Raw genomic sequence first — 55,484 nt, 5'->3', positions numbered from 1 at the left:
CCACGAACCACTTCGTGTCGTCGAAGCGCACGCCCACGCTCACCGAGTGGAGTCCCTCGCTCGACGCCTCGACGCGGGCGGTGCACCAGTACGTCCCATTCCCTGTGTCGGTGTACTGGTAGTACGGGTTGAACCGGTCGTCCTCCTCGAACACCACGCGGCTCGTCCAGCGCCGACAGCACATCTGCCCCTCGATCGCGCCGAGACGGTCGGTCGGGAAGTTCACGTCGTCGTTCTCGTAGGCCTTGGTGATCGTGCCCGACTCGTGCACTTTGAGGAAGTGCACGGGGATGCCGAGGTGCCGCGTCGCGAGATTGGTGAAGCGGTGCGCGGCGGTCTCGTACGACACGGAGTAGGCGTCGCGCAGGTCCTCGATCGAGATGGACCGCCGCGCCTTCGCCTCCTGGAGCGCCGGAACGACGTGGGCCTCGGGGATCAGCAGCGCCCCCGTGAGGTAGTTCGTCTCTACCCGCTGACGCAGGAACTCGGCGTAGCTGCGCGGCTCGGCGTGCCCGAGGATGCGGCTCGACAGCGCCTGCAGCACGGCGGTGCGGGCGTCGCCCTTCGCGGGCACCGCGCTCGAGAGGTAGAGGCGCCCGTTGGCGAGGTCGGCCACACTGCGCGTGGTCTGCGGCAGGTCGGGCGCGTAATGCAGCGTGAAGCCGAGGTACGCGGCGATCTCCGAGGCGGTCCGCTGCGTGAGCGGGCCTCCGGGATGCCGCACGGCGGCGAGGATCTCCGACGCCTTGGTCTCCAGATCGGCGAAGTGGTTGTCCTGACGCCGCATGAGGTGACGCAGCTCGACGTTCGCGCGCCGCGCCTCCTCCGGCGTGGCCGCGCGCTCGTCGCGCAACCGGTCGATCTCGCCGTGCAGCGCGAGCAGCGCGCGGAGAGCCTCGGTCGGCACGCTCTTCGCGATGCGGAACGGCTCGATGCCGAGTGCCTGGAACGTCTGGCCCTTCATCGCCCGTTCGAGCGCGATCTCGACGGCGCTCCGCTCGTCGAGCGGCTCCCCCTCGAGCAGTGCGTCGATCGTCACACCGAGCGCCCGGGCGATGGCCTGCAGCAGGGTGAGCTTGGGCTCTCGCTTGCCCGTCTCGATCATCGACAGCTGACTCGGCGCACGGTCGACCGCCGAGGCGAGGTCGTCGAGCGTCATCCCGCGCGCGGTGCGCAGCTGCCTGATGCGCCGACCGATCGTGAGGGCGTCGGTCTCGTTCTCGTCGCTGAGAGGGTCCATGGCCGCGATTCTGTCACAGAAACAGAATTTTGCGCGATCTTCACGCCGCGAATGACCAGTCGAGCTGCCGATCTTCACGGATGGTTGTCATACGCCACCCGGCACCGCCGCCGGAATCCGATGAAGGAGACACCATGTCGAACACCGCTGAGAACCGCACCCCTCGCCCCGCCGGCCTGCGGGCGGGCGACCAGGTCCAGACGGCCGCCGAGCTGCAGGAGATCTGGGACACCGACCCCCGCTGGGACGGCGTCGAGCGCACGTACACGGCAGACGACGTCATCCGCATCCGCGGCTCCGTCCGGGAGGACGCCACCCTCGCCCACCGGGGTGCGGAGAACCTCTGGAACCTGCTGCACACCGAGGAGTACGTACGTGCACTCGGCGCCTACACGGGCGGCCAGGCCGTGCAGCAGGTGCGCGCCGGGCTCAAGGCCATCTACCTCTCGGGCTGGCAGGTCGCGGCCGACGGCAACCTGGCCGGCCAGACCTACCCCGACCAGTCGCTGTACCCCGCGAACTCGGTGCCGGCCGTCGTGCGCCGCATCAACAACGCACTGCTGCGCCAGGACCAGCTCGAGCACGCCGAAGGGAACATCACCCAGGACTGGCTGGCGCCGATCGTCGCCGATGCCGAGGCCGGGTTCGGCGGTCCGCTCAACGCCTACGAGCTCGCGCAGTCGCTGATCCAGGCGGGGGCGGCGGCCATCCACTGGGAGGACCAGCTCGCGAGCGAGAAGAAGTGCGGGCATCTGGGCGGCAAGGTCCTCGTGCCGACCCAGCAGCACATCCGCACGCTGAACGCGGCCCGTCTGGCCGCCGACGTCGCAGGCGTCCCCACCGTCATCATCGCGCGGACGGATGCTCTCGCGGCCGACCTGCTGACCAGCGACGTCGACGAGCGCGACCAGCAGTTCCTCACCGGCGAGCGCACGGCCGAGGGATTCCACCGCATCCGCCCCGGCATCGAATCGGTCATCAGCCGCGGCCTCGCGTTCGCGCCGTACGCCGACCTGCTCTGGGTCGAGACGGGTGAGCCCGACATCGAGCTGGCGCGGGAGTTCGCCGCGGCGATCCACGCGGAGTTCCCCGGCAAGATGCTCGCGTACAACTGCTCGCCGAGCTTCAACTGGAAGCGCCACCTCTCGGATGCCGAGATCGCGACGTTCCAGCGGGAGCTCGCCGACCTGGGCTACAAGTTCCAGTTCATCACCCTGGCCGGCTTCCACGCCCTGAACCACTCCATGTTCGACCTCGCCCGCGGCTACGCCGAGCGCGCCATGAGCGCGTACGTCGAGCTGCAGGAGGCCGAGTTCGCCGCCGAGGCCGACGGCTACACCGCCACCAAGCACCAGCGCGAGGCGGGCACCGGCTACTTCGACGTCATCTCGACCGCGCTCAACCCCGACAGCGCGACGCTCGCCCTCGCCGGCTCCACCGAGACCGCACAGTTCCACTGACTCTCAAAGGACACCGATCATGACCACTCCCACCGCTCCCCCGACCACCGCTCCCATCCAGACGACCCAGCAGGGTCCGGCGATCACGATCACCGGACCGATGCGCCCGAGGTACGACGAGATCCTCACGCACGAGGCGATCGCGTTCCTCACCGAGCTGCACCACCGCTTCGCCTCGCGTCGGCACGACCGCCTCGCCGACCGGATGCGGCGGCGCTTCGAGATCGGCAACGGACACGACCCGCGGTTCCGCGACGACACACGGCACATCCGCGAGGACGACTCGTGGCGGGTCGCCGGCGCCGGCCCCGGCCTCGAGGACCGTCGGGTCGAGATCACCGGACCCACCGACCCGAAGATGACGATCAACGCGCTGAACTCGGGCGCCCGCGTGTGGCTCGCCGATCAGGAGGATGCGACCAGCCCCACCTGGAAGAACGTGATCGAGGGGCAGCTGTCGCTCCGCGACGCGATCCGCGATGACCTCTCCTTCACGTCCCCCGAGGGCAAGGAGTACCGCGTCACGGCGGAGCGCACCCCCACGATCGTGATGCGTCCGCGCGGCTGGCACCTGCCCGAGAAGCACATCGCCTTCGTCGACCGTGCAGGGCGCCGCACGTCGGCATCCGGTTCCCTCGTCGACTTCGGGCTGTACTTCCTGCACAACGCGCAGGAGCTCATCGCGAACGGTCGCGGACCGTACTTCTACCTCGCGAAGATCGAGTCGAGCGAGGAGGCGAAGCTGTGGGACGACGTCTTCTCGTTCAGCGAGGAGTACATCGGCATCCCCCACGGCACGATCCGAGCGACCGTCCTGATCGAGACCCTGCCCGCCGCGTTCGAGATGGACGAGATTCTGTACGAGCTGCGCGACCACTGCGCCGGGCTCAACGCAGGACGCTGGGATTACATCTTCTCGATCATCAAGAACTACCGCGGCCGCGGCGCCCGCTTCGTGCTCCCCGATCGCAGCGAGGTGACGATGACGGTGCCGTTCATGCGGGCCTACACCGAGCTGCTCGTGCAGACCTGCCACAAGCGGGGAGCGTATGCGATCGGCGGCATGAGCGCGTTCATCCCGAACCGGCGCGATCCCGAGGTCACCGCTCGGGCGATCGAGAAGGTGTCCGCCGACAAGAAGCGTGAGGCCGGTGACGGCTTCGACGGCACGTGGGTCGCCCACCCCGACCTGATCCCGACCGCGCAGGCCGAGTTCGACGCCGTGCTCGGCGACCGCCCGAACCAGGTCGACCGTCAGCGGCCCGAGGTCTCGGTGTCGGCATCGGATCTGCTCGACCTGCACATCGGCCGCCCGATCACCGCGCAGGGCGTGCGCGACAACGTCTCGGTGGCGATCCGCTACCTGGAGGCCTGGCTGCGCGGACTCGGCGCCGTGGCCATCGACAACCTCATGGAGGATGCCGCGACCGCCGAGATCAGCCGCTCGCAGGTGTGGCAGTGGATCCACCAGGACCGCACGACCGACGACGGCACGCCGATCACGGCGGAGTACGTCGAGGGGTTGATCGGCGACGTCCTCGCGCGGGCGACCAGGTCGGCCGGCGACCGCTTCGACGACGCGGCTGACGTGTTCCGCGAGGTCGCGCTGCAGCCGGAGTTCCCGGCGTTCCTCACGGTCGGCGCCTACTCGCGCTTCCTCGTCGACGACGCCTGACCCCGCTTCCGGACGGGCCGGGTGCCGCACGGCATCCGGCCCGTCCCGCGTTCCGGCCCGCGCCCGTCCGAGCGGGCGTAGCCTGAGTGCATGACCGACGTCTGGAACGGAATCGCCTCGGAGTTCCTGCACCTCTACCCGCGCGGGAAGCGTCTGCTCGCCGTCGCCGGAGCGGATGCCGAGCGCTCGCGCCGCGCGGCCGACGACCTCGCCGCGGCGCTGACCGACGCGGGGCAGACCGTCGAACGCGCGCACAGCGCCGACGGTGACGACGAGGCGCTGCGCGCCGACGTGATCGCCCCGTTCCGCGCGGGCGCCGCCGACGGCACCGCGCTCATCGTCTCGGGACCCGCCGCCCTGCTGAGCGAGAACTCGCGCGGCCTGTGGAACTTCACGCTCTGGCAGCTCGCGGACGACGAGCCCCCGCACTCGGTGGCCTCGGCTCTCGTCGACCTGACGGATCCGGCGAATCCCTCGCGTCGCTTCGCGGACTACTGCGCTCTCCCCGCGTCCTACGGGGCCTGAGCAGGACGCAGCCCGCTCTGCTGCGACGGGTCAGCGGAACGACGCCGCCACGGAGTTGCGGTGGTAGTCGAAGACGATGCTCGTGCGGGTCGACGCGACGCTCGACTGGGCCGACAGGTGCTCGAGCACGAACTCCCGCATCTCCGACGAGTCGGCCACGGCGATGTGCAGCAGGAAGTCGTCGTCTCCGCCGAGGAAGAACACCTGGATCACCTGCGGCAGCACGCGCACGCGGTCGGCGAACTCGACGATGCTCTCCCGTCGACCGCTCGGACGAAGCGTGACGCCGATCACCGCTTGAAGGCCGGCGCCCAGCATCCGTTCATCGACGCTGGCGTGGAAGCCGGAGATCACGCCCCTGTCGACGAGCGCACGGAGCCTGGTGTGCGCCGTCGACGGAGCGACTCCGAGATGACCGGCGAGCTCGGCGTTGGTCATGCGACCGTCCGTGCTGAGCAGCTGGACGATCCGACGGTCGGTCTCGTCGAGCGCCGGCGCCCGAAGAGTGTTCGGCTCGGGGCGGGGCGAAGGCATCTCCATGCGAACGATTATGCAGGATGCGGCCCATTCCCGAAGATTCTTCAGGGATTCTGTCGCTCTCGCGACGTTTCTGCGATTCTTGACGCACGCACCGTCACCAGGAGGATCGATGAGGATCGGCGTTCCCACCGAGGTCAAGAACAACGAGAACCGCACCGCGCTCACCCCCGCGGGTGCCGACCGTCTCGTGCACGAGGGCCATCGCGTTCTCGTGCAGTCGGGCGCGGGCGTCGGCTCCGGTATCTCCGACGACGCCTACCGCGCCGCGGGCGCCGACATCGTCGACACCGCCGAGGAGACCTGGGGCGAGGCGGAGCTCCTCATCAAGGTCAAGGAGCCGATCGCCCAGGAGTACGGCTTCCTCCGCGACGACCTCACGCTCTTCACCTACCTGCACCTCGCGGCCGACCGGGCGTTGACCTCGGCGCTCGTGGATGCCGGCACGACGGCCGTCGCGTACGAGACCGTGCAGCTGCCCGACCGCAGCCTGCCTCTCCTCATCCCGATGAGCGAGATCGCCGGGCGCCTCTCGGTCACGATGGGCTCCTACTCGCTCATGCGCTCGGCCGGCGGCCGCGGCGTGCTGATGGGCGGCATCGCGGGAGCCCCGCGCGCGAAGACCGTCGTGATCGGCGGCGGCGTCGCGGGCGAGCACGCTGCGGCGAACGCCCTCGGGCTGGGGTCGCAGGTGACCGTGATCGACATCTCCCTGCCGCGTCTGCGCGAGCTCGAGCACCGCTACGGCGGCGCCCTCGAGACCCGCGCGTCGAGCCGCTACGACATCGCCGAGGCGCTGACGACCGCCGACCTCGTGATCGGATCCGTCCTGATCCCCGGGGCTGCAGCGCCGAAACTCGTCACCGATGAGATGGTCGCGGCCATGAAGCCGGGGTCGGTTCTCGTCGACATCGCGATCGACCAGGGCGGATGCTTCGAGGGCTCGCGGCCCACGACGCACGACGACCCGACGTTCGCCGTGCACGACTCGATCTACTACTGCGTCGCGAATATGCCCGGTGCCGTCCCGGAGACCGCGACGCGATCGCTCACCAACGCCACCCTCCCCTACGTCTCGGCGATCGCCGGCAAGGGCTGGGAGCGGGCGGCCGCCGACGACCCCGCACTCGCGAAGGGGCTGAATGTGCAGGGCGGACGCATCACTCTGGATGCCGTCGCCCAGGCCCACGGCTTCGTCACCGCCTGAGCCGGACCGACGCGAAAGAACCCGGATTCTTGTCGACCTCCTCCCCTCCGCCGCGCCGATGCGGCCGGGTACGCTCGTAACGTGACCGAACGCGCACCCCTCTCCCGCAAGCTGTCCGCCATCGCAGAGTCGGCGACCCTCAAGGTCGACGCCAAGGCCAAGGCCCTCAAGGCCGAGGGCAAGGACGTCATCTCGTACGCCGCCGGCGAGCCGGACTTCGCGACGCCGCAGTTCATCGTGGATGCCGCGGCCGAAGCCCTGGCAGACCCGGCCAGCTACCGGTACACGCCGGCTCCCGGCCTGCCCGCGCTGCGCGAGGCGATCGCCGCGAAGACGCTGCGCGACTCGGGCCTCGAGGTCTCGCCCAACCAGGTCATCGTCACCAACGGCGGCAAGCAGTCGGTGTACCAGGCCTTCCAGGCCGTCGTGAACCCCGGCGACGAGGTGCTGCTGCCCGCTCCGTACTGGACCACCTACCCCGAGGCGATCCGTCTCGCCGACGGCATCCCCGTCGAGGTCTTCGCGGGCGCCGACCAGGACTACAAGGTGACCGTCGAGCAGCTCGAGGCCGCGCGCACCGAGCGCACGACCGTGCTCGTGTTCGTCTCGCCCTCGAACCCGACCGGCTCGGTCTACACGTCTGACGAGACCAAGGCCATCGGCGAGTGGGCTGTCGAGCACGGCATCTGGGTGGTCTCGGACGAGATCTACCAGAACCTCACGTACGAGGGCGCGACGGCCACCTCGATCGTCGCAGCCGTCCCCGAGGTCGCGAACCAGACGATCCTCGTCAACGGCGTCGCGAAGACCTACGCCATGACCGGATGGCGCGTGGGCTGGATGGTCGGACCCGCCGACGCCATCAAGATCGCCGGCAACCTGCAGTCGCACCTGTCGAGCAACGTGAACAACGTCGCCCAGAAGGCTGCCATCGCGGCGCTGAACGGACCGCAGACCGAGGCCGAGCAGATGCGCGAGGCCTTCGACCGCCGCCGCCGGCTGATCGTGTCGGAGCTGTCGAAGATCGACGGCCTCGTGGTGCCGAACCCCCTCGGTGCGTTCTACGTCTACCCCGACGTGCAGGGTCTCCTGGGTCGCACGTGGGGCGGTGTCACGCCGACGACGTCGCTGGAGCTCGCGGACCTCATCCTCGAGCAGGCCGAGGTCGCCGTGGTTCCCGGCGAGGCGTTCGGCCCCTCCGGCTACATCCGCATGTCGTACGCGCTGGGCGACGATCAGCTTCTCGAGGGCGTTCAGCGCCTGCAGCGGCTTTTCGCCTCCTGAGCGCGATCCGTCTCGCTCCTCGGGTCGATGAGCGAGGAGCGCAGCGACGAGACGACACGCGCCGCCGCGCTCACTCCTCGTGGAAGCCGATCAGCCAGCGGATGCCGTAACGGTCGACGAGTGTGCCGTCGTAGTCGCCCCACGGTCTCTTCTGCAGCGCGTCGATCACGCGGCCGCCCGCCGAGAGCTGATCGAACCAGCTGGTGAGCGTCGTGGCGTCGGCGGTGCCGAGCAACGACAGGAACATGCCGCTCATCTGCACGGCGTCGTCGTCGGCGCCGGCATCGGCTCCTGCGAGCGCCACGGGACCCGAGAGCTGGCCGTGGGCGATCGCATCGCCGGGACCGTCGTGCCGTCCGGCATCCGCGTAGCTCATGGTCTGCAGTTCGCCGCCGAAGACGGATCGATACAGGTCGAGCGCCTCCGCGGCGTTACCGGGAAACAGCAGGTACGGGATCAGTCCGCTCATGCCGCGAGTGTAGACCTCCGCAGCGACATGACACTGCTCAGAACGCCGGCGCGGTCGTGACGCGGACGCTCTTCGACGGCACGGAGGAGTTCCCCGCGGCATCCACCGCGATGATCTCGAGCTCGTACGTCGTGCCGGGGCTGAGGGCGACCGTGAGGCTCTTGAGCTTCGTGATCGCGACCTGTCCGGGCGTCGACGCGATGATCGCGCCGCTCAGACGGTCGCGCACGCGGTACTCGACCACCCCGATGTTGTCGACGGCGCGCACCCACACGAGGGGCGCGGACGTGGCGGTCACCCGGGAACGGGTGACGGCGACCGCCCCGGGGGCACTCGGCGCCTCGAGGTCGGGAAGCAGCGCTTCGGCGTCGGTCCGCGGTGTCCGCAGATCGACGAGATCCGAGACGCCGATCCGTCCGGCCGCGTCGTAGGCCCAGACCTGGATCGAATACCACCCGCCGGGCACGAGGCCGGAGATGGTCGTGCCGGTCGCCGTCCCGTCGACGGTGGCGACGAGAGCCGGACTGCGCACCTCGTAGCGGACGACTGCGGCTTCGGCGGTCGCGGCCTGCCAGGTCACGTCGACAGATGTCGAGCTCGTCGCGCGTGCGGCAACGCCGTTCACCGCAGCGGGGTCGTGTGACGCCGCTGAGACCTGTAAGGCCTCAGCCGGGCCGCGCTCCTGGGCGGCCGCTGTCGCGGACGAGCCCAGCGCGGCGACGATGAGCAGTGCGCCGAGGGCGCCGGACAGAGCGGCTTTCGCCGGGAATTCCCTGAGCATCCCTCGATCGTGACAGTTACGCGGCGGCCCCTCGAGCGTTCCGCGTGCTTCGTTCCGGGATGCCGTTGCAGCGGCGACGGACCGCGCAGCAGCACTCCCCGAGCAGGCCGCCTCGACCAGAGCTCTCCGATCGGAGATCCCTTGACCAGGGCTCTTCGACCGGCGATCGCCTGACCAGAGCTCGACGGACGAGAGCTCCCTGACTAGAGCTCGACGCCCACGAGCACCGGCTCGGGCTGCAGGACGAGCCCGAACTCGGAGTGCACGCGGCTCTGGACGAAGCGCGCGAGCTCCGACACCTCGGCAGCAGTCGCCCCACCGCGGTTGGTGAGTGCGAGCGCGTGCTTCGTCGACACGGAGGCGCGGGAGCGCGGGAGGCGGAACCCCTTGCGGATCCCGGCCTGCTCGATGAGCCACGCGGCGCTCACCTTGACGTCCGGCGCCTCGGTCTTCGCGGCGGGGACGAGGCCCTCGTACGCGTGCAGCGGGATCACCGTCACCGCGTCGAGATCGGGCGTCACCGGCCAGCGAGGGCACTCGGGAGGAAGCGAGCGGGCGACGGCCTCGGGCACGATCGCGTTCTGGAAGAACGAACCGACGCCGTGAGTGTCGGGGTCGTCCGCATCCCACAGCATCCCCTTCGACGCCCGCGTGGCGAGGATGCGCTCGCGCACCCACGCGAGCGGCACCGGCTCATCCGAGCTCAGCCCGAGCGCGCGACGCAGCTGTTCGCCGCGCACGATCCGCTCCCCGGCGACGAGCAGGTCGACGGTGACGGAGAGGATCACGGCGCGGCGCTGGGGCTCGCTGCCGTAGTGATGCTTGAACACCGAGGTGCGGAAGCCGAGGCCGAGCTCCGCCGCCGGAACGGTCGAGATGTGGCCGGTGATCTGGTCGATCAGGTCGACCTCGACGAGCGTCTCCTGGATCTCCTGGCCGTAGGCTCCGATGTTCTGCACCGGAGCGGCGCCGACGGTGCCGGGGATGCCGCTCATCGCCTCGAGGCCGGCGTACCCATGCTCGACCGCGAAGGCCACGAGATCGTCCCAGCCGTGTCCTGCCTCGACGCGCAGACGGATCCGTCCGGGGTGCGGCGAGGGCAGCTCCTCGATGCCGCGCGTCAGGACGCGGATGACGGTGCCCTCGAACGCCTCGTCCCCGATGAAGAGGTTCGAGCCGCCGCCGAGCACGAGCAGGTCATCGCCGCGCGACCACACCTCGGTGAGCGCGGCGACGAGCTCCTCGCGGGTGGCTGCTTCCAGCATCCTCTCCGGCGCACCGCCGGTGCGCAGGGTCGTCAGCGTCGAGAGCCGCATCGGCTCGACCTCGCGAACGGCGGACTCGCCCATCACGCCGCGATGCGCAGCTGCGCCTTGACCAGCACGGTCGTCCCGCCGAACGTCACGGTGAGATCGATCCGGGTGGCCTTCTCGTCCACGGCCCCGACGGTCGCGAGCACGTGCAGGTCGGCTCCGGACTCGGGGTCGACGACGACCGGCTTCGTGAAGCGGACGCCGTAGTCGAGCACGCGGGCGGTCGGCTCGAGCGCGGCGACGACGACCGACGAGGCGATGCCCATCGTGAGCATGCCGTGCGCCAGCACACCGGGCAGCCCGACCGACGCCGCGATGTCGTCACGGTAGTGGATGGGATTGAAGTCGCCGGAGGCACCGGCGTAGCGCACGAGGGATTCGCGCGTGAGGTGGACGGTGCGCTCCGCGATCACATCTCCGACGGCGTACGGCATCACTGCGCTCCCTCTTCCGCACCGACGAGCAGGACGCTCGTGGCGGTCACGACGTGCTCGCCCTCGGCATCCGCGATCGCGGCCTCGCTGGTGATCATGGCGTTGCCGCCCATCATGCGGATGCCGGTGACCCGCAGCTGCGCGGTGAGCTCGTCGCCCGCGACGATCGGCCGCGTGTACGCGAAGCGCTGCTCGGCATGGATCGTGCGCGCCAGCTCGATGCCGGAGTCCGGCTCGCTCAGGAGCTGCTGCAGAGTGAGGTCCTGGATGACCATGGCGAACGTCGGCGGCGCGACCACGTCGGAGAAGCCCGCGGCGCGCGCGGCCTCGACATCGGTGTGCTGCGGAGCATCGGCGAACACCGCGCGCGCGAACTCGCGCACCTTCTCGCGGCCGACGAGGTAGGGGGAGGTCGGCGGGAACTCCCGACCGATCAGTTCTTGGTTCACTGCCACCCCTCGATCCTACTTTCTCGCCATCGGGACGACGACCGCGAGGACCGGAGGAAAGCGGGGGCTCAGTCCTTCTTGCGGCGGCCCTTGATCGCCTTCATCGCCATCTGCACGGCGATCACCACGAGGTATGCCGCGAACAGCATGTTCGCGACACCCGGATCGATGATCGTCGCCAGCCAGGCGCCGAGCGCCGTCGTGGTGCACGCCGAGACGCCGACGACGGCTGCCGCGACGATGTCGACGTTGTGGTTCCGAAGGTTTCCGATGGTGCCGGAGATCGCGGTCGGGATCATCATGAGCATCGAGGTGCCCTTGGCCACGAGGTCACTCGTGCCGAACGCGAGCATGAGGACGGGGACGACGACGATCCCGCCGCCGACGCCGATGAGCCCGGAGAGGATGCCGGTCGCGACGCCCACCACGACGAGCGCTAACCCGCTGAGGACCGTCAGCTCGAAGACGGCGTCGCGGGAGGGGATCACGAGGAAGAGGCTCACGATCACGACGACCAGGAAGCCCACGAAGAACCAGCGCAGGGTCGTCTGCGAGATGCGGGGCAGCAGCCTGGTGCCGATCTGCGCCCCGACGACGGAGCCCGCGGCGAGGATGAGCGCGGGGATCCACGCCACAGAGCCGTGCACGGCATAGGACACGACGCCGACCGTGGCGGTCGGCACGATCGCCGCGAGCGATGTCCCGGCGCCGAGGCGCTGGTTGAAGTGCAGGAACAGCACGAGCAGCGGGACGATGACGGTGCCGCCGCCGACGCCGAAGAGCCCGGAGAGGAGGCCGGCGGTCAGGCCGATGCCGATGAAGGAGACGACGGCGCGGGGCCCTCGGTTCAGGGTCTGCGCATCACTCACCGCAACAGCCTACTCTCGCGGCATCCACGTCGAGATCACCCTGGGACCGAGTGCCCTTTCATGCGACACTGGATCGCACCGGACGACGCCGTCCGACCCGGATCGAAGGAGATCTCATGGTGCGCAGTTCCTATCCCGACGTCGAGATCCCCGCGACGTCCATTCACGAGTTCCTGTTCGGCGACCTCGACGAGGACCGTCTCGACGCCGTCGCGCTCGTCGACGGGATGAGCGGGGCGACCACGACCTACCGACAGCTCCTCGCACAGATCGACCTGTTCGCGGGAGCGCTCGCCCATCGCGGAGTCGAGGTCGGGACCGTCGTCGGCGTGCTGTGCCCGAACGTGCCCGCGTTCGCCACGGTGTTCCACGGCATCCTGCGTGCCGGCGCGACCGCGACGACGATCAACTCCCTCTACACGGCCGAGGAGATCGCCAACCAGCTGACGGATGCCGGAGCCACCTGGCTCGTCACCGTCTCCCCTCTGCTCGCCGGGGCGCGGGAGGCCGCCGAGCGCGTCGGCCTCGGCGCCGATCACGTCATCGTGCTCGACGGCGCCGACGGGCATCCGTCACTCCCCTCGCTTCTCGGAGAGGGGCGAGGAGCGCCCGAGGTGTCGTTCGATCCGGCCACGCATCTCGCCGTGCTGCCCTACTCGTCCGGCACGACAGGGCGTCCGAAGGGCGTCGTGCTCACGCACCGCAACCTCGTCGCGAACGTCAGTCAGTGCCGCTCGACGATCTCGCTCGCCGACGACGACCGCGTGCTCGCGGTGCTGCCGTTCTTCCACATCTACGGCATGACCGTGCTCCTCAATTTCGCGCTCCGGCAACGGGCAGCGCTCGTCACGATGCCGAAGTTCGATCTCACCGAGTTCCTCCGGGTCGTCCAGGAGCATCGGACGAGCTGGGTGTTCATCGCCCCGCCGATCGCGGTCGCCCTCGCGAAGCACCCGCTCGTCGACGACTACGACCTGTCGTCGGTGAAGGTGATCTTCTCGGGCGCTGCCCCCCTCGACGGCGCACTGGCCACGGCCGTCGCCACCCGTCTCGACTGCGTGGTGTGCCAGGGATACGGCATGACCGAGACGAGTCCGGTGACCCACGCGATCCCCTACGACCGCCCGGAGATCGATCGCTCGTCGGTCGGACTGCTGCTCGCGAACACCGAAGCACGTCTGCTCGCGGAGGACGGCAGCGACGTGCAGGTTCCCCCGTCGGGCGCGAGCGAGCCGGGCGAGATCCTCATCCGCGGCCCCCAGGTCATGGCGGGCTACCTCAACCGCCCCGACGCGACGGATGAGATGCTGGATGCCGACGGCTGGCTGCACACCGGCGACGTCGCCACGGTCACGGCCGACGGCGTGTTCCGCATCGTCGACCGGCTCAAGGAGCTCATCAAGTACAAGGGCTACCAGGTGGCTCCGGCCGTGCTCGAGGCGGTGCTGCTGGAGCATCCGTCCATCGCCGACGCCGCCGTGATCGGCGCTCCGGACGACGAGGGCCAGGAGGTGCCGAAGGCTTTCGTCGTCCGCCAGCAGGGCGCCGACCTCGACGCGGATGCGGTGATCGCTCACGTCGCAGCCCATGTGGCGCCGCACGAGAAGGTGCGTCAGGTGGAGTTCATCGACGCGATCCCGAAGTCGGCGTCGGGCAAGATCCTGCGCAAGGACCTTCGCGCCCGCCCCTGACCCGCTTCTGCGGCCTCGGTCATGTTCTGCGGCCACGACGCCACGTCGTGGCCGCAGAAGTCACCGATGGCCGCAGAACCTGCTGCGCACACGACGAAGCCCGCCGTCCCTGAGCGGGGCGGCGGGCTTCGTGGTGTGCGAGATGCTTACTCGGACTTGTTCTCGACAGCGTCCTCGGCGGCGGCCTCAGCGGCCTCGCCCTCGGCCTGCGACTCGGCGCCGGCGTCGGCAGCGGTCTCGTCGGCAGGGGCCTCCTCGGTGGTCTCCTCCGCGGGAGCCTCCTCGGCGGGCTTCTCCTCGGCGGCAGGCGCAGCGGCGGCCGGAGCAGCCTTCTTGGTCGACTTCGCCTTCGGCGTGACGGGCTCGAGGACGAGCTCGATCACGGCCATGGGAGCGTTGTCGCCCTTACGGTTGCCGACCTTGGTGATGCGCGTGTAGCCGCCCTCGCGGTCCGCGACGAGCGGAGCGATCTCGGCGAACAGCGTGTGCACGACGTCCTTGTCACCGATGACCGAGAGAACGCGACGACGGGCGTGCAGGTCTCCGCGCTTGGCGAAGGTGATCAGACGCTCGGCGAGCGGACGCAGGCGCTTGGCCTTGGTCTCGGTCGTCTTGATGGACTTGTGGGTGTAGAGAGCCGCCGCGAGGTTGGCAAGCAGCAGGCGCTCGTGGGCGGGGCCGCCTCCGAGGCGGGGACCCTTGGTGGGCTTGGGCATAATCGTCTAACTCCTGGTCAGGAAGGGTCGGGTATCAGAAGGACTCGTCTTCGCTGCCGCCGTAGAAGTGGGCGCCGTCGAAACCGGGCACCGAATCCTTGAGCGACAGACCGAGCGAGATGAGCTTGTCGCGCACCTCGTCGACCGACTTCTGGCCGAAATTGCGGATGTTCATGAGCTGCGTCTCCGAGAGGGCGACGAGCTCCGAAACGGTGTTGATGCCTTCGCGCTTCAGGCAGTTGTACGAGCGCACGGAGAGGTCGAGGTCCTCGATCGGCATCGACAGCTCGCTGGAGTTCACTGCCTCCACCGGCGCCGGGCCGATCTCGATGCCCTCTGCCTCGACGTTCAGCTCGCGGGCGAGACCGAACAGCTCGGTGAGCGTCTTGGCAGCCGAGGCGACGGCGTCGCGCGGGCTGATCGAGTTCTTCGTCTCGACGTCCAGGACGAGCTTGTCGAAGTCGGTGCGCTCCCCGGCACGGGTCGCGTCGACGCGGTAGCTGACCTTCAGGACCGGCGAGTAGATCGAGTCGATCGGGATCTGACCGGCCTCGGCGTACTCGTTGCGGTTCTGGGTCGCCGAGACGTAGCCGCGGCCGCGCTCGATGGTGAGCTCCAGCTCGAACTTGGCCGTGTCGTTGAGCGTGGCGATGACGAGCTCGGGGTTGTGCACCTCGACACCGGCCGGAGCCGAGATGTCGGCGGCGGTCACTTCACCGGCACCGGTCTTGCGCAGGTACGCCGTGATGGGCTCGTCGCGCTCGCTCGAGACGACGAGCTGCTTGATGTTGAGGATGATCTCGGTGACATCCTCCTTCACGCCGGGGATGGTGCTGAACTCGTGCAGCACGCCGTCGATGCGAACGCTCGTGACGGCAGCGCCGGGGATCGACGACAGCAGGCTGCGACGGAGCGCGTTGCCGATCGTGTATCCGAAGCCGGGCTCCAGAGGCTCGATGATGAACCGGCTCCGGTTCTCGACGATCTTTTCCTCGGTGAGTGTGGGACGCTGTGCAATAAGCACTCTGTGTTCCTTTCGATCACATGCCCGCTATATGACATGTGGTGGGTGAGGTCTTGAGTTGTGGAAGTCGATGCCCGCTGACGGGCGTCGAGCCGCTCACCCTTGACGGGCGAGCGGCTCAACGAGCCGGGTCAGACGCGGCGACGCTTCGGCGGGCGGCAGCCGTTGTGCGCCTGCGGGGTGACGTCCGAGATCGAGCCGACCTCGAGGCCTGCGGCCTGGAGCGAGCGGATCGCGGTCTCGCGGCCGGAGCCCGGACCCTTCACGAGGACGTCGACCTTCTTGACGCCGTGCTCCGCAGCCTGACGGGCGGCGGACTCGGCAGCCATACCGGCGGCGTACGGGGTCGACTTGCGCGAGCCCTTGAAGCCCACGCCACCCGACGATGCCCAGGCGATGACGGCGCCGGACGGGTCGGTGATCGAAACGATGGTGTTGTTGAACGTCGACTTGATGTGGGCCTGGCCCAGCGCGATGTTCTTCTTCTCCTTGCGGCGCGGCTTGCGCGCGGCGGCCTTGGGTGCAGCCATGAAAGTGTTCTCCTAGTCCCTGGGGCCGCGCTTAGCGGGCCTTCTTCTTGCCTGCGACGGTGCGCTTCGGGCCCTTGCGGGTACGGGCGTTGGTCTTGGTGCGCTGACCACGGACCGGGAGGCCACGACGGTGGCGGATGCCCTCGTAGGAGCCGATCTCGACCTTGCGGCGGATGTCTGCGGCGACCTCGCGGCGCAGGTCACCCTCCACCTTGTAGTTGCCTTCGATGTAGTCGCGGAGGGCGACGAGCTGGTCGTCGCTGAGGTCCTTCACGCGGATGCTCTCGTCGATCTCGGTCGCCTTGAGGATCTCGACCGAGCGGGTACGGCCGACGCCGTAGATGTAGGTAAGGGCGATCACCACGCGCTTGTCGCGCGGGATGTCAACGCCGGCAAGACGTGCCATGCGGTTCTCCTGAGTGTGGTGGAGGTGTGGAGCAGGATCGGTGCTCGGGCCTCCGCCCCGAGGTGTCCCCCACCGGAGTGGGATCTGATCCTGCCAGTTTCTTTCGGTCGTTGCGCGAGCGGAGCGAGACGAGACGCCTCGACCATCGCGCGACCTGTATTGAGTTGTGAGTCAGATCCGGTCGATCAGCCCTGGCGCTGCTTGTGGCGCGGGTTGCTCTTGCAGATCACCATGACGCGGCCGTGACGGCGGATCACCTTGCAGTGATCGCAGATGGGCTTGACGCTGGGGTTGACCTTCATGATGATTCCTGTTCGCTGTCTTCACCGGGCAGGCACGGATGCCTGGGGTGTTACTTCTCGACCGATCAGCGGTAGCGGTAGACGATGCGGCCTCGGGTCAGGTCGTAGGGGCTGAGCTCCACGACCACACGGTCCTCGGGGATGATGCGGATGTAGTTCTGCCGCATCTTTCCGGAGATCGTCGCCAGGACCTTGTGTCCGTTGGTGAGCTCGACGCGGAACATCGCGTTGGGCAGAGCCTCGGAGATCACGCCCTCGATCTCGATGACACCGTCTTTCTTAGCCATAGCCTCGCTTGCGCTTCTGCAGACCGGTCGATCTGCGTTGTGAGTGGGATTGCGGCGTCTCGCCGACTCGGACACGCCGAATCAAGGCACAAGGCACCAAAGATCTATGTTAGACGACGAAGGGAGTTCCGGCAACCTGAGCAGGATGCCGGAACTCCCCTATCGGAGGTCGAGCCGATCAGCCGAGCAGATCGGTGAACTTCTTGAAGTCCGCCTGGTCCTGAAGGTTGAGACGCGTGCCGTTGACCTCGACGGTCGGCGTGCCGCTGATCTCGTTCTTCTTGGCCTGCGCCGCACCGAACTTGCGGTACGTCTCGTCGGTGATGCACGAGACCGCGTCGTCTGCGCCGACCTGCGTCGCGAAGTCGGCAAGCTGATCGGTCGTCAGACCTGCGGAGTTCTCGGCGGGCTGGTTGTCGAACAGCGTCTTCGCGTAGTCGAGGTAGAGGTCGGGGTTCGACTCGGCGACACAGACCGCAGCGCCGGCCGAGCGGGACGAGTACTCCGTGCCCTGCGAGTAGCGGTCGAGAATCGCGATCGGGTGGTACTCGAGCGTGATGCGCCCGTCGGCAGCCGCTGCCTCGAGGTCGGCTCCGTACTGCTCCTCGAAGCTCTTGCAGACGGGGCACTGGAAGTCGACGAAGACCGCGACGGTATCCTCGCCGTCGCCGAAGCCGATCGAACCAGTCTCGGAGTTGAACGTGTCATTGCTCTTCGGAGCCGCACCGGGATCGGTCGCCTGGTTGTTGAGGAGGACGACGACGAACGCGAGGACGGCCAGCACGACCACCACGGCCGCCGAGACGCCGATCACGAACCAGTTGGTGTTGCTGCTCTTCGCGGCTGCCATGGGTTTCCGTTTCTGTCGAGGTCCACCCACGGCGGACCCGGCTTGAAGTCTGCGGATGCATGCGCACCCATACAGCTCTATTCTGCCCGCAGAAACCTATGCGCCGGTTGTGACGGCAGCGGCCGATACGACCTCGTTACGCGATCGGGGCGGGGGTCACACCGAAGGGCGCCAGCCCGGCCGCTCCCCCATCCGGGGCGGTGAGCACCCAGATGCCGTCCGCATGCAGCGCGACGCTGTGCTCCCAGTGCGAGCCGTCGGAGCCGTCGGTCGTGGAGACGGTCCAGTCGTCGTCCTCGACGAAGGTCTCCTCTCCCCCGGCGGTGACCATGGGCTCGATCGCGAGCACGAGTCCTGGTTTGACCTCCGCTCCGGGGTCTGGTGTCCGGTAGTTGAACACGCTCGGCGCCTCGTGCATCTTGCGTCCGATCCCATGCCCGACGTACTCCCGCAGGATGCCGTAGGGGCGACCGGAGACGGACGAGACGCCCTGCGCCTCGATGTACCCCTGGATCGCCGCACCGAGGTCGCCGAGGTGAGTCGCCGTGGCCATGGCCGCGATACCCGCCCACATCGATCCCTCGGTCACGCGAGAGAGCTCCTCGCGCCGGGCGACGAGTTCGGGCCTCTCAGAGTCGGGCACCACGACCGTGATCGCGCTGTCGCCGTTCCACCCCTGGTACTGCGCGCCGCAGTCGATCGAGACGATGTCGCCGGCTTCGAGCACTCGTTCGCCGGGGATGCCGTGCACGACCTCCTCGTTCACCGAGATGCACGTCGTGTGACGGTAGCCGCGCACGAGCTGGAAGTTCGACTCGGCACCGCGTTCGAGGATGACCCGGTTCGCCTCGGCATCCAGCTCGAGAGTCGTGACTCCCGGGCGGATCAGCGGGCGCACGGCGTCCAGCGCCGCCGCCGTGATGAGACCCGGCTCCACCATCGAGCGGAGCTGAGCGGGGGTCTTGTAGATCGACCGGCGGAACATCGGGAGGCGATCAGGCGGCGAGGCGCAGGCCGCGCGCGGCCAGCGCCGCGAACACGCGCTCGGTGATCTCGTCGAGAGAGCCGACGCCGTCGATCCGGTCGACGATGCCACGCTCCCCGTACACCTCGAGGATCGGAGCCGTCTCGTGCTCGTAGATGTCGAGTCGGTGCGCGATCGCGGCATCCGTGTCGTCGGAGCGTCCCTGCTCCGCTGCACGGAGCTTCAGGCGGGAGATGCTCTCGTCACGAGGCACGTCCAGCAGGATGACGGCATCCAGAGACTCGCCTCGCTCGCCGAGGAACTCCTCGAGGTGCGCCACCTGCGCGGTGTTGCGCGGGTAGCCGTCGAGCAGGAACCCGTTCGCCGCGTCGTCCTGCGACAGGCGATCGCGCACGATCTCACTCGTGAGCTCGTCGGGGACGAGGTCGCCCTTGTCGAGGATCTCGGTGACCTGCTGGCCGAGGGGCGTGCCCTCCTTGATGTTCGCGCGGAACATGTCTCCCGTCGAGACCACGGGGATGCCGTAGGACTCCGCGATGCGGACACCCTGCGTGCCCTTGCCCGAGCCCTGCGGGCCGACGATGAGGAGACGAGCGGATGCTGTCATCGGAGGAGCCCTTCGTAGTGACGCTGCTGCAGCTGCGCATCGATCTGCTTGACCGTCTCGAGACCCACACCGACGATGATGAGGATCGAGGCGCCGCCGAACGGGAAGTTCTGGTTGGCGCCGACGGTGGCGAGGGCGATGAGCGGGATGAGCGCGATCAGACCGAGGTAGATCGAGCCGGGCAGCGTGATGCGCGTGAGCACGTAGTCGAGGTACTCGGCGGTCGGACGACCGGCACGGATGCCGGGGATGAAGCCGCCGTACTTCTTCATGTTGTCGGCGACCTCGACCGGGTTGAACGTGATCGCGACGTAGAAGTAGGTGAACCCGATGATCAGCAGGAAGTACGCCACCATGTAGATCGGGTGGTTGCCCGTGGTGAAGTACGTGCTGATCCAGGTGACCCACGCGGCCGGCTCGGAGCCGTCCTGCGGGGTGTTGAACTGCGCGATGAGCGCGGGGATGTACAGCAGCGACGAGGCGAAGATCACGGGGATCACACCCGCCATGTTGACCTTGATCGGGATGTACGTGTTCGTTCCGCCGAAGGTGCGGCGGCCGACCATGCGCTTGGCGTACTGCACGGGGATGCGGCGCTGCGACTGCTCGACGAACACGACGAGGCCCATCACGATGATGCCGACGAGGAGCACGAGCAGGAAGACCTCGAAGCCGCGGCTCTCCCAGATCAGCCACATGGCACCGGGGAACGTGGCCGCGATGGAGGTGAAGATGAGCAGCGACATGCCGTTGCCGATGCCGCGCTCGGTGACGAGCTCGGCGAACCACATGATGAGGCCGGTGCCGGCGGTCATCGCCATGATGATGAGCAGCTGCGCCCACCACACGTCGTTCGTCAGCAGGTTCTGGCACGCGGCCAGGTCGCTCGTGCCGAAGAGCTGACCGCTGCGGGCCACCGTCACGAGCGTGGTCGACTGCAGGAGCGCCAGCGCGATCGTGAGGTACCGCGTGTACTGGGTCAGCTTGGACTGGCCGGCCTGACCCTCCTTGTGCAGGGCCTCGAAGTGCGGGATCACCACGCGCAGGAGCTGGGTGATGATCGTCGCCGTGATGTACGGCATCACACCCAGGGCGAAGATGGAGAGCTGGAGGAGCGCCCCGCCGGAGAAGAGGTTGACCAGACCCAGCAGTCCCTCGGTGCCCGAATTCTGAGCGAGGCACTCCTCGACATTCGGGAAGTTCACGAACGGAGCGGGGACGTTGGAGCCGAGTCGGTAGATCGCGACGATGGCGAGAGTGAAACCGATCTTCCGACGCAGGTCGGGCGTGCGGAAGATCCGCGCGATGGCGCTAAACAAGGGACGTTCCTCCTGAAAAGGTTGCCGATCCCTGAAGGACGGCTGAAAGAACAGGCTAACCCATAAGAGGGGCCGGAGAATCTCCGACCCCTCTCATGAAGTGGTTACTTGACGGATCCGCCCGCTGCCACGATCTTCTGCTCGGCAGAACCCGAGACCTTGTCGACCGAGACGGTGAGCTTCACGGCGATGTCGCCGCCGCCGAGAACCTTGACCTTCTCGTTCTTGCGAACCGCACCCTTGGCGACCAGGTCGCTCACGGTGACGTCGCCACCCTGGGGGTAGAGCTCCGCGAGCTTCTCCAGGTTCACGACCTGGTACTCGACGCGGAACGGGTTCTTGAAACCGCGCAGCTTCGGGGTGCGCATGTGCAGAGGCATCTGCCCACCCTCGAACCCGACGCGAACGGTGTTGCGAGCCTTGGTGCCCTTGGTACCGCGACCCGCGGTCTTGCCCTTGGAGCCCTCACCGCGACCGACACGGGTCTTCGCAGTGTTGGATCCGGGGACCGGACGCAGGTGGTGCACCTTCAGGACGCCGGGACGCGATGCCGGAGCATCCGTCTTCGGCGCGGCCTTCTTGGCGGCGGGCTTCTTCGCAGGAGCCTCGGCCTTGGCGTCGGCCGCAGCAGCGGACGACTTCTTGGCGGCGGGCTTCTTCTCGGCGGCAGCCTTGGGAGCGGCAGCCTTCTTCGGGGCCTTCTCGGCCTCGACGGCTTCGTTCTTCTCAGCCATTAGTCGATCTCCTCAACCTTCACGAGGTGCGCGACGGTCTTGACGTAGCCGCGCGTCTGCGCGTCGTCGGGACGGACGGTGCTGTCACCGATCCGCTTGAGACCGAGCGAACGCAGCGTGTCGCGCTGGTTCTGCTTCTCACTCACCTTGGACTTGATCTGCGTGACCTTGAGCCGGGCGGCCATCAGGCACCTACCTTCTGTGCGGCGATGGCGTCAGCCTCGGCGCGGACAAGACGCGCGGGGGCGACCTGGTCGAACTCGAGGCCACGACGAGCGGCGACCGCACGGGGCTCCTCGAGCTGCTTCAGCGCCTCCACCGTCGCGTGCACGATGTTGATCGTGTTCGACGAGCCGAGCGACTTCGACAGCACGTCGTGGATGCCGGCGCACTCGAGCACGGCGCGCACGGGACCACCCGCGATGACACCGGTACCGGCAGCGGCCGGACGCAGCAGCACGACGCCGGCTGCGGCCTCACCCTGCACGGGGTGCGGGATGGTGCTCGCGACACGCGGCACGCGGAAGAAGTTGCGCTTGGCCTCTTCGACACCCTTCGAGATCGCCAGAGGGACCTCGCGGGCCTTGCCGTAGCCGACGCCCACCAGACCGTTGCCGTCGCCGACGACCACGAGAGCGGTGAAGCTGAAGCGACGACCACCCTTCACGACCTTCGAGACGCGGTTGATGGTGACGACGCGCTCCAGGAACTGGTTGTCGCCACGGTCGCGCGAGTTGCGGTCGCGGCCGCCCTGGTTGCGGTCACCACGGCCGCCACGGCGACCGTCGCGCTGGTCGCGAGACGGCTCGGACTGCGTGGTGCCCGCAGCGGTCTCGGAAGTGGCAGCAGCCGCTTCGGTCACTTCGTTCTCCTTGTTGTCACTCACAGTGCCAGGCCTCCTTCACGAGCGCCCTCGGCGATGGCGGCGACACGACCCGCGTAGCGGTTGCCGCCACGGTCGAACACTGCCTCGGAAACGCCGGCGGCCTTCGCACGCTCGGCGACGAGCTCGCCGACCTTGCGGGCCTTGGCGGTCTTGTCACCCTCGAACCCGCGCAGGTCGGTCTCGAGCGTCGAAGCCGACGCAACGGTGTGACCCTTGCTGTCGTCGACGAGCTGCACGAAGACGTGGCGAGCCGAACGGTTGACGACGAGGCGCGGACGCACCTCGGTGCCCACGACCTTCTTGCGAAGGCGGGCGTGACGACGCGCGCGGGCGTCAGACTTTGACTTGAGAGCCATGGTTACTTACCACTCTTTCCGGCCTTGCGACGCACGTTCTCGCCGGCGTAGCGCACGCCCTTGCCCTTGTACGGCTCGGGCTTGCGGATCTTGCGGATGTTGGCAGCTGCCTCGCCGACAGCCTGCTTGTCGATCCCGCTGACGGTGAGCTTGTTCGTGCCCTCGACCGTGAGCGTGATGCCGGCGGGCGGGTCGATGAGGACCGGGTGCGAGAAGCCGAGGGCGAACTCGACCGAGCTGCCCTTCTGCGCCACGCGGTAACCGGTGCCGACGACCTCGAGGCCCTTGGAGTAGCCCTGGGTCACGCCGATGATGTTGTTGTTGATGAGAGTGCGGGTCAGGCCGTGGAGCGACCGCGACTCGCGCTCGTCGTCGGGACGGGTGACGAGAACCTGGTTCTCCTCGACCGCGACCTCGATGGGGTTGGCCACCGTGAGGGTGAGCTCACCCTTGGGGCCCTTCACCGCGACCTCACGGCCGTCGACCGAAACGGTCACGCCCGCGGGAACGTCGATGGGAAGTCGTCCGATACGCGACATCTGGGATCACCACACGTAGGCGAGAACTTCTCCGCCCACGCCCTTCTGCTCAGCCTGACGGTCGGTGAGAAGACCGGAGGAGGTGGACAGGATGGCCACGCCGAGGCCGCCGAGGACCTTGGGGAGCTCGGTCGACTTCGCGTACACGCGGAGACCGGGCTTCGACACGCGCTTGATGCCCGCGATCGAGCGCTCACGGTTGGGACCGTACTTGAGCTGCAGCGTGAGGTTGGTGCCGACGCGGGCGGGAGCGGTCTCCCAGCCGGCGATGTAACCCTCCTGCTGGAGGATCTCGGCGATGTGCGTCTTGAGCTTGCTCGACGGCAGGGTCACAGAGTCGTGGTGCGCCGAGTTCGCGTTGCGCAGACGGGTCAGCATGTCTGCGACCGGGTCTGTCATTGTCATGGGTGTTTTCCTTCGTTCATGAGGTTCCGGCTGCCGTTACACGACAGACGGCCTGCGATGAGCACGCAATCTTCAATTGTACGTGCACTTCGACGGGCTCAGTGACCACTGGCCGCTGAGCCCGTCGGAGGTGTTACGCCTGGGCGTCGTCCGACCGGAACGGGAAGCCGAGGTGGCGCAGCAGGGCGCGGCCCTCGTCATCCGTCTTCGCGGTGGTCACGACGGTGATGTCGAAACCGCGAACCCGGTCGATCTTGTCCTGGTCGATCTCGTGGAACACGCTCTGCTCCTGGAGACCGAAGGTGTAGTTGCCGTTGCCGTCGAACTGCTTGGCCGACAGACCGCGGAAGTCGCGGATGCGGGGCAGTGCGAGCGAGACCAGGCGGTCGACGAACTCCCACGCGCGGTCACCGCGGAGGGTGACGTGCGCGCCGATGGCCTGACCCTCGCGCAGCTTGAACTGCGCGATGGACTTGCGAGCCTTCGTGACGATCGGCTTCTGGCCGGTGATCTTGGTGAGGTCGTCGACCGCACCATCGATCACCTTGCTGTCGCGAGCTGCCTCGCCGACACCGGTGTTCACGACGACCTTGACCAGGCCCGGGATCTGCATGACGTTCGCGTAGCCGAACTCGTCCTGCAGCGCCTTCTTGATCTCAGCGTTGTACTTCTGCTTCAGGCGGGGCTGGATCTTGCCAGCCTCCACGGCAGTCTCGGTTGCCATCAGAGGTCCTTACCGCTCTTCTTCGCGAAGCGCACGCGGACGGTGCGCTTGACGCCGTCCTTGGTCTGCTCCTCGACACGGTGACCGACCTTGGTCGGCTTCTTGGTCGAGGGGTCGACGAGTGCGACGTTCGAGATGTGGATGGGAGCCTCGACAGTCTCGAGGCCACCCGTCTTGGTGCCACGCTGCGTCTGACCGACGCGCGTGTGCTTGGTGACGTAATTCACGCCCTCGACGACGACGCGGTTGCGCTCGGACAGGATCTCGAGGACCTTGCCCTGCTTGCCGCGCTCGTCCTTGGGTCCGGTGATGACCTGAACCAGGTCACCCTTCTTGATCTTCGCCATGACTTAGATAACCTCCGGCGCCAGCGAGACGATCTTCATGAACTTCTTGTCGCGAAGCTCACGGCCGACCGGGCCGAAGATGCGGGTGCCGCGGGGCTCCCCGTCGTTCTTCAGGATCACGGCGGCGTTCTCGTCGAACTTGATGTACGAGCCGTCGGGACGGCGCGTGGACTTGACCGTGCGGACGATGACGGCCTTGACCACATCGCCCTTCTTGACGTTTCCGCCCGGGATCGCGTCCTTGACCGTCGCGACGATGGTGTCGCCCAGACCGGCGTAGCGGCGGCGCGAGCCACCGAGGACGCGGATCGTGAGCAGTTCCTTCGCGCCGGTGTTGTCGGCGACCTTGAGGCGAGACTCCTGCTGAATCACTTGGCCTTCTCCAGAATCTCCACCAGACGCCAGCGCTTGGTGGCGCTCAGCGGGCGGGTCTCGTTGATCAGGACGAGGTCGCCGATGCCGGCGGAGTTCGCCTCATCGTGCGCCTTGACCTTCGAGGTGCGGCGGATGACCTTGCCGTAAAGCGGGTGCTTCACGCGGTCCTCGACCTCGACCACGATGGTCTTGTCCATCTTGTCGCTGACGACGTAGCCACGACGGGCCTTGCGGTAACCGCGGGCCTCGGCGTCGCGCACATCGTGCGCGGCGTGCTCGACCTCAGCGGCTGCAGCCTTCTTCTCAGCCATCACTCGGCCTCTTCCTTCACGGCGTCGTCAGCGGCATCCGCCTTCTTCGCCTTCGACTTGGACGCCTTCTTGGCCGGAGCCTCGACGGGAGCGGGCGTCGCACGGATGCCCAGCTCGCGCTCGCGGATCACGGTGTAGAGGCGCGCGATGTCGCGCTTGACGGCGCGGATGCGGCCGTGGCTCTCCAGCTGGCCGGTGGCCGACTGGAAACGGAGGTTGAACAGCTCCTCCTTGGCCTTGCGCAGCTCCTCAACGAGGCGCTGGTCTTCGAACGTGTCGAGCTCTGCCGGAGCGAGCTCCTTGGTGCCGATCGCCATTACGCGTCGCCCTCCTCGCGCTTGATGATGCGTGCCTTGAGCGGCAGCTTGTGGATTGCTCGGGTCAGTGCCTCACGAGCGAGTTCCTCGTTGACACCGGCGACCTCGAAGAGGACGCGACCCGGCTTGACGTTGGCGACCCACCACTCGGGCGAGCCCTTACCGGAACCCATGCGGGTCTCAGCCGGCTTCTTGGTGAGCGGGCGGTCCGGGTAGATGTTGATCCACACCTTTCCACCACGCTTGATGTGACGGGTCATCGCGATACGAGCGGACTCGATCTGACGGTTCGTCACGTACGCCGGGGTGAGGGCCTGGATGCCGAACTCGCCGAAGGAGACCTTCGTGCCGCCGGTGGCCTGGCCATCGCGCTTCGGGTGGTGCTGCTTGCGGTACTTGACCTTGCGGGGGATAAGCATCAGGCAGACGCTCCTTCTGCGACGGGAGCCTCGTTGCGGGGCGCGCGGCGGCGGTCGCCACCACGGTCGCCACGACGGGACTTCGGTGCGTTGGCCTGCTCGCGAGCAAGCTCCTTGTTGGTCAGGTCGCCCTTGTAGATCCAGACCTTCACGCCGATGCGGCCGAAGGTGGTCTTGGCCTCGTAGAAGCCGTAGTCGATGTTCGCGCGCAGCGTGTGCAGCGGCACACGACCCTCGCGGTAGAACTCCGAACGGCTCATCTCGGCGCCGCCGAGGCGGCCGGAGACCTGGATGCGGATGCCCTTGGCGCCAGCGCGCTGCGCGCCCTGGAGACCCTTGCGCATCGCGCGACGGAACGCCACACGAGCAGAGAGCTGCTCGGCGATGCCCTGCGCGACGAGCTGAGCGTCGGCCTCGGGGTTCTTCACCTCGAGGATGTTCAGCTGGATCTGCTTGCCCGTGAGCTTCTCGAGGTCGCCGCGGATGCGCTCGGCCTCTGCACCACGACGACCGATCACGATGCCCGGACGGGCGGTGTGGATGTCGACGCGGACGCGGTCACGGGTGCGCTCGATCTCGATGTTCGAGACGCCGGCGCGGTCGAGCTGCGTCTGCAGCAGACGACGGATCTTGATGTCCTCGGCCACGTAGTCGGCGTAACGCTGACCCGGCTTCGTCGAGTCCGAGAACCAGCGCGACACGTGGTCCGTGGTGATGCCGAGGCGGAAGCCGTACGGGTTTACCTTCTGTCCCATTACTTGCTCGCCTTCTTGTTGCTGTCGCCCGCAGCGGCCGGAGCCGCCTCAGGCGTCGAGAGCACGACCGTGATGTGGCTCGTGCGCTTCTTGATCTGGAAAGCGCGACCCTGTGCACGGGGCTGGAAACGCTTGAGCGTCGTGCCCTCGTCCACGTACGCGTTCTTCACGTACAGGTCCTGCTCGTCGAGGTACTCGCCGTCACGATCCGCCTTGACCTGCGCGTTGGCCATGGCCGACGCGACAAGCTTGTAGATCGGCTCACTGGCGCTCTGCTGTGCGAACTTCAGGATCGCGAGAGCTTCCTGGGCCTGCTTGCCCTTGATGAGCGCGACGACACGACGAGCCTTCTGAGGGGTCACGCGGATGTGTCGCACGCGTGCGATGGACTCCACCATTTCTCTCTCCTCTATCGCCCCCGCGTCAGCGGCGGCGGCCCTTCTTGTCGTCCTTCTCGTGGCCGCGGAAGGTGCGGGTGGGCGCGAACTCGCCCAGCTTGTGACCGACCATGGTCTCGGACACAAACACGGGGATGTGCTTGCGACCGTCGTGGACCGCGATCGTGTGACCCAGCATGGCCGGGATGATCATGGACCGACGCGACCAGGTCTTGATGACGTTCTTCGTGCCGGCTTCGTTCTGACCGATCACCTTGCGAAGCAGGTGCTCGTCGACGAAGGGGCCCTTCTTGAGACTGCGAGGCATCTTCTCTTACTCCTACTTGCGCTTCTTGCCGGCGTTACGGCGACGCACGATGTACTTGTCGCTTTCCTTGTTGGCGTGACGGGTACGACCCTCAGCCTGGCCCCAGGGGGTGACGGGGTGACGACCACCGGACGTCTTGCCCTCACCACCACCGTGCGGGTGGTCGACCGGGTTCATCGCGACACCGCGGACGGTGGGACGGACGCCGAGCCAGCGCTTGCGGCCGGCCTTGCCCCAGTTGATGTTCGACTGCTCGGCGTTGCCGACCTCGCCGATGGTCGCGCGGCAGCGCGCATCGACGTTGCGGATCTCGCCCGAGGGGAGACGCAGCTGAGCGTAGGGGCCGTCCTTCGCGACGAGACGGACGGATGCACCGGCCGAACGCGCGAGCTTCGCACCGCCGCCGGGACGGAGCTCGATCGCGTGGATCACCGTACCGGTCGGGATGTTCTTCAGCGGGAGGTTGTTGCCCGGCTTGATGTCGGCGCCTGCGCCCGACTCGACGATGTCGCCCTGCTTCAGCTTGTTCGGCGCGATGATGTAGCGCTTCTCACCGTCGAAGTAGTGCAGCAGCGCGATGCGAGCCGTGCGGTTGGGGTCGTACTCGATGTGAGCGACCTTGGCGTTGACGCCGTCCTTGTCGTTGCGACGGAAGTCGATGACGCGGTACTGGCGCTTGTGGCCACCACCGATGTGACGGGTCGTGATGCGGCCCTGGTTGTTGCGACCACCGGTCTTGGCGAGCGGGCGCAGCAGCGACTTCTCCGGCGTCGATCGGGTGATCTCGGCGAAGTCAGCCACCGACGAGCCGCGGCGGCCCGGGGTCGTGGGCTTGTACTTGCGAATAGCCATGATTGTCCTTTATCCCCCGGATCAGCCGATTGCCGTGAAGATGTCGATGGTGCCCGACTTCAGGGTCACGATGGCGCGCTTGGTGTCCTTGCGCTTGCCGGTGCCGAAGCGGGTGCGACGAGCCTTGCCGACGCGGTTGAGGGTGTTGACCCCTGCGACCTTGACGCCGAAGATCTTCTCGATGGCGAGCTTGATCTCGGTCTTCGAAGCGCGCGGGTCCACGAGGAAGGTGTACTTGCCCTCGTCGATCAGACCGTAGCTCTTCTCGGACACGACCGGCTTCAGGATGATGTCGCGCGGGTCCTTGTTCAGGGCCGTCTGGAGAACAGATGCCTGCTCGCTCATGCGGAGACCTCCTGGTTGGCGCCGGACTTCGAGGAGATGAACGCCTCGAGAGCGGCCTGGGTGAAGACGATGTCGTCGGAGACGAGCACGTCGTAGGCGTTGAGCTGGTCGAACGACAGCACGTGGACGTGGCTGAGGTTGCGGATGCTCTTCAGCGCGAGCTCGTCGCCGCGCTCGATGACCACGAGCACGTTCTTCGACGTGGCGACCTGGGCGAGGAAGCCCGCCGCGGCCTTGGTCGAGGGAGCACCGTCGGTGCCGAACGAGTCGATGGCGTGCAGGCGGTCACCGCGGAAGCGGTCGCTCAGCGCGCCCAGGAGGGCGGCCGCGATCATCTTCTTGGGGGTGCGCTGCGAGTAGTCGCGCGGCTTCGGGCCGTGCACGATGCCACCACCGGTCATGTGCGGCGCGCGGATCGAGCCCTGACGGGCGTTACCCGTGCCCTTCTGCTTGAAGGGCTTGCGGCCGGCACCGGAGACCTCGCCACGACGCTTGGTCGAGTGCGTGCCCTGGCGAGCCGCCGCGAGCTGCGCGACGACGACCTGGTGGATGAGCGGGATGTTCGTCTTGACGTCGAACAGAGCGGCGGGCAGCTCGACGGAGCCTGCCTTCTTGCCGTCTGCCTTGAGGACGTCGAGCGCGAGAGTGGAGTCAGCCATGATCAGGCACCCTTCACTGCGTTGCGGACGTAGACGATGCGGCCACGAGCACCGGGGACGGCGCCCTTGACGAGCAGCAGACCCTTCTCGATGTCGACGGCGTGCACCGTGAGGTTGAGGACGGTCACGCGCTCGCCACCCATACGGCCGGCCATGCGCATGCCCTTGAAGACGCGGCTCGGGGTCGACGATGCGCCGATGGAGCCGGGCTTGCGGTGGTTGCGGTGCGCACCGTGCGAAGCGGAGACGCCCTTGAAGTTGTGACGCTTCATGACACCGGCGGTGCCCTTGCCCTTGCTCGTGCCGACGACGTCGACGAGCTGGCCGGCCTCGAAGGTGCCGTCGACCGTGAGCTCCTGGCCCAGGGTGTAGTCGCCGGCGTCCGCGGTGCGGATCTCGGTGACGTGACGACGCGGCGTGACGCCGGCTGCCTCGAAGTGGGCGGTCAGGGGCTTGTTCACCTTGCGCGGGTCGATCTGGCCGTACGCGATCTGGACGGCGTTGTAGCCGTCCTTCTCGGGGGTACGGATCTGCGTGACCACGTTCGAGGCGAGCTCGATGACGGTGACGGGAACGAGCTTGCCGTTCTCGTTCCAGACCTGGGTCATGCCGAGCTTGGTGCCGAGCATGCCCTTGGAAATCTTTGCGTTGATGTCAGCCATGTCGAACCTCAGAGCTTGATCTCGATGTTGACGTCGGCCGGCAGGTCGAGGCGCATCAGCGAGTCGACGGCCTTGGGCGTCGGGTCGACGATGTCGATCAGACGCTTGTGGGTGCGCATCTCGAAGTGCTCGCGGCTGTCCTTGTACTTGTGGGGCGACCGGATGACGCACACGACGTTCTTCTCGGTCGGAAGGGGCACGGGACCGACGACGGTCGCGCCCGCACGGGTCACGGTGTCGACGATCTTGCGTGCGGACGTGTCGATGACCTCGTGGTCGTACGACTTCAGGCGAATGCGGATCTTCTGTCCCGCCATTGTCTGCTCTCTCTCTTTAAGCGTCTTACCGTCCTGAGCCGGGTGACCCAGGGGCATTGGACGCACGTCGGCGCTGTTCGCGCCTCGGCACTCGATCGGTTCTGCGAACCGGTCTGCGCACCACTGTTCTGCTGTCAGCCCGCCCGCCTCGCGGCGAGCGGATTGCCGACCTCCGCCGCGCACGGCGAAGCCCTCGTGATGAAGGTGTCGGGGGCGTTCTGCCACCCGCGGCCTAGGTCCCTGCGCTGTCGCGCCGCCTATGCACTGCCCTGGTGGTGATCCGGCGCACGCTGAGCGCGCCGAAATGTCGAACCTGTCTATTCTGCCACGGCGGTTTTCCGTTCTGCAAACCCGGGCGTGTCGCGCTCGCTGAGCATCCGCTGAACATGCTCGGTCGCGTGCGCGCGGCGCTGTCAGCAGCGTCGCATCGAGCCGCGATTCAGACGGAGAGCGGGGCGAGGCATCCCCATGCCTCGCCCCGCTTGGGGAGGGCGTTCAGTGCGAGGGGGCACACCGAACGCGAGGACCCCGACGTGAAGGGACGCCGGAATCCTCGACCGAGGGCACGGCGGAGCATCCGCCGTGCAGGCGGGAAGACGCCAGGGCGCACAGAGTGCGCGCGTCGCACGATGATCCCCAAAATCGATTCCCCAGTTGTGACGCGGCGAGCCGCGTGGATACGGGAGGTCGAACCCCTTCGACGTCCCTCGACCGCAAGTTCCCCAGGCGGTCGACTTCATTCTAAAGGCATCCGGCACCGAAACGCGATACCGCCCTGTGGAATACCCGGTCCCGGATGCAGAGAGGCGGCGGCCCTCCCCCCGGAGAGCCGCCGCCGTGCGTCTGTGCGACGCCGCTTACTCGTTCCCGATGGCCTTGTCGGCGCTGTCGCGGATCTCGTCGATCTTGTCGGCCGCACCCGGCGCGATCTTCTTCGCGAAGTCCGCGACGCCGTCGAGCACCTTGTCGCTGATGTCCTCGGCCTGCTCGCTCTTCACGGCCTCGGCGATCTTGTCCTTGTTCTGCTCGTACAGATCCTTGCCCTTGTTGACGGCGTCTTCGATACCCATGCGGGCCCCCTTTTCACTGATCGACGGCGAGGGATCTCGCGCGTCACGTACATTCTGCACGGAGGGGACCGCACGCGGAAGGAAGAGGTGTGACGGAGCGTCATCGAGCGGCTCCATCGCACCTCTTCCCCCGGGGAACTCCTACTCCGCCGCCGACCGGCGACGTCGGTCGGCCAGCAACAGTCCGCCGACGAGCATGACGAGCGCGGCGAGGAGCGCGAGGCCCCACACCGGTTCCGCTCCGGTCGTCGCGAGCGGATCAGCCGCCTGCACGTCGGCGTCCGCCGCCGAGACGAGGCGCGCTGCCGACGTCTGCTCGCTCGCGGAGGCGACCGAGACGACGTTCGTCACTGCGGGGTACGCGGCCTGCGCGAGGTTCACTCGCACAGTGAGCGTGACCTCCTCGTCGACCGCGAGCCCGTCGGCGAGCATCCAGCTCACGACGCGTCCGTCCACGCGCACCGTCGAATCGGGCGAGCCGGCGAACGACATCCCCTCGGGCAGGGCATCTGTCACCACGATCGCACCGGGGTCGGCGGTCGGGCCGTCGTTGCGGACGACGATCCGGTACAGCCCCGTCTTGCCCGCCTGGAAGGTCCCGACGGCCGTCTTCGTGACCGTGAGCGCAGCCATCGGCGGCACGGCGACGGCATCCTCCGCGCGGTTGTCGTCCGGCGTGCGGTCGGGATGCTGATCGCTGATCTCCGCGGCGGTGACCGCGGCCGTGTTGACGACCTCGGGATACGCGCCGACCAGCACGCGCGTCTCGATGACGAGCGGTGCGGCGTCCTCCGCCGGGGCGAGAGGCTGCCCGTACCGCGCGACGACTCGGGGTCCGGCGCTCGGGTCGTCCTGGTCGACGGGCTCGACGGCCTCGACGGTCCAGCCGCTGCCGACGTCGTCGCCCACGGCCGTGAGCACCTCGAGCCCGGCCGGGACGGTGTCGGCCACGACGACGTCCTTCGCCTCCGACGGTCCGGCGTTCGCGACCTGCAGGGTGAAGGGCAGCTCGTCGCCGATGCGCACGGCATCCGCGTCATGCGTCTTCACGATCGACAGGTCGACCTCCCTCGCCACGGTCACATCGGCCGTGTCGCCGTCGTTCGCGGGATTCGCGTCCGGAGTGCCCGACGACACGCCCGCGGCGTTCGTGAGCACGGTGCCGTGCCCGACCGAGGGATCGACGAGCGCGTCGAACTCGATGGTCGGAGCGGAGGCCCCGCTCACGAGACCCGTGCCGGCCGGAGCGAGCGTGAAGGTCACAGACTGCGGAGCGGACGGATCGACCCTCGCGATCCAGGCGTCGGCGGATGCGCCGACCAGACCCGTGAACGCGATGCCGACCGGCAGCTCGTCGACCACGGAGATCGGGCCGACCGCGTCGCTCGCTCCGAGGTTCTCGACCTCGAGGCGATAGCGGGTGCTCTCCCCCGCGACGGCCGTGGCCACCTCGGCGCCGTCGGCGTCGATCGCGGTCTTCGTGAGGCGCAGATCGGCATCGGTCGTCACGTCGATGACCGCGGTGTCCGACACCTGGTGCGGAGACGTGGCCCGGCTGTCGTTCCACGACAGGGTCGCCGTGTTGGTCAGCGACGTGCCGGTGAGGACGTTCGAGCCGACGAGCGCCACGATGGTGATCGTGCTGTCCCCGAGCGGGTGAGCCGTGCGCTCACAGCTCTGATCCGAGACGTCGCACGTCCATCCGGCACCCGCGATCGACACGGCTGTGAGCCCCTCGGGCAGCACGTCCGTCACGAACGCATCCGCGACCGAGGGCCCGTCGTTGCGCACCGTGAGCGTGTACTCGACCTCGGTTCCCGCGATCCACGGGCCCGCGGCGACGTCCTTCCCGAGCGTGAGCTCGGCGAGCGTGACGATGTCGATCGACGCCTCGCCGTGGTTGTCGCTCGGGTCGGAGTCCTCCGGTCCGGTGACGTCGGCGGTGTTGACGAGTCGCTGCGGACGCACGTCCGGTGCAACGGCGGCCGTCACCACGATCGCGATCGTCTGCCCTGCCGCCAACGTGTCGGCGCCGGTGAGGGCTGCCCACGAGAGCGACCGGCCGTCATCCGAGACCGAGGCGGTGGCGGTGCGCGCACCGGCGCCGGCCACGTCGATGGTCGACGAGACGTACGTCAGCCCTGCCGGGAGACGGTCGGAGACGTCGATAGGCGCGCTCGAGATGCTCGGGCCGTCGTTCGTCACCGTGAGAAGGAAGCGCGTCTGGGTGCCGGCCGTCACCTCGGGCACCACGCCGTCGGCGACGGGCGAACCATCGGCGCCGAGCGCCTGCTTGACGATCGACAGGTCGGCCACGCGGTTCGATCCCGTGGTGTCGGCGTCGCGAGGGGTGTTCGTCGAGTTCGTCGCCTCAGCCCTCGCCCGGTTCTCGACATCGGAACCCGGCGTCAGCGCGGAGTCGACGGTGTAGGTGACGACGAACGACCGGGTGTTGTCGCCGGCCGCCGCGGGCACGGTGCCGGCGACGGCGAACGTGTCGTCCGTTCCGGGGCCGGCGGTGCGCGTCCAGCGCCCGTTCTCGTCCTCCACCGAGGCGTAGGCGAGCATGCCGGGCACCTCGTCCACGACGCGGACGTCGCGGGCATCGGCCGGACCGTTGTTGGTCACGACGATGCGGTAGCCGACCGTCTCACCGGCGACGAGAGCGGGGAGCGGGCCGCCGTACTGCGCGGCGTCCTTCCACGTACCGCCCTCACGGACCACGCGGGTCTTCGTGATCGCCAGCGTCGTGTCGTCACCAGGGGTGACCGACGCCTCGCCCGTGTTGTTCGAGGCGACCGGATCGGTCGTCGCACCGGGGGTGACGACCGCGACGTTGCGCACCGCGCCACCGGTCCACGAGGCGTCGACCGTGCCCGTGAGCGACAGGCCCTGCGCCGGTCCGACCGGCAGCTGGGCGCCCGTGAACCTCCAGGTGACGGTGTCGCCGGCGGCGGCAGGCCACCCGTTCGACGCCGAGACCGTCCACGCCGTCAGGCCGGCCGACGGATCCTGCACGGCGCTGATGCCGTCGGGGATCACATCGGTGACCGTGATGGGGGACGCGTCGGTCGAGACGGCGACGGACGGACCGTTGTTGCGCACGCTGATGCCCCACGTGACCGGACGGCCTGCGGTGACCTCCGTCGTGTTCACGGTCTTCGTCACCGCGAGGTCGGCCGCGCTCGAGATCGGCTTCGAGACGGAGGTGGCGTTGTCCTTCGTGATGTCAGCCGGGCGCTCGAACGTGCGACCGACGACGTCGGCCGTGTTCGTCGCGGTACCCGTCGCCGGAGCCTGGATCGACACGTTCGCGACGAGCACGATGCGGTCGGATCCGTCGGCCTTCAGCGTGCGGGAGCGGTCGCCGACCACGAACGGAGCGGATGCCGAGCCGGAGCCCGACAGCGTCAGAGCGACGCCGGTGGTGTCCGCGGCACTCGCGTAGTACCGGGCCGTGAAGGCACCGGTCGTCACGCCCGCCGGGAGGTCGGCCGTGTCCGTCACGCGGAACGGCCCGCTCGCGGCATCCGGCCCCTGGTTGGTCACCGTGATGCGCCACTGCGGCTGGGTGTATCCGGCCCGGGCGGAGTCGCCGGCGGTCCAGGCGCCCTGGGCGTCGCCGCCCACGGCCTGCTTGACGATGCGCAGATCCGCTCGTCCGATGTGGGCGTCGGCGGTGGCATCGGGACCCGCATAGGCTCCACTCGCGTTGCGCGTCGACCCGGTCGCGTCGGTGGCTGAGCCGCCGACCGTGTTCCGGTGGTTGATCGACAGACCGGCACCGGGCGTGGTCACGGCGCCGGGGTGCGGCACGGTCGCGAACGTCACGAGCAGCGTGCGCTGCTCCAGCGTCGCACCGCCGTCGGAACTGGGCAGGATCGGCTGTCCGTTCGCCGAACCCAGCGTCCAGGTCAGCGTCTGGCGGCCGTTCTGGGCCCCGATGGCGGGAGCGCCCAGGGCGACCGAGGCCGCCGAGCCGACCGTGAGACGCGGCGTCACGGTCGCGTCGTACTCCCAGTTCGCCGGCAGCGTGTCGGTGAGCGTGATGGTCTGCGCACCCCCGGTCCCGGTGTTCCGCGCCTGGAGGGTCCACGAGAACGACTCGCTGACGAAGGCCTCGGTACCCGTGGTCGCCCGCTTGTTCAGCGCGACCTGCGGGAACCGCGGCGTGATGTCCGCCGTGCCCGACGTGGCGGTGGCCGTCAGCGGCGCACCTCCGGGGCGAGTGCCGGTGCCGGGCCGGTAGGCCCAACCGCCGGTCGATGCCGACTCGTACCTCGTCACGACGACGCTGTTCCCGAGCTTGCCGGTGCCGAGCGACTGCGCGGCGATGAACGTGCCGTCGTAGACGAAGTCGCGGGTGTTCGACCCGGCGACGTTGCTCAGCGGACCGTCGATCGTCCAGGTGATCACTCCGCCTCGGCCCTCCTGCAGGGCGGTGGCGTCGGAGAACGTCGCCCCGGCGAACGCGGGCTGGGCCGTGTCGATGCGGATGCCGGCATCCACCGTGTCGGTCACGACGACGCCGTAGGCGGGTGCCGTGCCGGCGCCGCTCGCGTTCGTGACGCGCACGCGGTAGGTGAACGACTGGTCGGGACCGCCGAGGGAGGCCGAGCCGTAGCTGCTGTCGGGCGCGCCCGTGTTCTTGACCGCCTTCGCGATCGTCACGTCGGGGTTGAGGATCGCCACGGGGGCGGATGCCGTCGCCGACCCGCGCTCGGCGGGATCCGTCGCCCCGTCCACGCGGTTCCAGGCGAAGGTGGCGCTGTTGACCGGAGCGGCCGACGTCACGGCCGTGGTGAGGCGCGCCTGGTAGGTCACGGTGATGGTGCGCGGATCGCCCGCCGCGAGGATGTCGTCGCGATCGATGGTCCACGACAGCTCGTTGCCGCGCAGCGTCGGGGCGCCCACGGTCGGCTGGTCCGCCGCGCCCGCCCACTGCACGCTCTCGGTGCGGGTGCCCTCGGGGAGGAACTCCACACCGGCCGGCAGGGTGTCGGTGAGCACGACGTCGTAGAAGTTCGTGCTCGAGGGCAGGGTCGTCGTGACCGAGTAGGTGACGATCTCGCCCACTGCCGCGGATGCCGGCGACGCGGTCTTCGTGACGGAGGCGTCGGGCATCCGCACCGTGGCGTCCGCCGAGCGCGTGATGAGGCCGCGGCGCTGGGCCGTGTCCTGATCGGCACCCACGGCGAGCGGCAGTGTGTACCCGCTCAGCTCGGCGCGGTTGACGAACTGGGAGCCGCCGCCCGCGAGTGCCTCGACCGTGCCGGTGTAGGTCAGCGTGGGGGCCGCACCCGTGCCGCGGATGGCCGGGATGGTCCACTCGATGAGGGTGCCGCTGCCGGTGCCCTTCTGGATCGCCGCGTTCGCCGATCCGGAGCAGGTGTCGGCGAGGATCCGCGCCGTGCCCACGGAGGGCGCGAGTGCGGACGGCGTGATCTGCCGCGGCACGCAGTCGATCACCGTGACGTCGTAGAGCGCCGGGCGGTTCGCCGCGTTGCTCGCGGTGAGCGTGTAGGTCACGGTCCCCTTCGCCGAGACGGTGGACGACGACGTCGTCTTCTTCAGCGTCGGCGACGGCTCGACGAAGTCGACGGATGCCGTGTCGGTGCGCGTCAGGCGCGCGCCGCCCTGCGCGTTGGGGTCGAGGAACGTCAGCCGTGCCGTGTTCGTGAGAGTCGTGCCGTGGGCGATGTCGGCCCGCGAGCTGCCCGCGGTCGAGGCGTCCTTGTCGGTCACCCATACCGTGATGCGCGCGCGGAAGGTCTGCGGCTCCGACGTGCCGTTCGTGTAGACGTCGGGGAAGGTGAGCACGCCGTGCGTCTCACCCGCCCGCTCGGAGGACCGGAAGTCGGAGGGGGACGCGCCGATGGCCAGCGGGGCACCCGATGGCCCGAAGAACGCCGCACTCCCCTCGACGTACTGGTAGGCCATCGATCCCGAGCCGGGCGAGATGCCGAGCCTGCCGTCGTCGGAGAGCACGGCACCCCTGACGGTGGTGCGCGCGGGGATCGTCACGGCGTACTCGAACGTCGCTCTCTCGCCCTGCACGATCTGCGTCGCGCTGTTGCGGGAGCCGTCGCCGAGGTCGCTCGTCCCGGTCGACGCGTCCGCCGCCGGAGCGACCTCGGTCGACACGAGCTTCTTGTCGACCGCCACGTCGGGCAGGTGCACCTCGGCCGTGCCGACGGTGTCGTCGTCGGATGCCGCGACCTCGCCGTCGCGCGGGGCGCGGGTGGTGAGCTGCTGCCCTCCCCCGTCGCCCTGGGGTACGACCGTGGTGGTGCGGCTCGCGGTGTTCTCGACGGCGTAGCTGACGAGCCCCGCGGTGTTGGTGTAGCTCTGGGTGAGCTGTGCCGCGGCTCCGCCGCCCGTGACCCCCGCCGGTACCGTCAGCGTGTAGCCGAGGGTCAGCCCGCGCACCTGCGCCGCCGTGGTCTCGGTGGCTGTCGTGGAGCCGGCCACCGAGGCGCCGATCTTCCAGGCGATCACCGAGCGCCCCGCGAACTCGCTCGCCAGCGAGATGCCGTCGGGCAGGGCATCGCCGTCGTCGTACGCTGCGACGGCGACGTCGTCGGCCGGAATGGCCGTCGTCGTCCCCGCGGCGTAGAGCTCCGAGGTGAAGGAGCCGACGTCCGCCTTGGTGACGCCGGCGGGCAGGACGTCCCAGACGACGTAGTCGGTCGTCGTGTTCTGCGGCGCCGTGACGTCGATGCGGTAGTCGACGGCATCCCCTTGCACGACCTGACGCGTGGGGATCCGCGCGCCGAAGTCGTCGCCGATCACGGAGCCGTTGACCGCGCGGATGCCCTTGGTCAGTGTCGCGCCCCAGTCGAGGTCGATGCCCGCGTCGTCGCGCAGGAAGGAGATCTCGCCGTCGACGTTGACCTGCTGGTACTTGGCGTGGTTGAGCGGGCTGTCGACGTCGTCCCGCGACGCCGACTGCGCCACGACCTCGGCGCGGATGTAGATGATCGCTGCGCTCCCGGCCGGCATGAAGCGGTCGCCGCTGCCAATGCGGTTGTGGGCGCCGAACTCCCAGGTGAGCGAGGTGCCGCTCGCCTGCGTGTTCGGGATGTAGTCGGTCGGGAACGAGCCCGACCCCCACGTCACGGGCCCGGCGGTGTTGCTGAAGCCGGGGATACCGCGGTAGCCGTACTGGATCTCGGCGATCTCGACGCCCTCGGGGAGGTAGTCGGTGAGGATCGGGTTGCGCGTGTCGATGCCCGTGGCGAAGGGCACCGTCACCCGGTACCAGACGTCGTCGCCCGGCGAGAACGGCGTCGTGCTCTCCGCGGACCAGGTCGCGTCTGCATCAGCGGGCGACTGCCCCCGCTCCAGGACCACCTTCTCGAGCCCCGTGTAGTTCGAGGTGATCAGCGCCGACGAGTCGTCGAGCGCGTGACGGGTGCCGCCGACCTTGGCGCTCAGCGCCGGGTCGTTCGCGATCGCCGCGATCGGGGTGGTCTCGGCCGCGACCTGGACCTTGTTGAGGAACCGGTCGCCCGAGCTCGTGCCGCCGTTCGCGCCGGTGTAGTTCGGACGCTGCATCACGGAGTACTCACCCGTGAACGACGCGCCCGCGGCGAGGTCGTCGACGGCGAACGTGGCGGTGAACGTGCCGTCGGTCGTGGTGTAGACGAGGGAGGTCAGGTGGAGTCCTGGCGAGAGCACGGCGCCACGAGCCTCGGTCGGCAGGTTGCACGCGTCGCCGGGGACCTCGAGGTTCCACCCCTCCTTCGATACGGTGCGGTCGTCGATCTTCAGCGCGGTGTCGCCGCCGGAGACGGGGAAGGCGGGGCAGAGGCCGTTCGGGATGACGTCGGTCAGCACGATGTTCGAGGCGTCCACGTACTCGCTCACGTCCACGCGCACCGAGTAGGTGGCGACGGAGCCCGTCGTGAAGAGACCGCCCGACTCGACGCCCTTCACGACGCGGATGTCGACCGCCTCGATGATCTCGTCGTCATCGTCGCTGGCGGCACGGTAGGCGGGGTCGCCGCCGAGCACGGGCCCCTGGTAGGTGCCCGCGACGACCGCGACGTTGCGGAACGTCTGAGCGGCCTCGGCGGTGTCGGCGCCGCCATGGCGCGTGGAGGCGCCCGTGTTGTTGTCGAGGTTCGCAGCCTGCGTGCCCGCTGCGGCCGCCGGAGCGGCGCCGGCGGGCCACAGGGCGTTGGCCAGGAGCGGCACGGCGGCGTGATAGCGGATCTCGGCGGTCGCGCCGGCCGTCAGGTCGCCCAGCGTCCACACGATCTTCGTGTACACGCCTGCACCGGGCAGTCCCAGCGCCGCTGCCTCTGCCGCGGTGACCGCGATCGTGTCCACGCTCTCCCCGGCGGTCGTACCGCCGGAGACCGGACCCGCGCCCTGGTATTCCGCACCGGAGGAGTTGTCGATCGCGGCGAGCCCGAGGTACTCGAGACCGGCGGGCAGGTAGTCGGTCACCGTCACGCCGGACGTCGCCCCACGCGTGGTGTTCTCGACTCGCAGGGTGTAGGTCGTGACGTTGCGGTGCACGCCGCGGAGGAGTTCGCTCTCGACGCTCGGCTCGCTCTTCACGATGCGCAGGGCCTGCACGGGCACGTCGTCGGTCGCGGTGCCCGCGCCGGACGTGTGGGTCGTTGTCTTCGCGACGCTGGGCGAGCCGTCGAACGTGGGAAGGCGGGAGGGGTCGTCGCTCGTGTACGCGCGGATCGAGAAGCCGACCTCGCCGCCGACGGGGTACAGGTCGGCGATCGGAGCAACCGTGACCGTCGACGAGACGGTCGCGCCCTGCGGGAGGTCGTTGACGTTCGACCACACCCAGACCTGCTGCCCCTCGGGGACGGAGCAGAGCGGGGGCTCGTCCGACAGAGCAAGGCCGGCCGCGAGGCAGTCGGTGTCGACGGTGCGCGACCGGTTCGGGAGCACCTCTCCGGCCTGGAAGACGGTCGGGGCGCCGAACGCGCCGGCCGAGACGAAGGAGACGGATGCCGGGAGCGTCGCGACGAGGCTCAGGTTGAACTGCGCTCCCCCGTCGGTGTTCGCGACGGCGATGTCGAAGCCGACGTTCTCGCCCGCGAGCACGAAGTCCTTGCCGGCCGACGCCGGGTCGACGTTCTCGGCGGAGACGCGCGGCGCCCACGGCGCGGCGGTGGCCATCTGCGCCGACACCCCGAGAGCCAGTGCTCCCGCGATGAGGGAGACGACGGCGGTGATGGCCGTCAGTCTCCGGGCGCGCTGATTCATCTTTCGACGCAGGGTCGAACGCATGCTGAAACTCCCCTATGACCCCGCACGCCACTCCCCGGCGTGCAGGCACTCCCCTCGCGCATGCACACCACGGATGCGGGACCGCGAACCCTCGGGGGTTTCAGCGGAACGCATCGACAGCCGTCATCCCGGCCTTGACCCCGGGAGACGCACACGGGCTGCACGAAGTGCAGCACCTCTCACCGTATATGACACTTCAAGTTATATTCAAGCCCATATATCAAGGAGATGTGCGCCGGGGACGACGAAAGGGGCCGGACCCGAAGGTCCGACCCCTTTCGCAGGAAGCAGATGCTTACTTGATGATCTTCGTCACCGTACCGGCGCCGACCGTACGACCACCCTCACGGATGGCGAAGCCGAGGCCCTCCTCCATGGCGATCGGCTGGATCAGCTCGACCGTCATGTCGGTGGTGTCGCCGGGCATGACCATCTCGGTGCCCTCGGGCAGCGAGATGACGCCGGTGACGTCGGTGGTACGGAAGTAGAACTGCGGGCGGTAGTTCGTGTAGAAGGGGTTGTGACGGCCACCCTCGTCCTTGGACAGGATGTACGCGGTGCCCTCGAAGTCGGTGTGCGGCGTGACCGAACCCGGCTTCACGATGACCTGGCCGCGCTCGACGTCCTCACGCTTGGTGCCGCGGAGCAGCAGACCACAGTTCTCGCCGGCCCATGCCTCGTCGAGCTGCTTGTGGAACATCTCGATACCGGTAACGGTCGTCTTCTGCGTCGGGCGCAGACCCACGATCTCGACCTCGGAGTTGATGGCCAGGGTGCCACGCTCGGCGCGACCCGTGACGACGGTTCCACGACCGGTGATCGTGAAGACGTCCTCGACGGGCATCAGGAACGGCTTGTCGCGGTCACGCTCGGGGTCCGGCACGCTGTCGTCGACGGCCTGCATGAGCTCGAGGATCTTCTCGGTCCACTTCTCGTCGCCCTCGAGGGCCTTGAGAGCGGAGACCTGGACGACCGGAGCGTTGTCGCCGTCGAAGCCCTGGCTGGAGAGCAGCTCGCGGACCTCGAGCTCGACGAGCTCCAGGATCTCCTCGTCGTCGACCATGTCGGACTTGTTCAGCGCGACGAGCAGGTACGGAACGCCGACCTGCTTGGCGAGCAGCACGTGCTCACGCGTCTGAGCCATGGGGCCGTCGGTGGCGGCGACCACGAGGATCGCGCCGTCCATCTGAGCCGCACCGGTGATCATGTTCTTGACGTAGTCGGCGTGGCCGGGAGCGTCGACGTGCGCGTAGTGGCGCTTCGGGGTCTCGTACTCGATGTGCGAGATGTTGATGGTGATTCCACGCTGGCGCTCTTCCGGCGCCGAGTCGATGGAAGCGAAGTCGCGCTGCACGTTGGTGTCGGAGGGGTACTTGTCAGCAAGCACCTTCGAGATCGCTGCGGAGAGCGTGGTCTTGCCGTGGTCGACGTGACCGATCGTTCCGATGTTGACGTGCGGCTTGGTCCGCTCGAACTTGGCCTTAGCCACTGGGTCCTCCTCAGGACGTCGTTGTAGAGGTGCCGGGCACTGGATTGCGACCGGTTCTCTACGGGTTTGATTCTCAGTTTAGTAGAGAGGGAATGTGAAGTTGTAGGTGACCTGGGAGCCGGGCCGGAACCCGGCTCCCAGAAAGGGTTACTCGCCCTTGGCCTTCTGAACGATCTCGTCGGCCACGGCGCGCGGGACCTCGGCGTAGCTGTCGAACTCCATGGAGTAGACGGCACGGCCGGAGGTCTTCGAGCGCAGGTCGCCGATGTAGCCGAACATCTCGGACAGCGGCACCGACGCACGGACGACCTTGACGCCTGCGGCGTCCTCCATCGACTGGATCTGGCCACGACGCGAGTTCAGGTCGCCGATGACGTCGCCCATGTACTCCTCAGGGGTACGGACCTCGACGGCCATCAGCGGCTCGAGCAGCACGGGGTTGGCGCGACGAGCGGCCTCCTTGAAGCCCATGGAGCCCGCGATCTTGAACGCCATCTCCGAGGAGTCGACGTCGTGCGCCGCACCGTCGACGATGGTCGCCTTGACGCCCACCATCGGGTAGCCGGCGAGCACGCCGACGTTCATGGCGTCCTGGAAACCGGCGTCGATCGAGCCGATGTACTCACGCGGGATGCGACCACCGGTGACCGAGTTCACGAACTCGTAGGTCTTCTCGCCGTCGAGCTCGAGCGGCTCGATGTTGAACTGGATCTTGGCGAACTGGCCCGATCCACCGGTCTGCTTCTTGTGCGTGTAGTCGTGCTTCTCGACGGCCTTGCGGATCGTCTCGCGGTACGCCACCTGCGGCTTGCCGACGTTCGCCTCGACGCGGAACTCGCGCTTCATGCGGTCGACGAGGATGTCGAGGTGCAGCTCGCCCATGCCCTTGATGGTCGTCTGACCGGTCTCGGGGTTGAGCTCCGTGCGGAAGGTCGGGTCCTCCTCAGCGAGCTTCTGGATCGCGAGACCCAGCTTCTCCTGGTCGGCCTTGGTCTTCGGCTCGATGGCGACCTCGATCACCGGCTCCGGGAACGTCATCGACTCGAGGACGACCGGCGCGTCGATCGCGGCGAGGGTGTCACCGGTGGTGGTGTCCTTCAGGCCGATCACGGCGTAGATGTTGCCGGCGGTCAGCTTGTCGACCGGGTTCTCCTTGTTGGCGTGCATCTGGAAGATCTTCCCGATGCGCTCCTTCTTGCCCTTGGTCGAGTTGATGACCTGGGCGCCCGACTCGAGCTCGCCCGAGTAGACGCGCACGTAGGTCAGACGACCGAAGAACGGGTGCACGGCGACCTTGAAGGCCAGGGCCGCGAACGGGTCCTTCGCGTCGGGGTGACGCTCGATGATCTTCTCTTCGTCCTTCGGGTCGTGCGCCTCGATGGCGGGCACGTCCAGCGGGGACGGGAGGTAGTCGACGACGGCGTCCAGCATCGGCTGCACGCCGCGGTTCTTGAACGCCGAGCCGCAGAGAACGGGGTAGATCTCCGAGGCGACGACCATCTTGCGGATGGCGCCCTTGATCTCGGCGACCGTGAGCTCCTCGCCGCCGAAGAACTTCTCGAGAAGCTCCTCGTCGGTCTCGGCGACCGTCTCCAGCAGCTGCTGGCGGTACTCCTCGGCCTTGTCCTTGAGGTCGGCCGGGATCTCCTGGATCTCGTACGACGCACCCATGGTCACGTCACCCTTGGCATCGCCGGGCCAGACCAGCGCGCGCATCTCGACGAGGTCGATGACGCCGACGAAGTCGTTCTCGGCACCGATCGGGAGCTGCAGCACCAGCGGCTTGGCGCCGAGGCGGTTGATGATGGTGTCGACGGTGAAGTAGAAGTCCGCGCCGAGCTTGTCCATCTTGTTGACGAAGCAGATGCGGGGGACGTTGTACTTGTCGGCCTGACGCCACACAGTCTCGGACTGGGGCTCGACGCCCTCCTTGCCGTCGAACACGGCGACCGCGCCGTCGAGGACGCGGAGCGAGCGCTCCACCTCGACCGTGAAGTCCACGTGACCGGGGGTGTCGATGATGTTGATCTGGTTCTTGTTCCAGAAGCAGGTCACGGCGGCAGACGTGATCGTGATGCCGCGCTCCTTCTCCTGCTCCATCCAGTCGGTGGTCGAGGCGCCGTCGTGCGTCTCGCCGAGCTTGTGGTTGACGCCCGTGTAGAACAGGATGCGCTCGGTCGTCGTGGTCTTGCCAGCATCGATGTGCGCCATGATGCCGATGTTCCGAACCTTGCTCAGGTCGGTGAGCACGTCTTGTGCCACAGGAGTGTCCTTATCTTTTCTGGCAGTCGTACTGCGAAGAGGGGGTGCCCGCCCCCGGCGGGTGGCCGGGGGCGAGCGAAGCTGTTACCAGCGGTAGTGAGCGAACGCGCGGTTCGACTCGGCCATCTTGTGGGTGTCCTCGCGGCGCTTGACCGCGGCACCGAGGCCGTTCGAGGCGTCGAGGATCTCGTTCTGCAGACGCTCGGTCATCGTCTTCTCACGACGACCCTTGGCGTAGCTCACGAGCCAGCGCAGCGCGAGGGTGTTCGCACGGTGCGGCTTGACCTCGACCGGCACCTGGTAGGTCGAACCACCGACGCGGCGGCTCTTGACCTCGAGAGTCGGGCGGACGTTGTCGAGCGCCTTCTTCAGCGTGGCGACGGCATCCTGACCGTTCTTCGCCTCGACGCCGCGGAGGGCGTTGTAGACGATCGACTCGGCGAGCGACTTCTTGCCGTCGACCAGGATCTTGTTGACCAGCTGGCTGACGATCGGAGCGCCGTAGACCGGGTCGTTGACGACGGGACGCTTGGGGGCGGGACCCTTACGAGGCATTGGACTCAGCCCTTCTTCGCGCCGTAGCGGCTGCGAGCCTGCTTACGGTTCTTGACGGCCTGGGTGTCCAGGGCGCCACGGACGATCTTGTAACGGACACCGGGGAGGTCCTTGACACGACCACCGCGCACGAGCACCAGCGAGTGCTCCTGCAGGTTGTGGCCCTCACCGGGGATGTACGCGGTGACCTCGGTGCCGTTGCGGAGCTTCACACGAGCGACCTTGCGCATCGCCGAGTTCGGCTTCTTCGGGGTGGTGGTGTAGACGCGGGTGCAGACCCCGGCCTGCTGCGGGTTCGACTTGAGCGCCGGTGCCTTGGTCTTCGAGACCTTGGGCGAGCGACCCTTGCGAACCAACTGCTGAATGGTTGGCACGTTCTCTCCTCATAGTGCTGCACGGTGACAGCGTGATGGGTTTCACATCATGACCCACCGGCACGCCGGAACCGGCGAGCTTTTGCGGTGGTGGGTATGCCGTGGGGGCGGACCGGCCATGGAGCCGGCGCCCAGCGCGCACGTCAAGACGTGCACACACCTGATCAAGTGTAATGCCGCGTAACGTGACCGGTCAAATGGCGGCGCGCCCCGCCGTGCTAGGAGGCGTCCGGATCGAACGGGGAGTCCAGCGACTGCGTCAGCTCGGCCAGCAGCGCCTCGATCTGCGGCTCCACGTGCTGCGAGATCGCGGCCTGGATGCGGATGCGGTGACGCAGCAGGATGCCGCAGATCTCCCGCCCCACCATGTTGGCGTACTCGTCGGCCAGTGCGACCTCCTGCCGCAGGGCCGCCTTCGCCTCATCGGTCAGCGGTGGGAGCGGAGGGAGCGCTGCGGACTCGTCGTCGGCCATGCCGGCGATCGTGAAGAGGAACGGCGCTCCGGGAACCGGCTCCGGGTCGAGGGGCAGTCCGTCGAACTCCGGATCGAGGTCGTCGGCCGGACGGTAGGTGCGGGCCCGGTTGCGCGCCGCCTGCTGGTCGAGCTCCCGCTGCAGCATCGGCAGGTTGCGCGTCGTGTACTCGGCGACGGCGTGGTCGACGATGGTCTTCATCCGCGTGGAGAGGCCGTGCTGCACTCCGTGCGGCGCGTTCGCGCCGATGCCCGCCGCGGAGAGGATCGGCGACCCGAGGCACCGTCGGCAGGGCGCGACGCGCCCCCGGTGGGTGGCCGGCTCCCAGCGCGGCACCCAGCGCAGCCAGGCCTCGACGGCCTGGTCGACCTGCGTCTCCAGCGAGCGCTCCACACCTAGAGCGTACGATGCGCACACCCCGAGCGCGGCGATTTCCTGCAGGACGGCGAGGTGTCACTCCTCGTTCTCGTCCTCCCAGGGCCATCGAGGACGGCGCGACCTCGTGCGGCGCAGTGCCACCCCGGCCCATGCCGCGATCGCCGCTGCCGCGAGGAGCACGGCACTCGCTCCCCCTCGCACGAGGTCTCCGGCCACGGCCGTCGCGATCACGACGTCGCCCCGCGCGACGAGCACGGCCGCCCAGAGCACGATGAGGTGGGCGAGCGCGGTGGCGAGAGCGGTCGCCGGCACGGAGAGGAACGACGGATGCTCTCGGCGCAGCGACGACCACAGCATGAGCGCGAAGGCGAGGAGGGCGGCGAGCATCCCGGCCACACCCGGCACCTGACCGAGACCGCGCACGGCGATGATGTCGGTGTCGGTCGCCACGCTCAGCGCGCCGAGCCCGAAGACCGCGAGCGCGAAGAAGCCGATCGTCGCGAGGGTGAGCGCCAGAACGCGCGAAACCCCCGCGGACTCAGGTCCGCGGGGGTTCGACGACGGGGTGTCCGTGGTCACCTCGAGAGGGTAGGGCCCGCCTCGAGCGTGCGCTCGTACTCGCGCTGCGCCTCGGCGTTGAGCTCGGTCTTGCGGGCACCGCTGCGGGCGACCCAGGCTCCGAACCAGATGGTCAGCTCGCGGCCGAACACGAAGGCGGCGATCGCGAGCGGCGCGAACAGCTGCTCGCCGATCAGTTCGCTTCCCTCGCGCGCGGTGAGCAGCCAGAACCGCTCCTCGAACAGCTGGCCGAGCAGGTGGCCTCCATAGGCGAAGACGCCGACGATGATGCCGAACACGACCCACAGGCCCCAGCGGCCACGGTTGATGAACGCCCCGAGCAGCCAGAAGCCGAGGAAGAACACCACGACCGGAACCCAGAAGCCCCAGGTCGTCAGCGGCGCGAGGGCCGATTCGCCGAGGTTCTCGGCGGTGACGTCTCCGGTCCACGCCCCGAGACCGAGGGTCGTGCCCAGGTAGAGGATCGCGAACGCCAGGGTGGCGAGGAGGCCGATGGCTCCGGCGGTCCCTCGGTTGCCGCGCTCCCGCGGCGGCTCGGGAGCCTGGACGAAAATGGGCTGCTGGGCGAAGGCCGGCGCTCCGACGGGCTCCGCCGCCTCGGTCCGCTCGGCGACGACCGGCTCCGACGGCACCACGCGGGTCTCGGTGTCGTCCGGCGCGGAGTACGCGGCGGACGCCATGCTCGACTCGCTGTGCACGACGGGCGCCGAGTGGACGGCCGTGGCGTCGGCATCCCGCTCGGGGAACGCGGAGTCGCGCTCCTCGGACCGCGCGAGGTCGTTCAGCTCCGGCGTGGAGAACGTGCCGGGGTGGTCGCGCTCGGCCGCTTCGAAGGCGGCGAGATCGGGGTCGACGGCGTGGTCGCTGCGCGATGCGGGCACGTCGTCCGCCGCGGCATCCGTCGTCGAACGTCCGGGGACGTCCGCTCGGGCGGCCTCGGCGGCGTCGAGACCAGCGTTCGCGCTGTCGACGACGTCATCGACGTCCTTCCGCCGCTCGGGCTGGGGAACCTCGGGGTCACTCATGGGTGCGCCTCTCATCGGATGTGTGCTCTGCGAGATTACCGCCGCCCGTCGGCGCGCCATCGGAGGCGTGCCGACGTGTCGTCCGACCCGTCGCGGCGCGGATCTCCGGCTCGCCGACGTCAGGGGAGGAGCGTCCGCAGCGTGTCGCCGGCGAACGCGGCAAGGGTCGGCACGATGGGGATGGCGAACCAGATGAGCGCCACGACGACGCCCGCGCACAGCACACCCGCGATCCAGCTCATCGCCAGATTCCGTCCCCCGACCCTCGCCATACCCCCACGGTACGACCGGCGTGCGCGCCGGCGGGGTAGCAACGCCGACGCATGCCCCGCGCGTCGCCGATCGTTACACTCTCTGTATGGCTGACAGTTCCTTTGACATCGTCTCGAAAGTGGATCACCAGGAGGCCGAGAACGCCCTCAACCAGGCCCGCAAGGAGATCGAGCAGCGCTACGACTTCAAGGGCACCGGCGCGTCGATCGCCTGGAGCGGCGAGCAGGTCCTGATCACCGCCAACACGGAGGAGCGCGCGAACGCGGTGCTGGACGTCTTCCAGTCGAAGCTCATCAAGCGCGGCATCTCGCTCAAGAGCCTCGAGTCCGGCGATCCCTTCGCGAGCGGCAAGGAGTTCCGCATCGTTTCCTCGCTCAAGGACGGCATCTCGTCGGAGAACGCGAAGAAGATCGGCAAGATCATCCGCGACGAGGGCCCGAAGGGCGTCAAGAGCCAGATCCAGGGCGACGAGCTGCGGGTGCAGTCGAAGAGCCGTGACGACCTCCAGGCCGTCATCGCGCTGCTCAAGGGCTCGGACCTCGACATCGACCTGCAGTTCATCAACTACCGCTGATCGGGCCCTCCCCGCACTCCGTCGGCGGGTGTCCTGACCGAGGCGACGGCGCCCGGCGGCACCCCCGGCGATACACCAGGATTTTTCGCGCCCGGCGGTAGCACATTATCCACAGACCTGGATCGCATACCGATATACAGGTTGTGGTGCCCGAAACTTGACTCGTCGCATCCCGATGCGGCCGACGATGAGTCGAGGCACGACGCGCTGCGAGCCGATTCCACGGTTCCGCGCTCCTCCCATCCCCCTCGTGGGGCGGAGGCGCAGGGCACTTCCGAGCACGGCATCGTCTGCGGCTGACGAGCCCCTGAAACGCTCGCCACCGCGGACTCATCGGCGATCGGTTCCACGATGGTGCCCCGCCGTTCACACGTTTTCCGGCGTGTGTGGAAGGCACCTGTGGATTATTGGCACGACGAACGACTTCGTGATGTAGTGGCCGTCCGGGCGCTTCATGGGGCTCGGATCTGGGAACGTAACTGGGGGCAAATCCATGAAAAGCAAGACCAACTCGATGACGACCGTGCGCGAGGGGAAGCAGCTCCTGGCCGAGGAGGTCTTCCAGCACATCGGTGCGCAGATCGTCGACGGGGAGCTCCCACCGGGGCACCGGATCCGCGATGTCGACGTGGCCGAGGAGCTCCACGTCTCGCGCACTCCCGTACGCGAGGCGCTCCAGAGGCTCGAGCGCCTCGGACTCGTGATGATGTACCCGAGCCGCTACACCGAGGTCACCGCCGTGACCCCCGACGTGGTCGAGCAGACCCTCGAGTTCGCCGGCTACCAGGCGGGCATGGCGGCGCGGATGGGCGTCGCCCGCATGTCGACGGAGGACCGGGACCGGCTCGCCGTGCTCATCGACGAGATGTCGAAGGGGGTCTCCCCCCACGAGCACGTGTTCGAGAGCCGCTGGGCGGTCTTCGCCTTCCTGAGCGGGCGCAGTCGCAACGCTCAGCACCAGTTCCTCCTGAACGACGCCAGCATGGCCCTGGCCAGGAACCTGCGCGCGTGGCGGGTGCCGGTCACCGATCACGAACGGATGCTGGGCATCTATCGCGAGTTCCGCGAGGCAGTGCTCACTGCCGATGCCGATACCGCGGAGCGCCTGGCCCGCGAGATGCACTACGTCTGACGCACCGGTGCGGGGTGCGCTGTCCTCAGCGAGCGGCAGTCCACCCCGTCACCCACCGCGCGAGTCGCGCGTACGCCTCCTCGCGAGCGTCATGCCGGGAGAGGAACACGTCGTGCAGGGCGCCGTCGATCCGCTCGACCGTCACCGAGGGTCCCAGCTTGAGAGACGCCCGGGCGATGTCATCCACCACGAGGACGGAGTCGACGCGAGTGAGATCGTCCGACCACCGCGTCGGCGGAGCCGACCTCGCCGAGAGCAGCACGCACACGGGCGCATCGATCGCGAGTCCTGCCGCCACGGCTCCGTGCCCGACGAGGATCGCGTGGAACCACCCCGCGTGCACCGCCATGGTCTGCGCCGGCCGCCAGGTGAGATCGATGTCCATCGGGTCGGTGTCGTCGGCGACCTCCTGCTGGGCGCGCGTGTAGAAGCCGAGGTCGACCTGCGGCGCGACGTCTCGCGGCGCCCACCGAGCTTGGAGTTCGGCGACCGGCGCAATGAGCGGTCGAGCGGACGCGACCTGGAACTCCAGCCAGGGACTGTTCAGGATCACCGCATCCGCGGTCCTCGGATGCCGTGACGCCCAGAGGCTGAGGGTCAGACCACCCGTCGAATGTCCGAGCAGAACGAGCCGGCGCCCCGACGACCGTCCCTCTCCGCCGCGACCCATCGCCTCGAGGGCGGCGGCGATGTCCTCGTCGTAGGTCGACAGATCCGTGATGAATCCGGGAGTCTGCCCGTCTCGCAGGCTCCTTCCGTACTTGCGGAGGTCCAGTGCGAAGAACCGCGCGCCGCGCGCCGTCCAGAACCGGGCGAGGCGCTTCTGGAAGAAGTAGTCCGACCAGCCGTGCACATAGAGCACGTCCACATCGCGCAGTGGCTTCGTGCGGCCCAGGGCCCGATGCCACCACGACGCCTCCTGCGGGAGCGCGCGCACGAGCGTGGCGACCACGGGACCCTCGTCATCGGAGCCGAGGTCGAGCGTCAGTTGCTCGAACTCGTCGCCGAGGACGTCGGGGATCCAGTCAGCCATGCCGCCAGGTTAGCCGACGACACTCGGACTACTGCGGCGCGGTCACCCCGACGGTGAGGCTCCGTACGATCATCTCGGCCAATGGACGAGGATCCGAAGCTCCCGAGCCGTTGTCATAGGTGACCAGGCGGATCCAGTCGATTCCGACACGCACGTCCAGGATGTTCTCTCCGTAACCGCCGACACTGGCCTTCGCGCTCTCCGCACCCTCGACTTCGGCCGGCGCACCGTCTTGCATCTCATACGCCCACGCTCCCGCAGGGAGCGCGGTGACCATGAGATAGCTGGTTCCCCCCACCTCCGCTGTGGCGTAATAGCACATGCGTGAGCCGTTCACGACGTGATAGACCTCGGCCGGAATGCCCCAACCCCCGAAGGCAGTGATGAGCCGTGCATCATCGACGCCCACGATGGCATCGACTTGCTCGGGCGTGATGTAGCGCTCACACGCCGCACCCACGAGGTCGCTGTCGATGTAGCCCACCTCATGGATGCTCCCCGCGGCCGTCGCCGCGAGGCGTCGCAGCACCTCACCCACCCTCGCCGTGTCGCTCTCGCCCAGGGTGGGTTCGAGAATGGATGCAGAGAGGAGGACGTCGCCGTCAGGGAACTCGAAAGAACACACGCCCTGACTGCACTGAGACATGTCACCCCAATAGCCTTGGCGCTCGGTGGCCCCGGCGATCACCGTCGCTGCGTCCGGCACTATCGTGACCTCCCAGTGCCGATCTGTACCGCCTGCCGAGCACGCGATACCGTTCGCGCGCTGGAACATATACTGGGCAGGTCCAGGCAACCAGCTCATCCCGGAGACGATGCTCATCTCCGGCTTCATCGGCGTGGAAGGTTGTCCGACGAGCCCCGACATCTCGGCGGCCACATCATCGCAGGTGACGTCGAACGCCGCCTCCGGTTCGATAACCGCCTCGGGCGTCGGCGTCGGCGTCGGGGACGGCGTGGGTGCGGGGGACGACGACCGAGTCGGCGTCGGACTCGGCGTGGGCTGCGGAGCGCATGCCGTCACGAGGAGGACGACGGCTGCGCTGAGAACGAGCAGGGGACGCGATCGCATGCGCCCAGCTTATTGACGAGTCGGCTCCGACGTGCGGCGGGGCGGCAACGATCCGGCGACGTTCACTCGCCCCGGGAGACGCGCACCATCTCGTCGCGCGGCACGACCTTGACGCGCGCACGCTCGTGCGGCGCGCCGAGCGAGATCTCGTGCTCGTCGAGACGGTGCCAGCCGTCGAGATCGGTCCACTTCACGCCGCGCTCCTGAAGCAGCGCGACGACGGCATCCTCAGACGGGTCCTCGGGATGCCACCACGACCCCTGGTCGTTGATGATGTGGCGCACGGTCTCCATGGCATCCGACTTCGTGTGGCCGATGAGGCCGACGGGTCCGCGCTTGATCCAGCCGGTCGCGTAGACGCCGGGCAGTTGCTGGTTCGAGTCCTTCGCCAGCACCTGGCCCTCGCGGTTCGGGATCACGCCGTGCTTCTTGTCGAACGGGACGCCGGGCAGCGGCGATCCGAAGTAGCCGATCGCGCGGTAGAGGGCCTGCAGCGGAACCTCGCGCATCTCCCCTGTGCCCACCGCGCCGCCCTGGCCGTCGGGCTGAGTGCGCTCGTAGACGAGCGCCGCCACGCGGCCCGACTCGTCGGTGCGCACCTCGACCGGACGCGCCCAGAAGTGCAGGTGCAGACGGCGGGATGCCGTGCCGCCGGCGTTGTTCACGGAATCGCGCTTGCGCCACGACTGCAGGATGCGGTCGATCACCATGACCTGCTTGTTGCTGGCGACGGCGTCCTTCGAGGCGTCGTCATAGTCGAAGTCCTCGTCGTAGACGACCATGTCGACGTCGCGCAGTTCGCCGAGCTCGCGCAGCTCGAGGGGCGTGAACTTCACCTGCGCCGGGCCGCGACGGCCGAACACGTGCACATCGGTCACCTGGCTCGCCTGGAGCCCCTGGTACACGTTCTCGGGAACCTCGGTCACGAGCAGATCCTCGGCGTGCTTCGCGAGCATGCGGGCGACGTCGAGCGCGACGTTGCCGTTGCCGAGGACGCCGACGGATGCCGCATCCAGCGGCCATTCGCGCGGCACGTCGGGGTGGCCGTCGAACCAGCTCACGTAGTCGGCCGCGCCGTACGAGGCGACCGCGTCGATCCCCGGGATGTCGAGCGTCGTGTCGCGAATCGCCCCGGTCGCGAAGATCACCGCGTTGTAGTGCTTCTTGAGGTCGTCGAGAGTGATGTCCTCGCCGAACCGGACATTGCCGAACAGGCGGATGTCACCGCGGTCGAGCACGTCGCGCAGCGCCGTGATGATGCCCTTGATGCGCGGGTGGTCGGGCGCGACGCCGTAGCGCACGAGGCCGTAGGGCGCCGGAAGCTGCTCGAACAGGTCGATGGAGACGTCGAACTTGCGCTCGGCTTTGAGGAGGATGTCGGCCGCGTAGATCCCGGCGGGGCCCGCCCCGACGATGGCCAGTCTGAGCTTGGTCATGGTGATCCTTTCGTATGCCGTCACGTCCGGCGCGGGCGGCCTCGCGGCCGCGCATCGTCAGCTGGAGCGTTCGACGAGGGTCTCTGCGAAACGCGTCAGCGCCTCGCGCACGGTTCCCCGGGGAAGCGCGGTGAGCGCGTCGATCGCATCGCGCGTCCAGGAGTGCGCGAGCGCGAGGGTCTTCTCGGTGCCGACGTGATCGCGCAGCTCGGCGAGGGCGTCGTCGAGGATCGAGGGATCCTCGCCGGCGGCGATGCGAGCCACGCCGTCGTCGATGCGCGCGGCGAGATCGATCGACGCCGCGTCGGTCTCGGCCTTCAGCAGCAGGTACGGCATCGTCGGAACGCCCGCACGCAGATCGGTGCCGGGCACCTTGCCGGTGTCTTCCGGCTTCGCCGACAGATCGATGACGTCGTCGAGCAGCTGGAACGCCACGCCGATCTTCTCGCCGTAGACGCGCAGCGGCTCCTCGTACTCGGCGGGGGCGTTCGAGAAGATCACGCCGCCCTGCGTCGCCGCGGCGATGAGCGAGCCCGTCTTGTCGGCGAGCACCTGGATGTAGAAGTCGATGGGGTCGTCGTCGGGCTGCGCCCCGATGGTCTCGTGCATCTGACCGAGCACGAGACGTTCGAACGTGTCTGCCTGCAGGCGGATAGCCCGCTCCCCGAGCCGCGACATGAGCTGGCTCGCGCGGGAGAAGAGGATGTCGCCCGTGAGGATCGCGATGTTGTTGCCCCACACCGTCTGCGCGGCCGGGACGCCGCGGCGGCGGTCGGCTCCGTCCATGACGTCGTCGTGATACAGCGAGCCGAGGTGCGTGATCTCGAGCGCCTTCGCGACGTCGATGACCTGCTCGGTGTTGCCGTCGCCGAGCTGCGCGGCGAGAAGGGTGAGCACGGGGCGGATGCGCTTGCCGCCCGCCTCGTACAGGTAGCGGCTCGCGGCATCGGCCAACGGGTCGGCGACTCGCACGTCGTCCGCGAGACCCGTCTCGACGAGCTCGAGCCCGTCTTCGATGGCCTGGGCGATGCGACGACCGGCGGTGCCGATGAAGATGCGGTCGCTGAAACCGAGACGGCTCGCCAGTCGCGAACCCGGGGCTACGCGGCTCGAAGTCACGGGTTCAGCCTACCGTCGTCCGCTGGGCGGATTCGCGCGTCACGGTCACGCCGTCGCGCCGGACTTCGGCTTGCGCGCCCGATGCAGGGCGACGATCCCGAAGGACAGGTTGCGGTAGGCGACGTCGGCCCACCCGGCATCCCGGATCCACGCGGCGAGCGTCTTCTGGTCCGGCCACTCCCTGATCGACTCGTTGAGGTAGTCGTACGCGGCGCCGTTCGTCCCGGCGACCCGAGCCACACGGGGCAGCACCTGCGCGTTGTAGAAGCGGTACGCCGAGCGGAAGAGCGGCCGAGGGGGCGTCGAGAACTCGTTGATGACAAGGCGGCCGCCGGGCTTGGTGACGCGGAACAGCTCGCGCAGCGCCTTCTTCGGGTCGTTCACGTTGCGCAGCGCGTACGACATGGTCACCGCATCGAACTCGTCGTCGGCGAACGGCAGGTCGGTCGCGTCGGCCTGCACGAACGAGAGGTTGCGCATGCGCCCGTGGCGGCGCTGCCCCTCGGCGAGCATCCCCGGCGAGAAGTCGGCGGCGACCACCTCGGCACCGCTGCGGGCGAGGGACGCGGAGGACGACGCGGTGCCTGCGCCGAGATCGAGGATCTTCTCGCCCGGCTTCGGCGCGACGGCCCGCGTCGTGGCGGCGCGCCAAAGCGCGTCGTTGCCGACCGTCATCGCGGTGTTCGTGCGGTCGTAGCCCGCTGCGACCTG

61 protein-coding genes (2 of these 61 cut by a window edge) are annotated in these 55,484 nt (G+C 68.3%); 8 read left to right on the top strand and 53 right to left on the bottom strand.

Going from position 1 to position 55,484, the window contains the following annotated elements; genetic code table 11:
- Positions 1 to 1,240, bottom strand: the 5' portion of a protein-coding gene (locus MRBLWO14_RS13460; protein WP_341933643.1) for a helix-turn-helix domain-containing protein. Its footprint begins 212 nt before the window's first position; 1,240 of the gene's 1,452 nt are visible here — the first part of the coding sequence; the start codon lies at positions 1,238 to 1,240; its stop codon lies off the left edge, out of view.
- Between the two features lie 134 nt (positions 1,241 to 1,374).
- On the opposite strand from MRBLWO14_RS13460, the gene aceA reads away from it, so the two are divergent.
- The 3 genes from aceA (at position 1,375) to MRBLWO14_RS13445 (ending at position 4,900) form a co-directional block, all read left to right on the top strand.
- A complete protein-coding gene (gene aceA / locus MRBLWO14_RS13455; RefSeq protein WP_341933642.1) occupies positions 1,375 to 2,700 on the top strand; it encodes an isocitrate lyase in 1,326 nt (441 codons plus the stop codon).
- 19 nt (positions 2,701 to 2,719) lie between these two features.
- Complete coding sequence (gene aceB, locus MRBLWO14_RS13450; protein WP_341933641.1) at positions 2,720 to 4,375, top strand: malate synthase A; 1,656 nt, start codon at positions 2,720 to 2,722, stop codon at positions 4,373 to 4,375.
- Positions 4,376 to 4,465: 90 nt separating this feature from the next.
- Complete coding sequence (locus tag MRBLWO14_RS13445; protein ID WP_341933640.1) at positions 4,466 to 4,900, top strand: hypothetical protein; 435 nt, start codon at positions 4,466 to 4,468, stop codon at positions 4,898 to 4,900.
- A 30-nt stretch (positions 4,901 to 4,930) separates the two neighbouring features.
- Here MRBLWO14_RS13445 and MRBLWO14_RS13440 read toward each other — a convergent pair whose 3' ends face one another.
- Entirely contained in the window at positions 4,931 to 5,434 is a 504-nt protein-coding gene (locus MRBLWO14_RS13440; protein ID WP_341936199.1) for an Lrp/AsnC family transcriptional regulator, read from the bottom strand.
- Between the two features lie 115 nt (positions 5,435 to 5,549).
- On the opposite strand from MRBLWO14_RS13440, the gene ald reads away from it, so the two are divergent.
- Positions 5,550 to 6,644, top strand: a complete 1,095-nt coding sequence (gene ald / locus MRBLWO14_RS13435; RefSeq protein WP_341933639.1) for an alanine dehydrogenase — start codon at positions 5,550 to 5,552, stop codon at positions 6,642 to 6,644.
- 81 nt (positions 6,645 to 6,725) lie between these two features.
- Positions 6,726 to 7,928 carry a pyridoxal phosphate-dependent aminotransferase gene (locus MRBLWO14_RS13430; RefSeq protein ID WP_341933638.1) on the top strand — a complete coding sequence of 401 codons (1,203 nt, stop codon included), beginning with the start codon at positions 6,726 to 6,728 and terminating at the stop codon, positions 7,926 to 7,928.
- A 70-nt stretch (positions 7,929 to 7,998) separates the two neighbouring features.
- On the opposite strand, the gene MRBLWO14_RS13425 is transcribed toward MRBLWO14_RS13430, so the two are convergent.
- From MRBLWO14_RS13425 to MRBLWO14_RS13400, 6 genes are all read right to left on the bottom strand, one after another.
- On the bottom strand, positions 7,999 to 8,397 hold the full coding sequence (locus tag MRBLWO14_RS13425) for a VOC family protein (protein WP_341933637.1): 399 nt from the start codon (positions 8,395 to 8,397) through the stop codon (positions 7,999 to 8,001).
- Positions 8,398 to 8,434: 37 nt separating this feature from the next.
- Positions 8,435 to 9,178 (bottom strand): fibronectin type III domain-containing protein, encoded by a 744-nt coding sequence (locus MRBLWO14_RS13420; protein WP_341933636.1) that lies wholly within the window; start codon positions 9,176 to 9,178, stop codon positions 8,435 to 8,437.
- 203 nt (positions 9,179 to 9,381) lie between these two features.
- Positions 9,382 to 10,527 (bottom strand): UDP-N-acetylmuramate dehydrogenase, encoded by a 1,146-nt coding sequence (locus tag MRBLWO14_RS13415; protein ID WP_341936198.1) that lies wholly within the window; start codon positions 10,525 to 10,527, stop codon positions 9,382 to 9,384.
- Positions 10,527 to 10,925 (bottom strand): MaoC/PaaZ C-terminal domain-containing protein, encoded by a 399-nt coding sequence (locus MRBLWO14_RS13410; RefSeq protein WP_341933635.1) that lies wholly within the window; start codon positions 10,923 to 10,925, stop codon positions 10,527 to 10,529. Before MRBLWO14_RS13410 ends, MRBLWO14_RS13415 begins: the two co-directional genes overlap by 1 nt.
- A complete protein-coding gene (locus tag MRBLWO14_RS13405; RefSeq protein ID WP_341933634.1) occupies positions 10,925 to 11,380 on the bottom strand; it encodes a MaoC family dehydratase N-terminal domain-containing protein in 456 nt (151 codons plus the stop codon). Before MRBLWO14_RS13405 ends, MRBLWO14_RS13410 begins: the two co-directional genes overlap by 1 nt.
- 62 nt (positions 11,381 to 11,442) lie before the next feature.
- Complete coding sequence (locus tag MRBLWO14_RS13400) at positions 11,443 to 12,243, bottom strand: sulfite exporter TauE/SafE family protein (RefSeq protein WP_341933633.1); 801 nt, start codon at positions 12,241 to 12,243, stop codon at positions 11,443 to 11,445.
- 116 nt (positions 12,244 to 12,359) lie between these two features.
- On the opposite strand from MRBLWO14_RS13400, the gene MRBLWO14_RS13395 reads away from it, so the two are divergent.
- A complete protein-coding gene (locus MRBLWO14_RS13395) occupies positions 12,360 to 13,934 on the top strand; it encodes an AMP-binding protein (protein WP_341933632.1) in 1,575 nt (524 codons plus the stop codon).
- Positions 13,935 to 14,080: 146 nt separating this feature from the next.
- Here MRBLWO14_RS13395 and rplQ read toward each other — a convergent pair whose 3' ends face one another.
- The 40 genes from rplQ to MRBLWO14_RS13195 form a co-directional block, all read right to left on the bottom strand.
- Positions 14,081 to 14,650: a 50S ribosomal protein L17 gene (gene rplQ, locus MRBLWO14_RS13390; RefSeq protein WP_341933631.1), complete on the bottom strand. Its 570-nt coding sequence runs from the start codon at positions 14,648 to 14,650 to the stop codon at positions 14,081 to 14,083.
- A gap of 34 nt (positions 14,651 to 14,684) precedes the next feature.
- Complete coding sequence (locus MRBLWO14_RS13385) at positions 14,685 to 15,674, bottom strand: DNA-directed RNA polymerase subunit alpha (RefSeq protein ID WP_144874247.1); 990 nt, start codon at positions 15,672 to 15,674, stop codon at positions 14,685 to 14,687.
- A 131-nt stretch (positions 15,675 to 15,805) separates the two neighbouring features.
- Positions 15,806 to 16,204, bottom strand: a complete 399-nt coding sequence (gene rpsK, locus MRBLWO14_RS13380) for a 30S ribosomal protein S11 (protein WP_050722515.1) — start codon at positions 16,202 to 16,204, stop codon at positions 15,806 to 15,808.
- A 31-nt stretch (positions 16,205 to 16,235) separates the two neighbouring features.
- Positions 16,236 to 16,610: a 30S ribosomal protein S13 gene (gene rpsM, locus MRBLWO14_RS13375; protein ID WP_050722514.1), complete on the bottom strand. Its 375-nt coding sequence runs from the start codon at positions 16,608 to 16,610 to the stop codon at positions 16,236 to 16,238.
- Between the two features lie 185 nt (positions 16,611 to 16,795).
- Positions 16,796 to 16,912, bottom strand: coding sequence for a 50S ribosomal protein L36 (gene rpmJ, locus MRBLWO14_RS13370; RefSeq protein ID WP_005050492.1), 117 nt, complete (start codon positions 16,910 to 16,912; stop codon positions 16,796 to 16,798).
- A gap of 65 nt (positions 16,913 to 16,977) precedes the next feature.
- Entirely contained in the window at positions 16,978 to 17,199 is a 222-nt protein-coding gene (gene infA / locus MRBLWO14_RS13365; RefSeq protein ID WP_028496510.1) for a translation initiation factor IF-1, read from the bottom strand.
- A gap of 178 nt (positions 17,200 to 17,377) precedes the next feature.
- Positions 17,378 to 18,049: a thioredoxin domain-containing protein gene (locus tag MRBLWO14_RS13360; RefSeq protein ID WP_341933630.1), complete on the bottom strand. Its 672-nt coding sequence runs from the start codon at positions 18,047 to 18,049 to the stop codon at positions 17,378 to 17,380.
- Positions 18,050 to 18,185: 136 nt separating this feature from the next.
- Entirely contained in the window at positions 18,186 to 19,034 is an 849-nt protein-coding gene (gene map / locus MRBLWO14_RS13355; RefSeq protein WP_341933629.1) for a type I methionyl aminopeptidase, read from the bottom strand.
- Positions 19,035 to 19,044: 10 nt separating this feature from the next.
- Positions 19,045 to 19,641, bottom strand: a complete 597-nt coding sequence (locus tag MRBLWO14_RS13350) for an adenylate kinase (protein ID WP_341933628.1) — start codon at positions 19,639 to 19,641, stop codon at positions 19,045 to 19,047.
- Positions 19,638 to 20,960, bottom strand: coding sequence for a preprotein translocase subunit SecY (gene secY, locus MRBLWO14_RS13345; protein ID WP_341933627.1), 1,323 nt, complete (start codon positions 20,958 to 20,960; stop codon positions 19,638 to 19,640). The genes MRBLWO14_RS13350 and secY overlap by 4 nt, the downstream gene beginning before the upstream one ends.
- A 104-nt stretch (positions 20,961 to 21,064) precedes the next feature.
- The gene (gene rplO / locus MRBLWO14_RS13340; protein WP_341933626.1) at positions 21,065 to 21,694 is read right to left on the bottom strand and encodes a 50S ribosomal protein L15; all 630 of its coding nucleotides are present in this window, start codon (positions 21,692 to 21,694) and stop codon (positions 21,065 to 21,067) included.
- Positions 21,694 to 21,879 carry a 50S ribosomal protein L30 gene (gene rpmD, locus MRBLWO14_RS13335; RefSeq protein ID WP_067121122.1) on the bottom strand — a complete coding sequence of 62 codons (186 nt, stop codon included), beginning with the start codon at positions 21,877 to 21,879 and terminating at the stop codon, positions 21,694 to 21,696. The genes rplO and rpmD overlap by 1 nt, the downstream gene beginning before the upstream one ends.
- Positions 21,879 to 22,580, bottom strand: coding sequence for a 30S ribosomal protein S5 (rpsE, locus tag MRBLWO14_RS13330; protein ID WP_096715100.1), 702 nt, complete (start codon positions 22,578 to 22,580; stop codon positions 21,879 to 21,881). The genes rpmD and rpsE overlap by 1 nt, the downstream gene beginning before the upstream one ends.
- On the bottom strand, positions 22,577 to 22,936 hold the full coding sequence (gene rplR, locus MRBLWO14_RS13325) for a 50S ribosomal protein L18 (protein WP_096715099.1): 360 nt from the start codon (positions 22,934 to 22,936) through the stop codon (positions 22,577 to 22,579). The genes rpsE and rplR overlap by 4 nt, the downstream gene beginning before the upstream one ends.
- A gap of 2 nt (positions 22,937 to 22,938) precedes the next feature.
- Entirely contained in the window at positions 22,939 to 23,475 is a 537-nt protein-coding gene (gene rplF / locus MRBLWO14_RS13320) for a 50S ribosomal protein L6 (RefSeq protein ID WP_341933625.1), read from the bottom strand.
- Between the two features lie 6 nt (positions 23,476 to 23,481).
- A complete protein-coding gene (rpsH, locus tag MRBLWO14_RS13315) occupies positions 23,482 to 23,880 on the bottom strand; it encodes a 30S ribosomal protein S8 (RefSeq protein ID WP_096715097.1) in 399 nt (132 codons plus the stop codon).
- 133 nt (positions 23,881 to 24,013) lie between these two features.
- On the bottom strand, positions 24,014 to 24,604 hold the full coding sequence (gene rplE, locus MRBLWO14_RS13310; protein WP_096715096.1) for a 50S ribosomal protein L5: 591 nt from the start codon (positions 24,602 to 24,604) through the stop codon (positions 24,014 to 24,016).
- Positions 24,604 to 24,951: a 50S ribosomal protein L24 gene (rplX, locus tag MRBLWO14_RS13305; protein ID WP_050722503.1), complete on the bottom strand. Its 348-nt coding sequence runs from the start codon at positions 24,949 to 24,951 to the stop codon at positions 24,604 to 24,606. Before rplX ends, rplE begins: the two co-directional genes overlap by 1 nt.
- Before the next feature lie 3 nt (positions 24,952 to 24,954).
- Positions 24,955 to 25,323, bottom strand: a complete 369-nt coding sequence (gene rplN / locus MRBLWO14_RS13300; RefSeq protein ID WP_053097479.1) for a 50S ribosomal protein L14 — start codon at positions 25,321 to 25,323, stop codon at positions 24,955 to 24,957.
- Positions 25,320 to 25,637, bottom strand: a complete 318-nt coding sequence (gene rpsQ, locus MRBLWO14_RS13295; RefSeq protein WP_096715095.1) for a 30S ribosomal protein S17 — start codon at positions 25,635 to 25,637, stop codon at positions 25,320 to 25,322. Before rpsQ ends, rplN begins: the two co-directional genes overlap by 4 nt.
- Positions 25,637 to 25,954 carry a 50S ribosomal protein L29 gene (gene rpmC / locus MRBLWO14_RS13290; RefSeq protein ID WP_050722500.1) on the bottom strand — a complete coding sequence of 106 codons (318 nt, stop codon included), beginning with the start codon at positions 25,952 to 25,954 and terminating at the stop codon, positions 25,637 to 25,639. Before rpmC ends, rpsQ begins: the two co-directional genes overlap by 1 nt.
- Complete coding sequence (gene rplP / locus MRBLWO14_RS13285; RefSeq protein WP_045275476.1) at positions 25,954 to 26,373, bottom strand: 50S ribosomal protein L16; 420 nt, start codon at positions 26,371 to 26,373, stop codon at positions 25,954 to 25,956. Before rplP ends, rpmC begins: the two co-directional genes overlap by 1 nt.
- A complete protein-coding gene (rpsC, locus tag MRBLWO14_RS13280; RefSeq protein WP_341933624.1) occupies positions 26,373 to 27,128 on the bottom strand; it encodes a 30S ribosomal protein S3 in 756 nt (251 codons plus the stop codon). Before rpsC ends, rplP begins: the two co-directional genes overlap by 1 nt.
- Positions 27,128 to 27,526, bottom strand: a complete 399-nt coding sequence (gene rplV / locus MRBLWO14_RS13275; protein WP_025102404.1) for a 50S ribosomal protein L22 — start codon at positions 27,524 to 27,526, stop codon at positions 27,128 to 27,130. The genes rpsC and rplV overlap by 1 nt, the downstream gene beginning before the upstream one ends.
- A gap of 25 nt (positions 27,527 to 27,551) precedes the next feature.
- Positions 27,552 to 27,833, bottom strand: a complete 282-nt coding sequence (gene rpsS / locus MRBLWO14_RS13270; protein ID WP_045249922.1) for a 30S ribosomal protein S19 — start codon at positions 27,831 to 27,833, stop codon at positions 27,552 to 27,554.
- Positions 27,834 to 27,845: 12 nt separating this feature from the next.
- The gene (rplB, locus tag MRBLWO14_RS13265) at positions 27,846 to 28,685 is read right to left on the bottom strand and encodes a 50S ribosomal protein L2 (RefSeq protein ID WP_251586864.1); all 840 of its coding nucleotides are present in this window, start codon (positions 28,683 to 28,685) and stop codon (positions 27,846 to 27,848) included.
- Positions 28,686 to 28,706: 21 nt separating this feature from the next.
- Positions 28,707 to 29,030: a 50S ribosomal protein L23 gene (rplW, locus tag MRBLWO14_RS13260; protein WP_017829206.1), complete on the bottom strand. Its 324-nt coding sequence runs from the start codon at positions 29,028 to 29,030 to the stop codon at positions 28,707 to 28,709.
- Positions 29,027 to 29,689 (bottom strand): 50S ribosomal protein L4, encoded by a 663-nt coding sequence (gene rplD, locus MRBLWO14_RS13255; protein ID WP_341933623.1) that lies wholly within the window; start codon positions 29,687 to 29,689, stop codon positions 29,027 to 29,029. Before rplD ends, rplW begins: the two co-directional genes overlap by 4 nt.
- 2 nt (positions 29,690 to 29,691) lie before the next feature.
- Positions 29,692 to 30,351 (bottom strand): 50S ribosomal protein L3, encoded by a 660-nt coding sequence (gene rplC, locus MRBLWO14_RS13250; protein ID WP_096715092.1) that lies wholly within the window; start codon positions 30,349 to 30,351, stop codon positions 29,692 to 29,694.
- Between the two features lie 8 nt (positions 30,352 to 30,359).
- On the bottom strand, positions 30,360 to 30,668 hold the full coding sequence (rpsJ, locus tag MRBLWO14_RS13245; RefSeq protein ID WP_017201594.1) for a 30S ribosomal protein S10: 309 nt from the start codon (positions 30,666 to 30,668) through the stop codon (positions 30,360 to 30,362).
- An 857-nt stretch (positions 30,669 to 31,525) separates the two neighbouring features.
- Entirely contained in the window at positions 31,526 to 31,738 is a 213-nt protein-coding gene (locus tag MRBLWO14_RS13240; protein ID WP_341933621.1) for a hypothetical protein, read from the bottom strand.
- Between the two features lie 141 nt (positions 31,739 to 31,879).
- The gene (locus tag MRBLWO14_RS13235; RefSeq protein ID WP_341933620.1) at positions 31,880 to 40,975 is read right to left on the bottom strand and encodes an isopeptide-forming domain-containing fimbrial protein; all 9,096 of its coding nucleotides are present in this window, start codon (positions 40,973 to 40,975) and stop codon (positions 31,880 to 31,882) included.
- Between the two features lie 319 nt (positions 40,976 to 41,294).
- The gene (gene tuf / locus MRBLWO14_RS13230; protein ID WP_096715090.1) at positions 41,295 to 42,488 is read right to left on the bottom strand and encodes an elongation factor Tu; all 1,194 of its coding nucleotides are present in this window, start codon (positions 42,486 to 42,488) and stop codon (positions 41,295 to 41,297) included.
- Between the two features lie 147 nt (positions 42,489 to 42,635).
- A complete protein-coding gene (gene fusA / locus MRBLWO14_RS13225; protein WP_341933619.1) occupies positions 42,636 to 44,750 on the bottom strand; it encodes an elongation factor G in 2,115 nt (704 codons plus the stop codon).
- 84 nt (positions 44,751 to 44,834) lie between these two features.
- On the bottom strand, positions 44,835 to 45,305 hold the full coding sequence (rpsG, locus tag MRBLWO14_RS13220) for a 30S ribosomal protein S7 (protein ID WP_050722490.1): 471 nt from the start codon (positions 45,303 to 45,305) through the stop codon (positions 44,835 to 44,837).
- Between the two features lie 5 nt (positions 45,306 to 45,310).
- Positions 45,311 to 45,679, bottom strand: a complete 369-nt coding sequence (gene rpsL, locus MRBLWO14_RS13215) for a 30S ribosomal protein S12 (protein ID WP_013584051.1) — start codon at positions 45,677 to 45,679, stop codon at positions 45,311 to 45,313.
- Positions 45,680 to 45,897: 218 nt separating this feature from the next.
- Positions 45,898 to 46,545, bottom strand: a complete 648-nt coding sequence (locus tag MRBLWO14_RS13210; protein ID WP_341933618.1) for a spermidine/putrescine ABC transporter substrate-binding protein — start codon at positions 46,543 to 46,545, stop codon at positions 45,898 to 45,900.
- A 60-nt stretch (positions 46,546 to 46,605) separates the two neighbouring features.
- Positions 46,606 to 47,109, bottom strand: a complete 504-nt coding sequence (locus MRBLWO14_RS13205; RefSeq protein ID WP_341933617.1) for a hypothetical protein — start codon at positions 47,107 to 47,109, stop codon at positions 46,606 to 46,608.
- Positions 47,106 to 48,134, bottom strand: coding sequence for an ABC transporter (locus MRBLWO14_RS13200; protein ID WP_341933616.1), 1,029 nt, complete (start codon positions 48,132 to 48,134; stop codon positions 47,106 to 47,108). The genes MRBLWO14_RS13205 and MRBLWO14_RS13200 overlap by 4 nt, the downstream gene beginning before the upstream one ends.
- A gap of 119 nt (positions 48,135 to 48,253) precedes the next feature.
- A complete protein-coding gene (locus tag MRBLWO14_RS13195) occupies positions 48,254 to 48,406 on the bottom strand; it encodes a hypothetical protein (RefSeq protein ID WP_341933615.1) in 153 nt (50 codons plus the stop codon).
- A gap of 86 nt (positions 48,407 to 48,492) precedes the next feature.
- Here MRBLWO14_RS13195 and MRBLWO14_RS13190 point away from each other — a divergent pair, with 86 nt between their 5' ends.
- Positions 48,493 to 48,981 carry a YajQ family cyclic di-GMP-binding protein gene (locus MRBLWO14_RS13190; RefSeq protein ID WP_251586850.1) on the top strand — a complete coding sequence of 163 codons (489 nt, stop codon included), beginning with the start codon at positions 48,493 to 48,495 and terminating at the stop codon, positions 48,979 to 48,981.
- Between the two features lie 493 nt (positions 48,982 to 49,474).
- Positions 49,475 to 50,113 (top strand): GntR family transcriptional regulator, encoded by a 639-nt coding sequence (locus MRBLWO14_RS13185; RefSeq protein ID WP_341933614.1) that lies wholly within the window; start codon positions 49,475 to 49,477, stop codon positions 50,111 to 50,113.
- A gap of 25 nt (positions 50,114 to 50,138) precedes the next feature.
- On the opposite strand, the gene MRBLWO14_RS13180 is transcribed toward MRBLWO14_RS13185, so the two are convergent.
- The 5 genes from MRBLWO14_RS13180 to MRBLWO14_RS13160 all read right to left on the bottom strand — a co-directional run.
- The gene (locus tag MRBLWO14_RS13180) at positions 50,139 to 51,146 is read right to left on the bottom strand and encodes an alpha/beta hydrolase (protein WP_341933613.1); all 1,008 of its coding nucleotides are present in this window, start codon (positions 51,144 to 51,146) and stop codon (positions 50,139 to 50,141) included.
- 28 nt (positions 51,147 to 51,174) lie between these two features.
- Positions 51,175 to 52,218 (bottom strand): hypothetical protein, encoded by a 1,044-nt coding sequence (locus MRBLWO14_RS13175; protein ID WP_341933612.1) that lies wholly within the window; start codon positions 52,216 to 52,218, stop codon positions 51,175 to 51,177.
- Positions 52,219 to 52,280: 62 nt separating this feature from the next.
- The gene (locus MRBLWO14_RS13170) at positions 52,281 to 53,654 is read right to left on the bottom strand and encodes an FAD-dependent oxidoreductase (RefSeq protein WP_341933611.1); all 1,374 of its coding nucleotides are present in this window, start codon (positions 53,652 to 53,654) and stop codon (positions 52,281 to 52,283) included.
- A gap of 57 nt (positions 53,655 to 53,711) precedes the next feature.
- Entirely contained in the window at positions 53,712 to 54,773 is a 1,062-nt protein-coding gene (locus tag MRBLWO14_RS13165; RefSeq protein ID WP_341933610.1) for a polyprenyl synthetase family protein, read from the bottom strand.
- 45 nt (positions 54,774 to 54,818) lie between these two features.
- Positions 54,819 to 55,484 carry the 3' portion of a class I SAM-dependent methyltransferase gene (locus tag MRBLWO14_RS13160; protein WP_341933609.1) on the bottom strand. The gene runs 69 nt beyond the window's last position, so only the last 666 of its 735 coding nucleotides appear in the window; its start codon lies off the right edge, out of view — the gene reads right to left on this strand; it ends in the stop codon at positions 54,819 to 54,821.

This window comes from Microbacterium sp. LWO14-1.2 (genome assembly GCF_038397715.1).
Taxonomy (GTDB): domain Bacteria; phylum Actinomycetota; class Actinomycetes; order Actinomycetales; family Microbacteriaceae; genus Microbacterium.
Note: the sequence above shows the minus strand (reverse complement) of the source record. Positions and strands in the feature narration are given on the sequence as shown.

Coding starts and splice junctions, on each gene's coding strand:
- aceA (WP_341933642.1), top strand. CDS start 1,375: ATGTCGAACACCGCTGAGAACCGCACCCCTCGCCCCGCCGGCCTGCGG.
- aceB (WP_341933641.1), top strand. CDS start 2,720: ATGACCACTCCCACCGCTCCCCCGACCACCGCTCCCATCCAGACGACC.
- MRBLWO14_RS13445 (WP_341933640.1), top strand. CDS start 4,466: ATGACCGACGTCTGGAACGGAATCGCCTCGGAGTTCCTGCACCTCTAC.
- MRBLWO14_RS13440 (WP_341936199.1), bottom strand. CDS start 5,434: ATGCCTTCGCCCCGCCCCGAGCCGAACACTCTTCGGGCGCCGGCGCTC.
- ald (WP_341933639.1), top strand. CDS start 5,550: ATGAGGATCGGCGTTCCCACCGAGGTCAAGAACAACGAGAACCGCACC.
- MRBLWO14_RS13425 (WP_341933637.1), bottom strand. CDS start 8,397: ATGAGCGGACTGATCCCGTACCTGCTGTTTCCCGGTAACGCCGCGGAG.
- MRBLWO14_RS13420 (WP_341933636.1), bottom strand. CDS start 9,178: ATGCTCAGGGAATTCCCGGCGAAAGCCGCTCTGTCCGGCGCCCTCGGC.
- MRBLWO14_RS13415 (WP_341936198.1), bottom strand. CDS start 10,527: ATGGGCGAGTCCGCCGTTCGCGAGGTCGAGCCGATGCGGCTCTCGACG.
- MRBLWO14_RS13410 (WP_341933635.1), bottom strand. CDS start 10,925: ATGCCGTACGCCGTCGGAGATGTGATCGCGGAGCGCACCGTCCACCTC.
- MRBLWO14_RS13395 (WP_341933632.1), top strand. CDS start 12,360: ATGGTGCGCAGTTCCTATCCCGACGTCGAGATCCCCGCGACGTCCATT.
- rplQ (WP_341933631.1), bottom strand. CDS start 14,650: ATGCCCAAGCCCACCAAGGGTCCCCGCCTCGGAGGCGGCCCCGCCCAC.
- rpsK (WP_050722515.1), bottom strand. CDS start 16,204: ATGGCTGCACCCAAGGCCGCCGCGCGCAAGCCGCGCCGCAAGGAGAAG.
- rpsM (WP_050722514.1), bottom strand. CDS start 16,610: ATGGCACGTCTTGCCGGCGTTGACATCCCGCGCGACAAGCGCGTGGTG.
- rpmJ (WP_005050492.1), bottom strand. CDS start 16,912: ATGAAGGTCAACCCCAGCGTCAAGCCCATCTGCGATCACTGCAAGGTG.
- infA (WP_028496510.1), bottom strand. CDS start 17,199: ATGGCTAAGAAAGACGGTGTCATCGAGATCGAGGGCGTGATCTCCGAG.
- MRBLWO14_RS13360 (WP_341933630.1), bottom strand. CDS start 18,049: ATGGCAGCCGCGAAGAGCAGCAACACCAACTGGTTCGTGATCGGCGTC.
- map (WP_341933629.1), bottom strand. CDS start 19,034: ATGTTCCGCCGGTCGATCTACAAGACCCCCGCTCAGCTCCGCTCGATG.
- MRBLWO14_RS13350 (WP_341933628.1), bottom strand. CDS start 19,641: ATGACAGCATCCGCTCGTCTCCTCATCGTCGGCCCGCAGGGCTCGGGC.
- rplO (WP_341933626.1), bottom strand. CDS start 21,694: ATGGCTGAGAAGAACGAAGCCGTCGAGGCCGAGAAGGCCCCGAAGAAG.
- rpmD (WP_067121122.1), bottom strand. CDS start 21,879: ATGGCCGCCCGGCTCAAGGTCACGCAGATCAAGTCCAAGGTGAGTGAG.
- rplR (WP_096715099.1), bottom strand. CDS start 22,936: ATGGCTCTCAAGTCAAAGTCTGACGCCCGCGCGCGTCGTCACGCCCGC.
- rplF (WP_341933625.1), bottom strand. CDS start 23,475: ATGTCGCGTATCGGACGACTTCCCATCGACGTTCCCGCGGGCGTGACC.
- rpsH (WP_096715097.1), bottom strand. CDS start 23,880: ATGACAATGACAGACCCGGTCGCAGACATGCTGACCCGTCTGCGCAAC.
- rplE (WP_096715096.1), bottom strand. CDS start 24,604: ATGGCAACCGAGACTGCCGTGGAGGCTGGCAAGATCCAGCCCCGCCTG.
- rplX (WP_050722503.1), bottom strand. CDS start 24,951: ATGGCGAAGATCAAGAAGGGTGACCTGGTTCAGGTCATCACCGGACCC.
- rpsQ (WP_096715095.1), bottom strand. CDS start 25,637: ATGGCTGAGAAGAAGGCTGCAGCCGCTGAGGTCGAGCACGCCGCGCAC.
- rpmC (WP_050722500.1), bottom strand. CDS start 25,954: ATGGCGATCGGCACCAAGGAGCTCGCTCCGGCAGAGCTCGACACGTTC.
- rplP (WP_045275476.1), bottom strand. CDS start 26,373: ATGCTTATCCCCCGCAAGGTCAAGTACCGCAAGCAGCACCACCCGAAG.
- rpsC (WP_341933624.1), bottom strand. CDS start 27,128: ATGGGACAGAAGGTAAACCCGTACGGCTTCCGCCTCGGCATCACCACG.
- rplV (WP_025102404.1), bottom strand. CDS start 27,526: ATGGTGGAGTCCATCGCACGCGTGCGACACATCCGCGTGACCCCTCAG.
- rpsS (WP_045249922.1), bottom strand. CDS start 27,833: ATGCCTCGCAGTCTCAAGAAGGGCCCCTTCGTCGACGAGCACCTGCTT.
- rplB (WP_251586864.1), bottom strand. CDS start 28,685: ATGGCTATTCGCAAGTACAAGCCCACGACCCCGGGCCGCCGCGGCTCG.
- rplW (WP_017829206.1), bottom strand. CDS start 29,030: ATGAGCGAGCAGGCATCTGTTCTCCAGACGGCCCTGAACAAGGACCCG.
- rplD (WP_341933623.1), bottom strand. CDS start 29,689: ATGGCTGACTCCACTCTCGCGCTCGACGTCCTCAAGGCAGACGGCAAG.
- rplC (WP_096715092.1), bottom strand. CDS start 30,351: ATGGCTGACATCAACGCAAAGATTTCCAAGGGCATGCTCGGCACCAAG.
- rpsJ (WP_017201594.1), bottom strand. CDS start 30,668: ATGGCGGGACAGAAGATCCGCATTCGCCTGAAGTCGTACGACCACGAG.
- MRBLWO14_RS13240 (WP_341933621.1), bottom strand. CDS start 31,738: ATGGGTATCGAAGACGCCGTCAACAAGGGCAAGGATCTGTACGAGCAG.
- MRBLWO14_RS13235 (WP_341933620.1), bottom strand. CDS start 40,975: ATGAATCAGCGCGCCCGGAGACTGACGGCCATCACCGCCGTCGTCTCC.
- rpsG (WP_050722490.1), bottom strand. CDS start 45,305: ATGCCTCGTAAGGGTCCCGCCCCCAAGCGTCCCGTCGTCAACGACCCG.
- MRBLWO14_RS13200 (WP_341933616.1), bottom strand. CDS start 48,134: ATGAGTGACCCCGAGGTTCCCCAGCCCGAGCGGCGGAAGGACGTCGAT.
- MRBLWO14_RS13195 (WP_341933615.1), bottom strand. CDS start 48,406: ATGGCGAGGGTCGGGGGACGGAATCTGGCGATGAGCTGGATCGCGGGT.
- MRBLWO14_RS13190 (WP_251586850.1), top strand. CDS start 48,493: ATGGCTGACAGTTCCTTTGACATCGTCTCGAAAGTGGATCACCAGGAG.
- MRBLWO14_RS13185 (WP_341933614.1), top strand. CDS start 49,475: ATGAAAAGCAAGACCAACTCGATGACGACCGTGCGCGAGGGGAAGCAG.
- MRBLWO14_RS13180 (WP_341933613.1), bottom strand. CDS start 51,146: ATGGCTGACTGGATCCCCGACGTCCTCGGCGACGAGTTCGAGCAACTG.
- MRBLWO14_RS13175 (WP_341933612.1), bottom strand. CDS start 52,218: ATGCGATCGCGTCCCCTGCTCGTTCTCAGCGCAGCCGTCGTCCTCCTC.
- MRBLWO14_RS13170 (WP_341933611.1), bottom strand. CDS start 53,654: ATGACCAAGCTCAGACTGGCCATCGTCGGGGCGGGCCCCGCCGGGATC.